52 protein-coding genes and 1 riboswitch are annotated in these 56,987 nt (G+C 63.6%); of the genes, 26 read left to right on the plus strand and 26 right to left on the minus strand.

Annotated elements, in window-relative coordinates:
* Positions 1–53: 53 nt before the first annotated feature.
* From ACW73L_RS15720 to ACW73L_RS15735, 4 genes are all read right to left on the minus strand, one after another.
* Positions 54–224, minus strand: coding sequence for a hypothetical protein (locus ACW73L_RS15720; RefSeq protein WP_498923353.1), 171 nt, complete (start codon positions 222–224; stop codon positions 54–56).
* Between the two features lie 312 nt (positions 225–536).
* A complete protein-coding gene (locus ACW73L_RS15725; protein WP_498923355.1) occupies positions 537–6,974 on the minus strand; it encodes an AAA family ATPase in 6,438 nt (2,145 codons plus the stop codon).
* Positions 6,975–7,379: 405 nt separating this feature from the next.
* Entirely contained in the window at positions 7,380–8,453 is a 1,074-nt protein-coding gene (locus tag ACW73L_RS15730; RefSeq protein WP_498923357.1) for an alkene reductase, read from the minus strand.
* 81 nt (positions 8,454–8,534) lie between these two features.
* Positions 8,535–9,206, minus strand: coding sequence for an SDR family NAD(P)-dependent oxidoreductase (locus ACW73L_RS15735; protein WP_498923358.1), 672 nt, complete (start codon positions 9,204–9,206; stop codon positions 8,535–8,537).
* 234 nt (positions 9,207–9,440) lie between these two features.
* On the opposite strand from ACW73L_RS15735, the gene ACW73L_RS15740 reads away from it, so the two are divergent.
* Entirely contained in the window at positions 9,441–10,046 is a 606-nt protein-coding gene (locus ACW73L_RS15740; RefSeq protein WP_162560010.1) for a TetR/AcrR family transcriptional regulator, read from the plus strand.
* A gap of 59 nt (positions 10,047–10,105) precedes the next feature.
* Here ACW73L_RS15740 and ACW73L_RS15745 read toward each other — a convergent pair whose 3' ends face one another.
* The 4 genes from ACW73L_RS15745 to ACW73L_RS15760 all read right to left on the minus strand — a co-directional run bounded on the left by ACW73L_RS15745 (position 10,106) and on the right by ACW73L_RS15760 (position 16,620).
* On the minus strand, positions 10,106–14,542 hold the full coding sequence (locus tag ACW73L_RS15745) for a PAS domain-containing hybrid sensor histidine kinase/response regulator (protein ID WP_498923359.1): 4,437 nt from the start codon (positions 14,540–14,542) through the stop codon (positions 10,106–10,108).
* Between the two features lie 356 nt (positions 14,543–14,898).
* Positions 14,899–15,288, minus strand: a complete 390-nt coding sequence (locus tag ACW73L_RS15750; RefSeq protein WP_498923361.1) for a rhodanese-like domain-containing protein — start codon at positions 15,286–15,288, stop codon at positions 14,899–14,901.
* 159 nt (positions 15,289–15,447) lie between these two features.
* Positions 15,448–16,104: a hypothetical protein gene (locus ACW73L_RS15755; protein WP_498923363.1), complete on the minus strand. Its 657-nt coding sequence runs from the start codon at positions 16,102–16,104 to the stop codon at positions 15,448–15,450.
* A 309-nt stretch (positions 16,105–16,413) separates the two neighbouring features.
* Positions 16,414–16,620: a (2Fe-2S)-binding protein gene (locus tag ACW73L_RS15760; protein WP_498923364.1), complete on the minus strand. Its 207-nt coding sequence runs from the start codon at positions 16,618–16,620 to the stop codon at positions 16,414–16,416.
* A 499-nt stretch (positions 16,621–17,119) separates the two neighbouring features.
* Between ACW73L_RS15760 and ACW73L_RS15765 the strand changes: the two genes are divergently transcribed.
* Entirely contained in the window at positions 17,120–17,767 is a 648-nt protein-coding gene (locus tag ACW73L_RS15765) for a DnaJ domain-containing protein (RefSeq protein WP_498923365.1), read from the plus strand.
* Between the two features lie 305 nt (positions 17,768–18,072).
* Here the strand turns inward: ACW73L_RS15765 and ACW73L_RS15770 are convergent, their stop codons facing one another.
* The gene (locus tag ACW73L_RS15770) at positions 18,073–18,873 is read right to left on the minus strand and encodes a bestrophin-like domain (protein WP_498923550.1); all 801 of its coding nucleotides are present in this window, start codon (positions 18,871–18,873) and stop codon (positions 18,073–18,075) included.
* A 966-nt stretch (positions 18,874–19,839) separates the two neighbouring features.
* On the opposite strand from ACW73L_RS15770, the gene rpoD reads away from it, so the two are divergent.
* Complete coding sequence (rpoD, locus tag ACW73L_RS15775; RefSeq protein WP_498923366.1) at positions 19,840–21,699, plus strand: RNA polymerase sigma factor RpoD; 1,860 nt, start codon at positions 19,840–19,842, stop codon at positions 21,697–21,699.
* 132 nt (positions 21,700–21,831) lie between these two features.
* Here the strand turns inward: rpoD and ACW73L_RS15780 are convergent, their stop codons facing one another.
* Positions 21,832–22,071 carry a hypothetical protein gene (locus tag ACW73L_RS15780; RefSeq protein ID WP_139556560.1) on the minus strand — a complete coding sequence of 80 codons (240 nt, stop codon included), beginning with the start codon at positions 22,069–22,071 and terminating at the stop codon, positions 21,832–21,834.
* Positions 22,072–22,647: 576 nt separating this feature from the next.
* Here ACW73L_RS15780 and trhA point away from each other — a divergent pair.
* The gene (gene trhA / locus ACW73L_RS15785; RefSeq protein ID WP_498923367.1) at positions 22,648–23,382 is read left to right on the plus strand and encodes a PAQR family membrane homeostasis protein TrhA; all 735 of its coding nucleotides are present in this window, start codon (positions 22,648–22,650) and stop codon (positions 23,380–23,382) included.
* Positions 23,383–23,724: 342 nt separating this feature from the next.
* On the opposite strand, the gene rbp is transcribed toward trhA, so the two are convergent.
* Both rbp and ACW73L_RS15795 read right to left on the minus strand, forming a co-directional pair.
* Positions 23,725–24,063, minus strand: coding sequence for an RNA-binding regulator (gene rbp / locus ACW73L_RS15790; protein WP_498923369.1), 339 nt, complete (start codon positions 24,061–24,063; stop codon positions 23,725–23,727).
* A 505-nt stretch (positions 24,064–24,568) separates the two neighbouring features.
* Entirely contained in the window at positions 24,569–25,402 is an 834-nt protein-coding gene (locus tag ACW73L_RS15795) for a transglutaminase-like domain-containing protein (RefSeq protein ID WP_498923371.1), read from the minus strand.
* A gap of 433 nt (positions 25,403–25,835) precedes the next feature.
* Here ACW73L_RS15795 and ACW73L_RS15800 point away from each other — a divergent pair, with 433 nt between their 5' ends.
* From ACW73L_RS15800 to ACW73L_RS15815, 4 genes are all read left to right on the plus strand, one after another.
* Positions 25,836–26,564 carry a proteasome-type protease gene (locus tag ACW73L_RS15800; RefSeq protein ID WP_498923372.1) on the plus strand — a complete coding sequence of 243 codons (729 nt, stop codon included), beginning with the start codon at positions 25,836–25,838 and terminating at the stop codon, positions 26,562–26,564.
* Positions 26,565–26,765: 201 nt separating this feature from the next.
* Positions 26,766–27,824, plus strand: a complete 1,059-nt coding sequence (locus ACW73L_RS15805; protein ID WP_498923373.1) for a fatty acid desaturase family protein — start codon at positions 26,766–26,768, stop codon at positions 27,822–27,824.
* Between the two features lie 204 nt (positions 27,825–28,028).
* Positions 28,029–30,617, plus strand: coding sequence for a chemotaxis protein CheB (locus ACW73L_RS15810; RefSeq protein ID WP_498923375.1), 2,589 nt, complete (start codon positions 28,029–28,031; stop codon positions 30,615–30,617).
* A 151-nt stretch (positions 30,618–30,768) separates the two neighbouring features.
* Positions 30,769–32,781: a PAS domain-containing hybrid sensor histidine kinase/response regulator gene (locus ACW73L_RS15815; protein ID WP_498923376.1), complete on the plus strand. Its 2,013-nt coding sequence runs from the start codon at positions 30,769–30,771 to the stop codon at positions 32,779–32,781.
* Positions 32,782–32,938: 157 nt separating this feature from the next.
* On the opposite strand, the gene ACW73L_RS15820 is transcribed toward ACW73L_RS15815, so the two are convergent.
* A complete protein-coding gene (locus tag ACW73L_RS15820) occupies positions 32,939–34,114 on the minus strand; it encodes a hypothetical protein (RefSeq protein ID WP_498923378.1) in 1,176 nt (391 codons plus the stop codon).
* 31 nt (positions 34,115–34,145) lie between these two features.
* Here ACW73L_RS15820 and ACW73L_RS15825 point away from each other — a divergent pair, with 31 nt between their 5' ends.
* Entirely contained in the window at positions 34,146–34,406 is a 261-nt protein-coding gene (locus ACW73L_RS15825; RefSeq protein WP_498923380.1) for a hypothetical protein, read from the plus strand.
* Between the two features lie 322 nt (positions 34,407–34,728).
* Positions 34,729–35,526 (plus strand): hypothetical protein, encoded by a 798-nt coding sequence (locus tag ACW73L_RS15830; protein WP_498923381.1) that lies wholly within the window; start codon positions 34,729–34,731, stop codon positions 35,524–35,526.
* Positions 35,527–35,540: 14 nt separating this feature from the next.
* Here ACW73L_RS15830 and cax read toward each other — a convergent pair whose 3' ends face one another.
* Positions 35,541–36,617 carry a calcium/proton exchanger gene (gene cax / locus ACW73L_RS15835; RefSeq protein WP_498923383.1) on the minus strand — a complete coding sequence of 359 codons (1,077 nt, stop codon included), beginning with the start codon at positions 36,615–36,617 and terminating at the stop codon, positions 35,541–35,543.
* 464 nt (positions 36,618–37,081) lie between these two features.
* Positions 37,082–37,161: riboswitch (cyclic di-GMP riboswitch) on the plus strand.
* Between the two features lie 87 nt (positions 37,162–37,248).
* On the opposite strand from cax, the gene ACW73L_RS15840 reads away from it, so the two are divergent.
* Positions 37,249–37,695 carry a hypothetical protein gene (locus tag ACW73L_RS15840; RefSeq protein ID WP_498923384.1) on the plus strand — a complete coding sequence of 149 codons (447 nt, stop codon included), beginning with the start codon at positions 37,249–37,251 and terminating at the stop codon, positions 37,693–37,695.
* A 174-nt stretch (positions 37,696–37,869) separates the two neighbouring features.
* Here the strand turns inward: ACW73L_RS15840 and ACW73L_RS15845 are convergent, their stop codons facing one another.
* Positions 37,870–38,655, minus strand: a complete 786-nt coding sequence (locus ACW73L_RS15845; protein WP_498923386.1) for an SOS response-associated peptidase — start codon at positions 38,653–38,655, stop codon at positions 37,870–37,872.
* A gap of 34 nt (positions 38,656–38,689) precedes the next feature.
* On the opposite strand from ACW73L_RS15845, the gene ACW73L_RS15850 reads away from it, so the two are divergent.
* Both ACW73L_RS15850 and ACW73L_RS15855 read left to right on the plus strand, forming a co-directional pair.
* Positions 38,690–39,247 (plus strand): peroxiredoxin family protein, encoded by a 558-nt coding sequence (locus tag ACW73L_RS15850; RefSeq protein ID WP_498923388.1) that lies wholly within the window; start codon positions 38,690–38,692, stop codon positions 39,245–39,247.
* Between the two features lie 168 nt (positions 39,248–39,415).
* Positions 39,416–40,144 (plus strand): cytochrome b/b6 domain-containing protein, encoded by a 729-nt coding sequence (locus ACW73L_RS15855; protein WP_498923390.1) that lies wholly within the window; start codon positions 39,416–39,418, stop codon positions 40,142–40,144.
* Positions 40,145–40,312: 168 nt separating this feature from the next.
* Here the strand turns inward: ACW73L_RS15855 and ACW73L_RS15860 are convergent, their stop codons facing one another.
* From ACW73L_RS15860 to ACW73L_RS15885, 6 genes are all read right to left on the minus strand, one after another.
* The gene (locus ACW73L_RS15860) at positions 40,313–40,885 is read right to left on the minus strand and encodes a Uma2 family endonuclease (protein WP_498923391.1); all 573 of its coding nucleotides are present in this window, start codon (positions 40,883–40,885) and stop codon (positions 40,313–40,315) included.
* A 145-nt stretch (positions 40,886–41,030) separates the two neighbouring features.
* A complete protein-coding gene (locus tag ACW73L_RS15865; protein ID WP_498923393.1) occupies positions 41,031–41,234 on the minus strand; it encodes a hypothetical protein in 204 nt (67 codons plus the stop codon).
* A 139-nt stretch (positions 41,235–41,373) separates the two neighbouring features.
* Entirely contained in the window at positions 41,374–41,637 is a 264-nt protein-coding gene (locus ACW73L_RS15870; protein ID WP_498923395.1) for a DUF6880 family protein, read from the minus strand.
* 69 nt (positions 41,638–41,706) lie between these two features.
* Positions 41,707–42,165, minus strand: coding sequence for a hypothetical protein (locus tag ACW73L_RS15875; protein ID WP_498923396.1), 459 nt, complete (start codon positions 42,163–42,165; stop codon positions 41,707–41,709).
* A complete protein-coding gene (locus tag ACW73L_RS15880; protein ID WP_498923398.1) occupies positions 42,114–43,142 on the minus strand; it encodes an SWIM zinc finger family protein in 1,029 nt (342 codons plus the stop codon). Before ACW73L_RS15880 ends, ACW73L_RS15875 begins: the two co-directional genes overlap by 52 nt.
* Positions 43,143–43,420: 278 nt before the next feature.
* The gene (locus ACW73L_RS15885) at positions 43,421–45,058 is read right to left on the minus strand and encodes a hypothetical protein (RefSeq protein ID WP_498923400.1); all 1,638 of its coding nucleotides are present in this window, start codon (positions 45,056–45,058) and stop codon (positions 43,421–43,423) included.
* Between the two features lie 221 nt (positions 45,059–45,279).
* Here ACW73L_RS15885 and ACW73L_RS15890 point away from each other — a divergent pair, with 221 nt between their 5' ends.
* The 8 genes from ACW73L_RS15890 (at position 45,280) to ACW73L_RS15925 (ending at position 49,235) form a co-directional block, all read left to right on the plus strand.
* Entirely contained in the window at positions 45,280–45,609 is a 330-nt protein-coding gene (locus tag ACW73L_RS15890; protein WP_498923402.1) for a lysozyme inhibitor LprI family protein, read from the plus strand.
* A gap of 39 nt (positions 45,610–45,648) precedes the next feature.
* The gene (locus ACW73L_RS15895; protein WP_498923404.1) at positions 45,649–45,945 is read left to right on the plus strand and encodes a sll1863 family stress response protein; all 297 of its coding nucleotides are present in this window, start codon (positions 45,649–45,651) and stop codon (positions 45,943–45,945) included.
* Positions 45,946–46,150: 205 nt separating this feature from the next.
* The gene (locus ACW73L_RS15900; protein ID WP_498923405.1) at positions 46,151–46,495 is read left to right on the plus strand and encodes a DUF3597 domain-containing protein; all 345 of its coding nucleotides are present in this window, start codon (positions 46,151–46,153) and stop codon (positions 46,493–46,495) included.
* Between the two features lie 108 nt (positions 46,496–46,603).
* Entirely contained in the window at positions 46,604–47,365 is a 762-nt protein-coding gene (locus ACW73L_RS15905) for a hypothetical protein (RefSeq protein WP_498923407.1), read from the plus strand.
* An 84-nt stretch (positions 47,366–47,449) separates the two neighbouring features.
* Complete coding sequence (locus ACW73L_RS15910) at positions 47,450–47,692, plus strand: hypothetical protein (RefSeq protein WP_498923408.1); 243 nt, start codon at positions 47,450–47,452, stop codon at positions 47,690–47,692.
* A 95-nt stretch (positions 47,693–47,787) separates the two neighbouring features.
* The gene (locus ACW73L_RS15915; protein WP_498923410.1) at positions 47,788–48,150 is read left to right on the plus strand and encodes an SH3 domain-containing protein; all 363 of its coding nucleotides are present in this window, start codon (positions 47,788–47,790) and stop codon (positions 48,148–48,150) included.
* A 58-nt stretch (positions 48,151–48,208) separates the two neighbouring features.
* Positions 48,209–48,460, plus strand: a complete 252-nt coding sequence (locus ACW73L_RS15920; RefSeq protein WP_498923411.1) for a GlsB/YeaQ/YmgE family stress response membrane protein — start codon at positions 48,209–48,211, stop codon at positions 48,458–48,460.
* Between the two features lie 217 nt (positions 48,461–48,677).
* The gene (locus ACW73L_RS15925) at positions 48,678–49,235 is read left to right on the plus strand and encodes a hypothetical protein (protein WP_498923412.1); all 558 of its coding nucleotides are present in this window, start codon (positions 48,678–48,680) and stop codon (positions 49,233–49,235) included.
* Between the two features lie 44 nt (positions 49,236–49,279).
* On the opposite strand, the gene ACW73L_RS15930 is transcribed toward ACW73L_RS15925, so the two are convergent.
* The 4 genes from ACW73L_RS15930 to ACW73L_RS15945 form a co-directional block, all read right to left on the minus strand.
* The gene (locus ACW73L_RS15930; protein ID WP_498923413.1) at positions 49,280–49,834 is read right to left on the minus strand and encodes a hypothetical protein; all 555 of its coding nucleotides are present in this window, start codon (positions 49,832–49,834) and stop codon (positions 49,280–49,282) included.
* Positions 49,835–50,091: 257 nt separating this feature from the next.
* Positions 50,092–50,544 (minus strand): hypothetical protein, encoded by a 453-nt coding sequence (locus tag ACW73L_RS15935; protein ID WP_498923414.1) that lies wholly within the window; start codon positions 50,542–50,544, stop codon positions 50,092–50,094.
* Positions 50,545–51,113: 569 nt separating this feature from the next.
* Positions 51,114–51,491: a cupin domain-containing protein gene (locus tag ACW73L_RS15940; protein ID WP_498923416.1), complete on the minus strand. Its 378-nt coding sequence runs from the start codon at positions 51,489–51,491 to the stop codon at positions 51,114–51,116.
* A 102-nt stretch (positions 51,492–51,593) separates the two neighbouring features.
* Positions 51,594–52,121: a PACE efflux transporter gene (locus tag ACW73L_RS15945; RefSeq protein WP_498923418.1), complete on the minus strand. Its 528-nt coding sequence runs from the start codon at positions 52,119–52,121 to the stop codon at positions 51,594–51,596.
* 157 nt (positions 52,122–52,278) lie between these two features.
* Here ACW73L_RS15945 and ACW73L_RS15950 point away from each other — a divergent pair, with 157 nt between their 5' ends.
* Positions 52,279–53,160, plus strand: coding sequence for a LysR family transcriptional regulator (locus ACW73L_RS15950; protein ID WP_498923420.1), 882 nt, complete (start codon positions 52,279–52,281; stop codon positions 53,158–53,160).
* Between the two features lie 338 nt (positions 53,161–53,498).
* Here ACW73L_RS15950 and ACW73L_RS15955 read toward each other — a convergent pair whose 3' ends face one another.
* A complete protein-coding gene (locus ACW73L_RS15955; RefSeq protein ID WP_498923421.1) occupies positions 53,499–53,990 on the minus strand; it encodes a hypothetical protein in 492 nt (163 codons plus the stop codon).
* A gap of 337 nt (positions 53,991–54,327) precedes the next feature.
* On the opposite strand from ACW73L_RS15955, the gene ACW73L_RS15960 reads away from it, so the two are divergent.
* From ACW73L_RS15960 to ACW73L_RS15975, 4 genes are all read left to right on the plus strand, one after another.
* Complete coding sequence (locus ACW73L_RS15960) at positions 54,328–55,563, plus strand: tyrosine-type recombinase/integrase (protein WP_498923423.1); 1,236 nt, start codon at positions 54,328–54,330, stop codon at positions 55,561–55,563.
* Positions 55,544–55,954: a DUF29 domain-containing protein gene (locus ACW73L_RS15965; protein ID WP_498923424.1), complete on the plus strand. Its 411-nt coding sequence runs from the start codon at positions 55,544–55,546 to the stop codon at positions 55,952–55,954. Before ACW73L_RS15960 ends, ACW73L_RS15965 begins: the two co-directional genes overlap by 20 nt.
* Positions 55,955–56,060: 106 nt before the next feature.
* Positions 56,061–56,558 carry a hypothetical protein gene (locus ACW73L_RS15970; RefSeq protein WP_498923426.1) on the plus strand — a complete coding sequence of 166 codons (498 nt, stop codon included), beginning with the start codon at positions 56,061–56,063 and terminating at the stop codon, positions 56,556–56,558.
* Between the two features lie 73 nt (positions 56,559–56,631).
* The gene (locus ACW73L_RS15975; protein ID WP_498923427.1) at positions 56,632–56,895 is read left to right on the plus strand and encodes a helix-turn-helix domain-containing protein; all 264 of its coding nucleotides are present in this window, start codon (positions 56,632–56,634) and stop codon (positions 56,893–56,895) included.
* Positions 56,896–56,987 lie beyond the last annotated feature (92 nt).

The raw sequence follows: 56,987 nt of genomic DNA on the forward strand, positions 1-56,987 counted from the left end.
AAACCGACCCCGCACCCAGCCGATTTGGTTCGGCGGGAAAGGTAAGGGGAATTTCAGAGCGGTTTTTCACCATCCTGATAAGCGTCCCCAATCTCCACCGCCGTGACGGTCGCGTTGCCGCGCCGGCAGGCCTCGGTGACTTCGGCGACTGAAGGCGTCTTCTGACAGGCCGCGAGCACGGCACCCGACAGGTAAACGGCCAGAAGGAGGGATTTTCTGCACATAGGCGTTGGCACCAGTAAAAAAGAAAGTCGATGGCAGGGCTCTCGTCGATAGTGTGAGGCAACCGGCCGCGCGTCCGTGTCCACGCACTGCGCATTGTCACGGGTAATCTACGCGGCATTAGGCTCTGTCGTTAGCCAAAATCCGGCCCTGAGAGTGGGAACAGAAGCCAACGCGTCAGGCGGGGCTGCCCCTGGACATTGCCTGTGTCCGGGAAAAACACGCTGCTCGGAGCGCCATTATCCGGCGAACCCGACATAGCATGCGCGGCTCGAGCGAAGGAGGGGTGATCGTCGTGCGACGGTGATCAACCCTCACACCGGTTGCGGCGAATGAGTTGGAGCAGAGCCGGTTCTCCCTTCGGCATCGCTTAACTCCTTCAGGCCTGCGCCGACCCGAGCCAGTTCGGACACGACGCTCGTCAGCAGATTCTCGATTGTGGCGTCCGTCTCACCTGCCTTCACCGCGGCCTCCAGTCGCGCCGCGAACTCGCCCGTCTCGCTGGCGCCGAGCATCCGGGCAGTTCCCTTGAGCGAGTGCGCCAGCCGCTGGGCGACCGGCATGTCGGGGACGGCCAGCGCGGCCCGGAAGTCGGCTTCGAAGGCCAGACAATACGCATCGTAAAACTTGTGCAACAGCCGCAGATACAGCTCCCGCTTTTGCCCGACGTGCTCAAGCCCCATCGCCACATCGATGCCCGGGAATGCGAGTGATCCGGGCTCTACCACCGCCTTCGGGGCCGCTGGAGCCTGAGGGACGCTGGCCGTCGGTTTGATCCATTGCGTGAGAGTCCTCATGAGCTCGGTCAAGTCGACGGGTTTGGACAGATAGGCGTTCATGCCGGCTGCGAAACATCGCTCACGGTCGCTGCTCAGCGCATTGGCCGTCAGCGCGATGATCGGCAGGTCGCGAAGCTGCGGATCGCTGCGCAGCGCTCGGGCCGCCTCGTAACCATCCATCACCGGCATCTGGCAGTCCATCAGCACCGCATCGGGGCGGACAGTCTTCACCTCGCGCACCGCATCCAGGCCGTTCTCGGCCACGCGGACCTTCAGACCGGCATTGCCAAGCAGTTCCATCATCATCTCGCGGTTGATCTCGATATCCTCGACCAGCAGGATCTCAGCACCCTGCAAGCCGGCAGCCAGTTCGGTCGCCGGGTCGAGGACGATCGGGGGCGCAGCCGGATGCGCAGGTGCTGGCGAGAGTTCCAGGCAATGCGCGATGCACCCATAGAGTCGGGCCAGCGTAATCGGCTTCGAGAGCCGCCCGGCTTCCGTCGGGGCACCGCTGCCGTGCCGATAGCTCATCACGAGGACCGGCAGCCGCAGTCGCTCCGGTGCTTCGCGCAGCGACCGCAACACCTGCGGCACCGGCAGTGTTTCGTCGATCAGCAGGCAAAGATAGGCCGCGGCACCGCCGTTCAATTTAGCCTCGGTCTCTGCCCAGGAGGCGCACAGGTCCGCCGTCAGGCCCAGGTGGGCCAGTTGCCCCTGCAGGCTTTGTCGCGAGGCGCTGTCACTGTCGGCGACCAGCACGTGTCTCGAGGTGCGGCGGGCGAACGCGTGATGCAGCGGAAAACCGGCTCCGATGACGCCGAACTTCGCCGTGAACTGGAAGGTGCTCCCCTTGCCGGGTTCGCTGTCGACCCACAGATGCCCGCCCATCCGCTCCACCAGTCTCCGGCTGATCGCCAGACCCAGCCCGGTACCACCGAATTGGCGGGTCGTTGACGAATCCGCCTGGGAGAACGGTGCAAACAGCCGAACCTGCTGTTCCGCTGTAATGCCGATGCCTTCATCGCTGACGGCCACCCGGAGGATCAGAGAATCGCTGTCGAAGGATTCCAGATGGAAGCTGACCGACACCGTGCCCCGCTCCGAGAACTTGATGGCATTCCCGACCAGATTCAACAGCACTTGACCCAACCGCAGCGGATCACCGACGAGCCGGCTGGGTACGTTACCCTCGCCGTCGAAGACCAGATTCAACCCTCGGTCCCCCACGCCTTCACCCACCATCAGGCTCAGATTCTCCAGTATTCGGTCCAGCCCGAACTCGGCGCTTTCGAGTTCGAGCTTCCCTGCCTCGATCTTGGAGAAATCCAGAATGTCGTTGACCAGATGGAACAGCTGGCTGGAGGCCGCCTTGGTTTTGGTCAGATAGGCGCGCAGCCGCTCGGGCGGCTCCGCCGCGAGGGCGAGGTCGGTGAAACCCAGGATCGCGCTGACGGGCGTCCTGATCTCGTGACTCATGTTGGCGAGAAACTGGCTTTTCGCCTGATTCGCCGTCTCGGCTTCCTTGGCGCGTTGCGCCAACTCGGCATTGAGGCCGGTGATTTCCTCGGCGCGCTCGTTCAAGGCCTCGTTGGCGCGGATGATTTGTTCGGTCCGCCGGATGTTCTCGATGGAAATCGCCAATTGCCCGCACAGCATGGATACGCTCTCGGTGCGGCCGCGGGTGAATGCAGCCCGGAACAGGCGATTCTCGAGCGCCAGTGCCGCGGTCAACCGCCCCTGCGTGAAGATCGGCAGACCGAACAGCGAGCACTGCGCCAGTCCGGCAAAATGCGGGTCGCCCGCAAAGCGACTGTCGGTCACGGCATCGTCCGACCAGACCGGTTTCAGGGACTTCAGCGCCAGTCGCAGCCCGTTGCCGCTGATGATCCCACGCCGCTCGGCTTCATCCAGGCTCATACGCTCGAGGATCGTATCGCCGCGGATCCCGCCTTCCAGATGCCAGTGCCCCTCGTCGTCCAGCATCATGAACCGGACGTCGGTTGCACCGGTCAATTGGGCCACCGACTCCACCAGCCGCCGAACCAGTCGCGGCAACGAGGTTTCCGAGGACAGGGCCTGGGAGGCACGGAGCAAGACCTCGTGGTCCGATGCGTCGCCGGACCCAGTGTCGATGAAGGGCCATTCGGCGCGCAGCGCGTGCGCCTTGGCCAGGGCACCCCATTGACGATAATGGCCGTGCGCCCGCACCAGCAACGGGCGGCCCGCCTGTTCCAGACCCTGCCGCAGATAGCAGCGCCCTGCCTGCTCGGTGATCGACGCCAGATGCCACGGGCGGTGCTGTCCCTGAACCAGTCCCATCGCCCGTTCGAAAGCCTGCAGCGCCAGCCAGGTCTCGCCGAGCGCAGCGAGCCGCTCGGCTTCGATCCAGTGATGGAAATGGCGGAAATTCATGGGTGCATCCGCGGCACGGGCCTCGAACCAAACCTGTCTGTCGGCCACCTTCTCCAGCAGCGCCGGGCGCTCGTCCGGCGGCACGGTCGGAATCCGGCGGATCAACGCCAGCGCGTCGAACAGGTTCACCAGCACGCTGGCGTAGTGCGCGGTAACGTGCGCCGCAACCGGACCGACGGCCTCGACATGCTGAATCAAGGACCCATCGTCGTTGAACACGACCGCCGTCAGCGCCCGGAAAAGATGAAAGTAGCAGAGCGCCATCGGATTGCCCTGGATGGCCTCCAGTTGCTCCGGCTCGTCCTGCCGGGCATCGTTGCTGTCGCTGCCGAGCGCCGCCGTTGTTCCTTCCAGCGTTTCAATCAGCTGCCGATAGAGCAGGAAGGACTGCTCGGCGTGCCGGTTACCGGTCTTGCGGGCAAACGCCAGCGCGGCGTGATTCTCCGCGGCGAGCTCAACGAGATGGCTGCCGGTCTCCAACAGCACGATCTGCGAGGTAAAGAACGTGTAGCAGGCGAACTCCAGTTCTCCCGCACGCAGCAAGCCGTCGCGAGCGGCACGCGCCGGCGAAAGGGACTCCTCCAGCGGCCGGAACCAGTGCCTGTTCGACAGTTCCATCACGTGCTGGGAGCGGGCCGTCTCACCACCCTTTTCCCAGTCCTGTCCGGCCAGCAAGGCCGCGGAAGCCGTCCGGAAACCGGTCGCGTAATCGCCGCGCCAGAGTATGCAGGGTCCGATCATGCAGGACAGCGGGTAGATCAGGAACGGCTGGTAGCCGTCCTCCACCCACAGGCGACCGCAACGCACCACGAGCCAGCAGGCGAACAACGGGCTTGCGAAGAACGTCGCCGAGATCATGCGGTTCATCAGCTTGGCGACCGCATGCGCCGCGGAGTTCACCGGCGCCGCACCGGTGGACAGGTCTTCCAGCGCACCTGCCGCCACATGGCGGTAGAAAAGCGCCAGTTCCGACTCCACGGCCGGCAGCAGATCGGCTACCGGCACGGCGACGCCGAGCCGGTCCAGCAGCTCGCTGCCGAGCTGGATCGCCTCGTCGTAGCGGGTTCGATTCGACAGACTCATCACCTGCACGCAGGCCGGCTCCACCAGGCGAAGGGCCTCCGCGGCACGAGCCGCGAGCCGGTCGTACAGCGCATCGGCCTCCGGGTAGCGAGCCTGGCAATACAGGATCAGGTGCAGTTCGGAGCACAGCGTAAAGGCCAGGTCCGAATCCGCTTCCCAGAGATCCGTCGGGGACACGCCAAGGCTGAGGCGCAGCAATCGCTCGGCGACATCGAGCGCCCCGGCGTGGCGGGCTCGCACGGCCGCTTCGAAGAAGAGCGTGCGCGCGGAGGACTGTTCCTCGACCGCGCTGATCAAGGAGGCCGCCAGCGCATAATGCTCTGCCGCAAGCGAGCGCAGCGAGGGATCGCCGGGCACCGAAGCGAAACGTCGCGCGATTGCGAGGTGCTGGCGATCGCGCCAGTCGGCATTCCGCAACTGGTACACCGCCTGCAGCATGCGGTCGTGGCAGAAGCGAAGCGGGGCCCCGGGTTCGGGCGGTAGCCGCGCCAGCCCGCTGTGCGGCAGCAGAATCCCTTGTGCCAGTGGGGGGACGAGCCGGTCGCGAAGACTTTCCGGATCGCTGTCCAAGGCGATGGCCAACCGCTCCAGGGTGCATTCGTTGCCCAGGCAGGCAATGGCGACCAGCACGTCGATCGTGTCCGAAGCCAGTGCGTGCAGTCGACCCGCGAGAAAGTCGGCAATGTTGGCGCTGGCGGGGTACCGGCTGATGGCGTCGAGGCTCCAATCCCACGCGGCCCGATCGGGATCCGGCGCGATCACTCCGTCCGCGTATAGCGCCTTGAGCAACTCGAGCGTGAAGAACGGATTGCCGCCGGTCTTGGCGTGGAGCGCTGCCGCCAGCGGTCGCACGGCTTCGCGCGGCGCTCGCAGCATGTCGGTCAGCAATGTGGCGAGGTCCTGGACCGGCAGATTTCCCAGGGTCAACACGGGGACCGGAACCCCGGCGGCCGTGGGTCGACGGAGCAATGCCACCAAGGGATGCGCGGCATCGATGTCAGCGTCCCGATAGGTACCGATCAGCAGCAGACCATCGAGTTCCGGCTCGTCCAGTAGCGCACCGACGACGTCCAGCGACGCCCGATCCGCCCACTGGAGATCGTCGAGCAGGATCACCAGCGGACGGGCCGGCGTGGCGATCTGCCGCAACAAACCCACCAACAGCCCGCGCAGCCGCGCCTGATCTTCGACCGGCCCCAATTCCGGCGCGGGTGCCTGGGGCCCGAGCAGCGCTTCGAGTTCCGGAATCAGGTCGAACAGCACGGCGGCATCCGGGCCGACGCCGGCCAGTATCCGCTGGCGCCACCGCGCGACCTCCGGCTCGGGCTCGGCCAACAGGAACTGACAGAGCTGCCGCAGGCATAGTCCCGGGCCGAGCAACGGCCGTCCGGGCTGGAACTGCTCGAACTTGCCGCTGACGAACCAGCCCTGGTTGAGGGTGACCAGCTGCTGGATTTCCAGGATCAATGACGTCTTCCCGACCCCGACATAGCCTGTTACGAAAAGCCCACGGTTGCCGCCGCCGACTCTGCGGGCCTCCGCGAACGCCGCTGCCAGAGCTGCCAACTCCTTGTTGCGGCCATAGAGGCGGCGCGGCGCCCGCAAGGCCAGCGGCATATCGCGCTGCCGGAGCGGCACCTGGTCCAGAGGGGTGTCCTCGTGCAGTGCTCGACGCAGCGCCGCCAGGTCGTGGGCCAGGCTCGCGGCGCTTTGGTACCGATCGTCCGGCTCCTTCGCCAGAAGGCTCAGAATGACCGCGGATACGGGCCCGGGGAGCCAGGGTGCATGTACCGCCGGCGGTACCGGCGATCGGGTCAGGTGGGCATGGATCAAACCGACCGCATCGGCCGCTTCGAAGGGCGGGCGGCCGGTTGCCAGGAGATAGAACACGGCCCCCAGGGAATAGAGGTCGGCGCGGTAGTCGACCGGGCGATTCATCCGTCCGCTCTGTTCGGGTGAACGGTAAGCGGGATCGCCGGCCAGGCGGCCGGGGTGGCCGAACCCGGGCCGCTCCTCTGCGAACGTCGTCGCCTGGGCGAAGTCGATGAACAGCGGCTGCGGTTCGTCGCGCCCGATCAGGATATGCTCCGGAGTGATGTCCTTGTGCAGGATGCTCCGTCCGTGCATGCCCGCCACGGCACGCGCCATGGCTTCGCACAGCGCCAGGAACTCCGCCGGGCCAACACGACCGGGAAGGCCCGACTGGCGCAGCGGTAAGCCGTTGAAATCCTCTATTTCCAGTTCGCCCCTGGCCGGATCGAATGCCACCAGCGTCGGGCAGCCGGGAACACCGCGCAGGCGCTCGAGTATCCGTTGCTCATGGCGCAGGGAATCCGCGGAAGGGCTCGCAACGCCATCACCCAGGGCCCGCTTGACGAGCAAGGGCCCGCGCTTGGGATCGCCCCTGCGGAACGCTTGCCAACCGGCACCGCGCAAAATGTCCGGCTCCGCTTCCGGATGCCGCGGGAGTTCAGCCAATGGATTTCCCTGCTCCGAGGTTCAGACGATCCGAGATGGCCGGACCATTCGGGCGGAACCGGGCCTCGTGCCGATCCCCTCGACCGCTCGCTCAAGCTCCGCAGAGCAGACCCGGCCCTATCGCTGTCGGGGTGTGATTCTAGAGCATCGGGGCACGCCGACGAAGAGAATGAGCGGGGAAGCTCGCGGAAACGCGGCATGACGCCCAGGTGCACGCAGCAGCCGTGTCACTCACGGCCTGAAGACGCCTCAGTCAGATACTGGCGTCAGGCAAAGGCATCGTCCGCGTGATCGCCGGATCGACTTCATGAGCGCTGTGACACGAGCTGGGGCAGTCTGAGGATAGTGCCCTTCCCGGCCCCGCAGCCAGGCCGCGGAGCCACTCTCCCCGCGCGACGGGACCGATCACGCCAGCGTCGGATAGTCGGTATAGCCTTTCGCGCCGGGCGTGTAGAAGGTTTGGGGATCCGCTGCGTTGAGCGGAGCCCCCGACCGGATGCGGGCCGGCAGGTCGGGGTTGGCCAGAAACCCGGTTCCGAAAGCCACGGCATCGAGACCAGCGCCGGCGATCACCGCCTCGGCCTCGGCTGGCGTGTAGCCCATGTTGGCGACCAGCGGGCCGCGAAACTGCGCGCGTGCCGGCGTCAGGACATCACCGTTCTGCTCCCCGAGGAAGTCGCCGCGCATCACATGCAGATAGGCCAGACCGAGCGGGGACAGGGCCTTGGCGAGATGGGCCGTCAGCCCGACCGGGTCGCTGTCGCGCATGCTGTTGTAGGAGTTCAGCGGCGAGAGGCGCACGGCCGTGCGTTCGGCACCCCAGACGCCGGTAATGGCTTCGAGCACTTCGAAGAGCAGCCGGGAACGGTTCTCCACCGAACCGCCATAGCGACCGGTGCGCCGATTGGACCCGTCGCGGAGAAACGAGTCGATCAAGTAACCATTGGCCGCATGAACCTCGACACCGTCGAAACCCGCTGCCTTCGCGTTCTCCGCCGCCCGGAGGAAGCCGTCGACGATGCCGGGAATCTCATCGTCGCGCAATTCCCGCGGAGTCGCGTAAGGCTTCTTCCCTTCCGGCGTGTGCACCTCATCGTTGGTGATCGGAATCGGGCTGGGGGCCACCGGCTGCGCGCCGCCGTTGAACAGCGGATGACAGGCGCGTCCGCCATGCCAGAGTTGCAGGAAAATGTGCCCGCCGGCGGCATGCACCGCATCGGTCACCCCGCGCCAGCCGAGAATCTGCTGTTCGTTGTAGATGCCGGGCTCGGCGTAGAAGGCCGAGTTGCCCTCCATGATCATCGTGGCCTCCGCGACGATCAGACCCGCCGAGGCGCGCTGGGCATAGTATTCGGCCATCAGCGGATTCGGAACATGGCCCTCCGAGGCACGACAGCGCGTCAGCGGAGCCATGAAGATCCGGTTTGGAAGGTCGTGACCTCCGAGTCGGAGCGGGGAGAAAAGCGTCGGTGTCGGCATGGGTTTCGAGTTGGGTGTTGAGTTGGACATTAGGGCGGGAGGGCGCGGGAACCCGCGAACATCAGCCGGCTCCACGGCGATTCAGAAGCGCTCCTCGCAACTGCGCAGTTCGATCTCCCAGGACCAGGCGCCAGGGGGCTGGTCCAGGACCGCCAGGTAGCTGGCGGCGATGTTTTCGGGACTGAAGCCCTGAGCTCCGGCGCTGCGCGTGACAACGCCATCGATGACGAAATGCGCCACATGGATCCCCAGGGGACCAAGCTCCTTGGCCAGGCTCTGGGCCAGACCGCGCACCGCGAACTTTCCCATCGCGAAGGCGCTGGACTGGGCAAAGCCTTTCACGCTGGCCGTCGCACCGGTGAAGAACATCGCCCCGGTCCCACGCGGCAGCATACGTCGCGACGCTTCCTGCGCGACCGCGAAGGCGCCCATCGCATTGGTCTGCAAGGAGTGACTGACCGCGTCGCTGTCGAGTTGTGTGATCGGCCCGGGCAGGCGCGCGCCGGCATTGAAGAGGACGACTTCCGGCGACCCCAGATCCCGCTCGACAGCGGAGAACAGCTCGGCGACACCCGCCGCAGAGCGCACATCGACGGCATACGCGCGGCAGTGCAGGGTCGCGGCGAACGGTTCGAGCTTGCCGAGATCACGCGCCGCCAGCGCCACGACGTAACCGCGTTCAACCAGGCGGCTGGCGAAGGCACCGCTGATGCCGGGCCCCGCGCCCACGATCAAGGCCACCGGGGCGTTCATGCGAGCACCTGCACGGGGAGCCATGCCGCGACGCCAGACACGATGTCCAGCCGCCTGCGGCGGGATTCCCTGAAAATGCCGTCGGCAGTGTCCGGCGCAAGAAACGTTCGAGACATGTTGGGACTCCGTAAAGGCCGGGACGAAACACCGGCCGTTCGCCATTTCTATACCGATTGGTTTATAACATACCGATCGTTAAAAATAACTGTCAACCACCCTCGATCGAACTCCGACATGGAACGCGGCCGCCCCAGAGCTTTCGACGTCGACCAGGCGCTCGACGCCGCCTTGCGCGTCTTTTGGCGCGATGGCTTCCAGGCGGCGACGATGACCGAGTTGACCGCAGCGATGGGTGTCAGCAAACCGAGCCTCTACGCGGCCTTCGGGGACAAGGCGTCGCTTTACATCAAGGCCTTCGAGCGCTACCTTGAGCGGGAACTGGCGGAACACCGGCGAGCGCTGGAGGCCGAGCCGGAGGTCCGGCGAGCCGTCGAAGTCTGCCTGCTGTCCGCGGTCCGGGCGATGACCGACCCAGCCAAGCCGCGCGGCTGCTTCATCGTCAACGGGGTTGCCGATTGCGGCTCGCCCGGCACACCGCCCGCGGTCGAAGAGGCGCTGTTGCGGAGCATCCAGGGGGCGGTCGAGATGTTTGGCGCACGACTTGCGCGCGGAGTGGAAGATCGCCAACTCCCCGCCTCAACCGACGTCGGCGGCCTGTCAGCGTACCTAGCCACCGTACTCGCGGGGCTCGCCGTGCAGGCCCAGGCGGGCGTTGGCTGCGAGGTTCTTCGATCCGTGGTCGGCTCAGCGCTGTTGGCTTGGCCGAGGAACGATGCCTGATCTGGCCGTTGACGGTTCTGCCCGAAAGCCGCGACCAGCGGGCCGCCGGATTCCTGGCGTCACCCGTCGTGGCTGTCCCGAGGCTCCAGCAGTCGCTGCAACTCGGCATAGTCGATCGGTTTGACGACGTGATGATCGAAGCCTGCCTCACGGCTCTGCCGGCGGTCCTCTTCCTGCCCCCAGCCACTCAGTGCGACCAGCCTCACGTGGGAGCCGACGGCGGATTGCCGAATCCGTTGCGCGACCTCAAAGCCGTCCATCAGCGGCATACCGAGGTCCAGCAGGATCACATCGGGTTTGAAACGAACCAGGATGTCCAGCGCCGCCTCGCCGTCATAAGCCACCTCCGTGGTGCCCCCCAGGGTCTGCACGAGCAGCGCGAGGGTATCCGCCGCGTCCCGGTTATCGTCGACGATCAGCACCCGCTGTGCGGACTGTGGCCCGGACCAGGGCGGCGCCGGCGACGCCGTGAGCGGAGTGCCCGGCGCCGCCAGCGGCAGGATCACGGTGAACTCGCTACCCTGTCCCGGTCCGGCGCTGTGCGCCGCCACACGGCCACCGTGGAGTTCGACCAGGCGCTGCACCAGATGCAGGCCGATGCCGAGACCGCCCTGGGAAAGCTTGGACGTGCCCTGGACCTGCCCGAACAGGTCGAAAACCTGCCCCAGGTGCTGCGCCGCGATGCCCATCCCCTCGTCACGGATGCGGACGACGGCCTCATCGCCCTGGCGCTCGGCAGCGACGTGGATGCTTCCGCCCGCCGCCATGTATTTGGCCGCATTGTTCAGCAGGTTGCAGAACACCTGCGTCAGCCGGACCGGATCGCCGTCGACCTGCAACACCTCGGATGGGAGCGTCACGTTCACCGAGTGGGAGGCAGACCGGATCAGGGGCTGGGCGGTTTCCAGCGCTTGTCCGACAAGCGTGGCGACCGTGCAGCGCTCCCTTCGGAGTTCGATCCGGCCGCGCGTGATGCGGGATACTTCGAGCAGGTCGTCGACCAGACGCACCAGCTGCCGGGTCTGTCGCTCCAGGATTTCGCGAAGCTGCGGAAAATTGGGCTCTTGAATCCCGGAGTCCCGCAGCGCGTCCAGCACGGCGCAGATCGGCGCCAGCGGATTGCGCAGCTCGTGCGCGAGCGTCGCCAGGAACTCGTCCTTGCGCCGGTCGGCGTCCCGCAGAGCGTCTTCCGCCTGTTTCAGGCGGCTGATATCGAGGTTGATACCCGCCCAGCAGAGCACCTTGCCGTCCTCATCCAGCACGCGCACGCCGCGCGCCAGAACCGGGTGATACTGACCGTCGACTCCGCGAAAGCGATGCTCGATGTCCCACTGAGCGCCGGTCCGGACACACTGCTGCCAGGCCGCTAGCGTGCGATCGGCATCCTCGGGATGCAGCACCTCGCCCCAGCCGAAATCGGAACACTGCGCACGGGTGAGCCCGACCAGCTTGAGAAAGGATTCGCTGGCGTAGGTGTTGCGGCCGTCGGGGGTACAGATCCACACGCCGTAATCGATGGATTCGCCGATGGCCCGAAAAATCCGTTCGCTCTCCCGCAGGGCTTCGGCCTGAGCGACACTTTCACTGATGTCCATGATCGCGATAGCACAGCCGGCGATCATCCCCGATCCCGTCAACACCGGCGCGGCGCTGTTGAGCACAATCACCTTCGAACCATCGAAGCGCTCGATCTGCAGCCTCTGCCCCACGACCGGGGCCCGCGTGCGTATCGCTTGCGCCGAAGCCCATTCTTCCGGCTGGACCGGCTGCCCTGTCTGCACCCACCAGGCCCGATAGGCGCCGTAGTCGGCGACCGACCGAACCGAAGGCCGGGGACCACCCCAGATCTGTTCGAAGGCCTGGTTGGAACGGACATAGCCCCCTTGGGAATCGAGGATCGCCACCCCCACGGGCAGTGCTTCCATGACCGCTTCGAGTCGCATCCGCTCGTCGGTAGCCTCGTTGAGAGCGCACTGCAGGCGCTCCTCCGCCCGTTTGCGTTGCGTTATGTCGTAGACCACGCCCATGGCTCGGACCGGCCTTCCATCGGCAGCGAAATGAACCTGGCCTTTGCCCGCCACCCAGAGGACCATGCCGTCATCGTCCCGGAGGATGCGAAATTCCTGCTCATAACGGCCTGCCCCCGCCAGCGCGGCCTGAAAGCCCGCGTCCACTGCGGCGCGGTCGTCCGGATGCACCCGGCCGAGGAAGTCGCCGTAACCGCAGGGTGCGTCCTCCGGTAACCCGAAAAGGCTACGATACGACTCGGACAGCGTGGCCCGGTGCGAGGCAAGATCGCTATCCCAGATGGCAATGCCACCAGCCTGCTGGGCGAGGCTGAGGCGTTCCTCACTGGCCCGCAATGCCGCTTCGCGCTGCCATTCTGCGGTGACTTCGAGGCCGATGCCGCCTACGAACCGGTTCCCGGACGCATCGTGAAATGGAAACTTGGCGACGCGCCAATGGCTGTCGCTCCCATCCGGATCGGGGACGGTTTCGGTGATTTGGATGGCCTGGTCCTTCGCAAAAACCTCCAGGTCGTGGTCGTGGAGCTGCCGGGCCGTTGCATCGGGCCATAGCTCCGCGTCGGTCTTGCCGAACCAGTCCTCCCGCGGGATGGCAAACCACCGCTCCAACGCCTGGCTGACATAGACGTACCGGCCGTGTGCGTCCTTCATCCAGGCGAGCGTGGGACTGTTGTCCATGAAGAGACGGAATCGCTCTTCACTGTCCCGCAACTGGCGCTCGGCGCATTTGCGTTCGGTGATTTCCTCGACCACCAGGCCAAAGCCGGTGATGGCCCCGCTCTCATCGAATACCGGATACCAGCTTTCGTTCCAGTGGCGCGTCACGCCGGGCCGTGCCAGCGTTTCTCCCGCGAACTCCCGATTGATGACAGCCCGACCCGTGCTCAGAATCTCGCGGCTGACCGCTTCGACATCCGCCAGCAGCGATGGCACGATGTCGCCCACTGCACGCCCAAGATGGTCCTCCGCTGCCGGGCCATTCATCTCCGCCAGCCAGCGATTGATGCGCCGATAGCGGAGATCCCGATCCAGAACACACAGGCCGATCGGCGCATGGTCATAGATCCACGTCAATTCGTCGCGCTGCTCCCGCACCTGTCTCTCGCTGCAGAGCAAGGCGTCCTCCGCCGCCTTCCGCTCCGAGATATCCGTCACTGCACCGAGCATGCGCAGCGGCTTCCCTGCCTGATCACGCAGCGCGCGGCCTCGTGACAACACCCAGCGGTAGCGACCGCTCCGGTCACGGAGACGAAACTCGGCCCGGTACTCTGCGTGGCCGTCCCAGTGCCGCTGCAGAGCGTCCCTCACCCTGTCGCGATCGTCCGGGTGCACCCCGTCGAACAGGGCAGCCGCCGCACCATGCGGTTCGTGGAACGACGAACACGCAAGCAGAGCTTTCCAGCGCGGCGACAGAAATATCGCATGCGTGCGCAAGTCCCAGTCCCAGATCCCGTCCTCGACGGCCTCCAACACCAGTTCATAACGCGCATCGGTTTCGCGCCGAGCGGTCTCGGCGGCGTAAAGCGCCTGGTAAAGTTTGTGTTGTCGCCGCTGCCACAGCACCACACCGGACGCACCGAGCAGCGCGAGCAGGCTGGCCACTGCGACGAGCGTCTTCAATGCTTGGCTGCGAGCTGTCGCCAGGGCCGTGTCCCGCTCGACCTCGGTGCTTACCAGCCAGGGCGAACCCGGCACCGGCTGATGCGCCTGAATCGTGCCATTGTCGTGGGGCATCTCAGGTGAGCGCGGGCGCGGCCCGTCCCCCTCGCCATCGGGCCGAGATGGAGAAATCCGAAAAACCGCACCGCCCTCGTGCATCTTGATCGACGTGGTCCCGATGATGCCGCGTAGCGGCCAAAGCGCCAGCAGGGGATAGAGGGTCTTGCGCGCATCCTGGATCAGGACGATTGCGCCCAAGGGATCACCCTCGGGCAATATCGGTGCGATCACATCGATCCTAGGCACCGCGGTCTCTCCTTCCCAGTGCAATGGCGTGAGCACGGGTTGGCGGGTTCGCAGCGCCGCAACGACTGCATCCCGGTCGTCTGCCGTCAAGGGCGCGGGACGGTCCCGGACGCTCAGGCTGGGGTGGCCGTCGCGATCCAGCAGTAGGATGTCGACGTAACCGTAAGCCAGTTGCAGGGTGCGGAAGCGGTCGCGCAGTTGCTCCGCCTGTTCCGGAGTCGGCGCGCGCATCCAGGCGGTAACTGCCTCGCTGAAGAATGGCCGGTCCATCAGGATCCTGGCATCCCCGAGCCGCTCGGACCTCCACTGCCCCGCCATGACCGCCTTCAGTTCGCCGATCGCGGCGAGTTCGGCCCCGACGAGTTGCTCGGCCCGCTGCAACTCCATTCGGTAGTAAGCGGCAGCGCCGGCTCCCAGGCCGATCAAGACCACTGCGGCCAGGCCCGCACGCAGGGTTCGGTGCCACGCACCAAAGACATTGGCGGGGAGCAATCGTGGGATCATTGTGAATACCCCAGGGGGCTACGGGTCGGCAGTGCGCCGGAGGCGGCAGCGTGCGAAACAGGAACCGCGGCGTCGCCCCGGGTGTGAAGGCGACCGCCGTCGGCGGATGACTCGGCACCGTTTCGGATACCGGGAGAACCATCCTTGGAACCCTGGCTGACTAGCAGAACACGTAAGCGTCTCTTTCGCTATAGGCGTTCTTTCCTATTGACGATCCCGGGCGGGCGGGATTGGCGGCGGGGCCGGCTCGCAAGCGAGCGGCTCGGGCAGTACGGAAGGCAGCCCTATTCAGAGCACGCAAGCGCCCTATGACCCAGTGACGAGGTGGCCTCGTCGCGCATCTGCAGGCCGCACCGCTACTGGAACGCGAAGCCGGCGGCCCGCCACGCGTTGGCGCCCCCGTCGAGATTGGCCAGGTTTCGGTAACCTAGGGCATGCAGCGACCGTGCGGCCGAATTACCCATGGGCCCGCTGCGACAATAGAGATAGATGGGCGTGTTCTTGTCCCGCGGGAAGCGGTCCTGGTACTGCTCGATCTGGTCGTACGGAACGAACAGATCGGTCCCCTTGATATGCGGCTGTTCGGGCGTGTGAACATCGACCAGGAAGATATCGTCGCGCTGCATCAGGCTCTGCAGCTCGGGCGCGGTGATCATCCGCACGTACTCGGGTTGCTGGAAATTGCAGCCCGTAAGCAGGCAGGCAAAGGCCAGAGTGGCGCACAACGCCGTGTAGGTCGTCTTCATTCGTCTTCCATCGTCAACAGATCGAAAAAGTGCCGGAACTCGCGCCGCGAGTCGCGTCCGGTCAGCCGGCGAAACCCGCGGGACCTCAGCCGAGGGGCGCAGGCGTCGAGTCGTGGCGAAACCCTCGGTATGCGCGGGAGATGGATTCCCGAGCATGGGCTAAATGAGTCTGCGCGCCTTGAGCAGCCGAAACACCGCCAGACAGAACGCGACGGCAGCCACCGTGATGCCCAGCTTCACCAGGATGGCTTTCGTCAAGGGCGCAGTCCCGACGCCAATCCCGACCGTCAGTGGGATGCGCAGCACATCCTTTTCCGCAACGCCGGCGTCTCCGCCACGAATCAGGTCGATCGCGTAATAGCCAGTACTCTCGAGCACGAACCGGGACTCGATGACGCCCTTGGGATAAGCGACGGCAGCAACTTCCGCCGTGATGTCCCGATCCGCGAAGCTCTCCGGAGAACCCGGATCACCACCGACGAACTCCCGTTCCACAAGCCGAATCCCGATGGGTAATTTCCTCAGCTCGTTACCCACGAGGTCGGCCGTAAAGAATACATTGCCCGGCTGCGGTATCTCATGGCAGTAGGACTGGAACACGTCTTTCGTCAGGCGCGCATCCTGGCTCAAATCCGCGGGCTGCAGGTGGATACTGAAATTGACAGCGAAGAAATCCGTGGCCGCCTCGCACCCGACCCGATTATCCGAAATCTGCTGAGAGGGATTATTGTTGTAACCCGGACTGCCACATGCCGTCATCAGTGCCGCACTGACCGACCATACCCACCGCGGGAATCGCAGACGAACGCTTGCCATCTTCTTCGTGTCGGCAACACTGTTTCGGGCCAAGGACCAAAGCGTAATGACAGCGGAAAGCCGGGGCGACTCGTTCCCGGCCCAGCGCCCGGGCAAGGCACTGCACCGGGTTGCGGCCGCAAGGACCGGCGACATCCTGAAGCCAGAGCCATACGCGACTGTCGACGGCACCGAAACCCCATGCGGCGCCAGACGATCCCGGCTGATGCCTTGCGACGAGCCGAACCGCAAGCGGGACCGCTCTCACCACGGTGAAGTCCGAATGGTGCGCTCCGGGTTCGCAGTCGTCAATCGGCTGCGGCGCCGCCCCTACCGCGGACGGGTGTACTCGGCCACCAGCGCCAGGATGTCATGGTCGCACGACCCGCAGCCGGAACACGCACCCGTCGCTCGGGACAGTCCGTCGAGATCGGTCACACCGCTGTCGACGAGCCGCTTGATTTGCGCCGCCGTGGTCCCGCTGCACCGACAAACGACGTCCTTTCCGGGACCCCGAACGGGCTCATTCCGTGTCATGCGTCGCCACCCGGCCTCCACGGGGCCGATGCAAGCTGGCAGCAACCGACCGGTGCTCCCCGGAAAGCGGTGCCGGCACTGCAATTCCAGCAGAAACACGCGGCTGAGCATGTCGCCGTGGTCGCAGGACTCGCGCTTGTCGTTCCAGATCGCATAGGGGAGTGGCAGATGACGAAACCAGCGATAGCGAGACCGCGTTCCAATAGTAACGTGCCTGAAGCGCTGTAGGCTTCCGAGCGAAGCGGAACCAGCCTGAGCCTTCCCGACGCAGGCCTACCCGAAGGTCGCGGCACCGCGGCGAAGCCATGTGGAGACTGACCGCCACTGCCGCCAGGACTCGATGCTCGACATCGAGCAACGGGATCGGGACAATGCGCGCATGCCTGGGGAGCCACAGAGGGGCCGTTTCCCCACCGGGCCATCGAGGCCTGCTTACCGAGCAATGCCGCAGGCAACGGCCAATTCCCGCTACCTTCCGTTCCGTGTTCAAGCTTCAACCATGCACGACGACTTCATCCGCAATCTCAAGTGGCAGTACTCCCTGTTCACCACACAGGATCTGATCAGCATCTGGGAAGAGCGGAACAGGCCGGAATCGAGTTACATCGAGGAAACCTTCGAAGCCGTTCGCCAGATACTGCATGAGCGCGACGCGCTCCCGTCAGAGGATCCTCGCGGCTCAGCGCGGCAGGACGAGGACACCCGTTCGGAGCAGGCAGCGAAGGACTCATTCGAATTCCCCTGCTCGGTCTGCGCGCACAAACTGCGCATTCATCTTCCGATCAATCCGGGCAGTCACGCCTGTCCGAACTGCGGCGCGCGCTATCAGCCGGTCCGAGTCCAGACCGAGCCTTATGTGCTGGTGATGGTGCCCGGCCCACAAGCCGAAGCGCCGCAAACGGGCAGCACCAGGGAAGCGCGCACGATGCCGGACGAGGTCAAGGCGGCGCTGAACGTGCTGGGCCTGACCGAGTTCGCGACCTTTGAAGAGGCCAAGCAAGCCTACAGGAACACGGTCAAGCAATACCACCCGGACAAGGTCGCCCATCTCGGCCCGGAACTTCGGGTCGTGGCTGAACGAAAAACGAAGGAAATCGTTGCCGCGTACGACGACATCAAGAAATTTTTCGAAGCGGCCGGTCGATAAGCTCAAGCGACGCCTTCCACGGGCGCGCCCTTCCAGCCGGCAACCGCAACGCCGGTCGCCACGCAGACACAACGGCTGAAGCGCAAGGCACGCGCCTTCCGGCCAGCACGCGGCGTCGTCACCGGGCCAACGGATCGGCGATCCCGACCCAGGCGGTTCGTGGGCACAGCGCACGCTACAGCGGAAGCATCTCGCGTGCGCCATGCGCACGAAATCACTCGCGCGTTCCGGTCAGCATCCGACATCAGGACCGGTCGAACGGATCTGCGGTGCCGATCGGGTCTGCGGCAGGCAACCGGAGTGGCTCACTGCCGTGCGGGATCGAGTTCAGCCAGGCCGTTCAGCACGTGGACGTACGATTCGGGCGTGACACTCAACTCGCCCCGGAACGGGTTGTCCAGCGCCACCACGAGAAAAATCATGAAGCCCAGAAACAGCGAGTAAATGCCGGTCAGCATCAGGTGTCCGCGCAGCGTGGGCAGGTGAAAGGTGTAGGTCAATACAATTGATAGGATGGCCCCGGCCAGAATGACGACCCAGAACACGCCCGGGAGTCCCGTCTCGACGGAATCCATACGCATTCGCCGCGCGTCCACCAGCTTGTTGAAGGCCGTCAGCGCCTCGGCCAGGATCGCCTGCTGATTGGTATTCGAAGGCTGGAAGCCCGTCAGAACGACCTGAAACCGGGACAGCAGCAGCGTGCCGCCATGCGGCACCTCCCCGTGCCGATGCGCTGGCCACGCCACGTCGATCACGTAGTTCAGGTACTGCTCCAGCTGGTTCTGCAACTGACCACGTTCGGGCTCCGGAAAGGCGGAGACATCCCGATACAAGGCGGCTATCGAAGACGCTTCCTTGCTGGCCGTGGAATTGGCGGAGTCGTAGTTCTGCCAGGTGGCGACGGCCACCAGGCCCAGCAGCAGACCATACAGCACGCCCGCGCCGGCAAAGTACCCGTTGACCGACTCGTTGGTTTCATCCGACAGCCGGAAGGTCCGGTAGATCCATTTCCGGCCGAGCATCAGACCCAGCACGGCGGGCAGCAGAAATCCCAGCGTCGTGACCAAACCCAGGACCCAGGTCGGTTCGTCATAAATCCAGTACATCACGCGAAATCTCTGCTCCGTTCCTCTGTTCCAGCCTGACCGGTACCGTCCCTTCGGCGCATTCCGATCGGCGCTCACCAAGCGCCTTCCGACGGCTGACCGATGGATGGACGGGCGAGGCAGCAACGCCAGGTCATCCGACCGCCGACCGCGAGCGACTGTAACAGGAATCCGGGGAGGATCGAACCTTGCGCTCGTCCGAGGCACGAGGCGGACGCTGCGCCGAAACTCGGGATCGCCGCTCGCCCAAGCCTGCTTTTACGGTGGAGAAGGACTGAGCCGGCCCAACGCACCGATTCCGGCACCGGACCGGCACCGGCGCCGGCGCCGGCACGAGTGGCCTCGTACGGTCTCACTCAGGGCAACGAGAAGCGGCGGTCGCGAGCGCGGACCTTGCTCGCGACAACGCTGAGTCAAGTGTCTACCGAAAGCGTATACTGAGCGGCGGTCGCGGGAGACGACCGGGAAGCGCGCGCCAAGCCCCCGTCCCGGCAACGCACAAAGGCGCTCGGAAACGATAAAGTCAGCCCGCACGCTGCACGCGCACAGGGCGGCGCAGCGGACAGAGCCGGAAGCACATGAGACGAGTCATCGGCAGCCCCGCCCTGGGACAGCGACTGCTGAGAAGAATCGCTTTGCACCCGCCCGAACAACCGCTTGCACACCAACCCCCGACCCCATCGCCTGACATGGTCTTAGAGCGGAGTACGTGCCTGACCGGTTCCGCCGGAAGGCTCGGGACGGTTGCCACGAGGTCCCTCATCGATGCCGCGCCGGACCTGCCGCCCGGTTAACCGGATCGATGGTTCGAGCCCCAGCACGATTGGACCGGTCGGTACGGGCAGACCACCGGCAGTCAGCGGAAGGCCACCGCAAGGTGATGATGAGTGGGAGCGGTTCCTCGACGGGACCCGGCGGGTGGCCGTACCAACGTAACGAACGGATCTGTTACGGGGCGGTCGCCCTTTGCAGCAGCCAACACATTCGCGTGATCCTTCCCCTATGCATCTCGAAGACCGACAGGCTCAGCTCAGAGAACTTTTTGCCAAAGGCAAAACGCAGGGTTTTCTGACGTTCGAGGAAGTGAATGATCAGCTCTCCGGCAGCCTGATCGATTATTCCGAGCAAATGGACGAAATGATCGGGCTGATCAATGCCATGGGCATCGAGGTCCGGGAAGAGGTGTCCGAACTCGAAGTGCTGCCCGAAGCCGTGCCCGCGGACGCGCGGGACGTCACGGATGAAGCGGAGGAGGCGGCCGAGGCGGCCGCACTGTTGCTGAAGGACGCCGACAAGATCACCAGCACCGATCCGATGCGGATTTATCTGCGGGAGATCGGCGCCGTCGAACTGCTGACACGCGCCGAGGAACTGGCGATTGCCAAACGTATCGAGGCGGGCCTCCATCAGGCGGCCTCGGTCCTGGTGCGTTTTGCGCCGTCGATGAAGCACCTGGACCAGGTGATCGATGGGGTCGAAGCGGGGGATGTCGTTCTCTCCGAGTTCGTCACGGGCCTGGTTGATGCCTGCCCTGCACCTGCGCTGGTCAGTGCGGCGGAGACACCGGCAGGAGAAGACTCGGCACCCGACGACGCCGTTGACGACGACGACGAGCCGGATCCAAACGCGATCATGGCGAAGCTGGTCGACTTCAAACGCCAATACCGGAACACGCTGGACGCCCAGCAACAGTTCGGACGTCACGACGAACGCGCCCGGGTGGCCTTCGACGAACTGGCGGACCTTTTCCTCGAGTTCAAAACCACGCCCCGGTTCCTCAAGGAGCTGTCCGAACACCTGACGGATTCGATGAAGCGCATCCAGGCCCAGGAGCGTTTGATCATGGATCTCGCGGTCGAACGGTCGAGAATGCCGCGGCGCGAATTCCTGCAGAGCTTTCCCGGCCACGAAGCCGATCCCGCGTGGCTGGTCTCCCAACTGCACCACGATAAGGACTATGCCGAGGCACTCGCTGTCCATGCCGCCGAGATCGAGCGCGCTCAGGACTGTCTGGCCCGGATCGAACGGGAGAACGGCCTCAGCGTTGGCGAGACCAAAGAGCTCCACCGCGCGCGGCTGGCGGGAAATCATGCGGCCGGCCTGGCGAAGCAGGAGATGATCGCGGCCAATCTGCGACTGGTCATCTCCATCGCGAAAAAGCATACCCACCGTGGGATGCCCTTTTTGGACCTGATTCAGGAAGGGAATCTGGGCTTGATGCGGGCGGTGGACAAGTTTGAATACCGACGCGGCTACAAATTCTCGACTTATGCCACGTGGTGGATCCGGCAGGCGATTTCCCGCGCCGTAGCCGACCAGTCACGCACGATCCGTGTGCCCGTCCATATGGTCGAACTCATGGGCAAGGTCAACCGGACGGCCCACCGCATCTCGCAGGAGACCGGCTGTGCGGCCACGGCGGCGGAGATCGCCAAGCGACTGGAGATGCCGGAGCAGCAGGTACGAAAGGTATTGAAACTCGGGGAGCAACCGATTTCGACGGCCACGCCGGTGGGCGAGCAGCGCGACAAGGAATTCGGCGACACGCTCGAAGACACTAGCGGACTTTGTCCCCTCGAGTCCGCAACCGTCGCCGGGCTACGCGAAGCCACCGAGCAGGCCCTGGCCTGTCTTACCGAGCGCGAAGCCCGGATCCTGCGCCTACGTTTCGGCATCGACACGCATACGGACCAAACGCTGGATGAGGTCGGCAAACAGTTCGATGTGACGCGGGAGCGAATCCGGCAGATCGAGGCCAAAGCCATGCGAAAGCTGCGCGAGTCCACTCAGTCCGGGCCGCTCAAGACCTTTCTGGATTCCGAATAGGGCAGCCGGTCACTGTGGCCGGAGCGCCACGAGGCGCCGGCCCATACGCATCGACGCGACGGAGCCGCCCTTCCGGCAGCGAGGCCGTCGCTCAGCGCCGCCGCCCGTTATCGGGTGCCCCGGCTATCCCGTTCAGGTCAGGCCGTCGGTACGTTGCGAGATCAGCGTCACCTCCGGAGTACTGGCCGTCTTGATGCGGCAGCCGCGCTGACACTCGGGGCAAGCGTAGCGCTGTTCCTCGGTGACCTTGTACGAAAATGAACGTTGCCAGGTCACTTCGACCCGAAAGACACAGCCGCAGGCGCCACAGGTCTGTTGGAAGGCGACCTTTCCAGCCGGCGTTGCGGACGGCTTCGAGTCAGTGGGTAACATGGCGCTCTCCAATGGTTAGGCGGCGCGAACGGTGCCATACGGGGCAGCGGCGGTTGGCGCGGGGGGTCGATCCTCTGAGGCCATTGCCGGGGCCTGCACAGGAATCGATCGGTACTCGTCGAGCAGACGTCGGGCGCGAGCCCGAATGCGGGGGGAGTCTGTGGACCGCCAGCGGTCCGCGGGTCGGACGCAACGGGCCCGGCTCACGAACGCGCTGCACCCGCCAAAGCAGAGTAACACAGCACCTTGCAGCGATGGGGTAATTTCCCGAGGCAGTCGATGCGGCGCGCAGACCATCCGGCGACTACGGGCCGTGCGGGGCGCGAACAGGGACGGGCATCGCTCGCGACTGGCGAAGGTTCTCTTGCGCTCGGTGCGCCCCTGTCCGGCCACCGTAGCAGGGCGAACGGGAGTGATACCATCGACACTCCAAGATCCGCACCGCGCGGCAGCCCCACCCCGGCCACCCTATCGGAATGGGCCCGACCCCGACGCCCTGACTCGGTCGCGCATGCGCGGGCTCGCGGTCTGAACCTCATGGGAACATGCGTTCCCAATGACTGCAACGGAGGCACGATGCCCGACACCACCATCGCCATTCCCGGGTTTTCGGAGCCCGTCAGTTCACTGAGCCACCTGCTCGCTGCGGGCGTCTACTTCGTCGCCGGCATCTACCTGTTGCGCCGAGGAAGGGGCGATGCCGCACGGCTGTTCGTATTGGCCGTTTTCGTCTTCTCCTCGGTGTTTCTGCTGAGCATGAGCGGCGTCTATCACCTGCTCGATCCGCAGGGCACGGGTCACACGGTGCTCCAGCGTCTGGACCACGCCGGCATCTTCGTGCTGATTGCCGGCAGCTTCACACCGATCCACTGGCTGCTGTTTTCCGGAGCGGGCCGCTGGGGCGTGTTGCTCCTGATATGGAGCCTGGCCATCACCGGCATCACGCTGAAGGCGATTTTTTTCGACGACATACCTGAGTGGCTGGGACTTTCCCTGTTCATGGGGCTAGGCTGGATCGGGCTCGCCTCCGGCATCGTGCTGTGGCGCCGCTATGGCGGCCGGCTGGTCAGACCGCTGGTTTACAGCGGCGTGGCCTACACGGTCGGTGGCCTGCTGGAATTCCTGCGCATGCCCGTCATTGTGCCCGGCGTCCTGGGTCCGCACGAGTTGCTGCACCTCGGCGTCATCCTCGGCGTCGGCTTCCATTTCCGCTTCCTGTTCGGCGTCCTGGAGACGATCCTGCCGAAAACCGGGCACTCCCCGGGTGTGACGCACACGGCGCGGTCTCGCACCCGTCGGGAGGCACCGTGACGCGGAGCCGTTCACACTCATCCTGTTCCGGCGGGGGCCGGGGAAACGACACACGCCATGAATATGTCCGCACAGGCTCGGCTTGCGGGGTGTATCCCGCAGACGGTCCCGTCTCCCCGGCCCCGCTCTCGTTACCGCTCGAAAGGGGAGTGAGCGAACCCCCTCACCCGCGGTCGGCGCCGCCTGGCGCACGAAAAAGGCCGATGCTCGAAATGAATCGAGCATCGGCCTTCGTTCGCTTCAGGCCGACGGAGGGCGCGCTGGCGCCCCCGGTCGCGTAGCTTAGGGTAACAGCAGGATCATCCCTGCATCGCGGGAAGCGCTGAATGAATCAGCGCGTCCTTAGAAGCGACGGCCGCCACCGAACCCACCGCGGGGACCACCCGGACCACGATTGCCGCCACCGCCAAAGGCACCACCGGTACCACCCTCGCCGCGCGGACGGGCTTCGTTGACGGTCAGGTTGCGGCCGTCCATGTCCTTGCCGTTCAGCGCGGTGATCGCGGCATTGGCGTCCGAGGCGCTGGCCATTTCGACGAAACCGAAACCTTTCGATTGCCCGGTATCCCGCTCGGTGATGACATTGGCGGATTGCACTGCGCCAAAAGGACTGAACATCCCTTCCAGATCATGATTGGTAACCGCAAAATTCAGGTTGCCAACGTAGAGTTTCTTGCTCATATAAGTACCGACTAGTTTGAATAAAGACACCGTTACCTGATGGTAACTGTTTGAAGCGCAAACCCTTTAGGCTTTCGTCTGCGTTTGACCCAAGGTAGGGAAAAACACGAGGGAGCAGGAGGAGGCGGGACTAGCAGGTGCCGAATGGCAGAGACTGAAAGGTATATTCCGGATCCTCGACGCGAGACAAAAATCGCGCCGCGACAAACTGGAGTCAAGGTAACCCGCCGAGCCTGCAATGTCCACTTAAATTTTCTATCGGCTTTCCATCCGTATCGAAAACCCCTTTTCAGCTCACCAGTGAAAAGGGGTAATTGATCGCTGGAACACTCCGACGATCCACGCTGACCCGCCGCACCGGGGTTTCAATCCCGCCACTCACACGCGCTTTGAACCCGTCTTTCGCACGCAAGCAGGCATCGCGGCCGCGGCTACAACGCTTCAGCCCCGCGCCAGCGGCACCGCTGCGCTCGGTCGGAGCGCTCCATGGTGGGTGGCTTGCCGGTCAGGTCCCGAGCTCGCGGAGGGGGTCGACATCCGAGACCTGATAGGTCCGGACCGTGAACTCCTCCAGACGGTGGCTACCGAAGGTGGTGGTCAGGGCGACATCCGCGGCATCGCGCCCGCGGGCCATCAGAATTCGCCCGACACGCGGCTGGTTGTTACGCGCATCGAAGGTGCGCCACTGCCCGCCCAGGAACACCTCGAACCAGGCGCTGAAGTCCATCGGCGGCTCCACCGGAACCTGGATGTCACCGAGGTAACCGGTAGCATAGCGCGCCGGAATGCCCATGCAGCGGCACAAAGTGATGGCCAGGTGCGTGTAGTCGCGGCAGACACCGCGTTGATCGATGAAGGTGTCATAAGCCGTCCGGTCGCAGCGGGCCGCTTCGTGTGAGAACACGACGTGTTGGTGCACCCAGTCGCAGATGGCCTGCACCCGGTCCCAGCCGGTCGGCCCCTGGCCGAACTGCTGCCAGGCGAACTCGGTCAGTTTCTCGATCTCGCAGTAGCGGCTCCCCAGCAGGTACAGCAGCGTGTCGGCCGGCAGTTCGCGCACGCGGTGCTGCTGCGCGTCGCGGACGACCGGATCCGGGAACCCGTCATCCGCAACGATCGCATCGGACCTCAAGCGCAGGCGGCCCGACGAGCAGAATGTCCGCGCGCAGCGATTGCCGTAGACGTCGAAGAAGTCCTCGATGATCACCGCCGGCGTGGTGACGAGCCGCTCAGGACTCAGCAATGAGGGCGCTCGACTCGGATGCGTGTACAGCATCAGGATCATTTCTGTCGGCTGCGGAAATGAATAGGAAATTTCGAAACCAATTCTGATAAACATGCCGTTGCTCCTCGGAATGCAGACGGATTGAAAGGGGATCACGGCGGGAGGCGCAGGGGCTCGAAGTCCCCGGCTTCCCGTTTGAGCACGGGTACCGGCAGCGGCGCACGGCGTGGGCTAATCCGGGCGGTGCGCAAGAATGACGTCGGGGCCGAGGTGATGTCGCGCGCCCTGCTATAGTACGCGAAGCCGGCCGGCATTCACCCGCCTTTGCTTGGCAGCGGGAGCGGGCCGGGAGGGAGAGATCGTCTACGGGACCGAGCCCGCAGGCTGGGTTCCAGGGACGGATTGACGGTGCGTTCCGGCCTCCCGGCACGCTCCAGCGTGTGGGGGCGTGAACAGTGATGTGAAGCCGCCGGGGCTCGCGTCACCATTCACCGGGCACCGCGTGCAGCACCCGCCGCCGGCGCAACTGACAGTCCAGGAGAGAGCAATGACCTACTGTGTTGGCATCCTGCTCAAGGAAGGGATGGTGTTCGCGTCGGACTCACGGACCAACGCCGGCGTCGACAACTTCGCGACCTTTTGCAAGATGACCGTTTTCGAACGTCACGACGACCGGGTGTTGGTGCTGTTGAGTTCCGGCAACCTGGCCGGGACCCAGGCCGTCATCAGCTTGCTGCGACAGCGCGGCGGAACCGACGGTCCCAGCGTCTGGACCGCCCGCACCCTGTTCGATGTCGCGACGCTGGTGTCGGACGCCATGCGCGATGTCGACCGGCGGGACGGTCCCTATCTGTCCGACAGCGGCGGCTTCAATGCGTCCTTCATCGTCGGCGGACAGATCGCCGGTGAGCCGATGCGGCTGTTCCGGATCTATGCCGAGGGCAACTTCATCGAAGCCGCCATCGATTCGACGCCGTACTTCCAGACCGGCGAAGCCAAATACGGCAAGCCGATCATCGACCGGGTCATCACGCCGTCGACACCGCTCATCGATGCGGCCAAGTGCGTGCTGGTGTCCTTCGATTCCACGATGCGCAGCAACCTGTCCGTCGGCATGCCGATCGACCTGATCTGCTACGAGCGCGACAGTCTGCGGGTCCGGATGCGCCGCCGCTTCGACGTGGGAGATCCCTATTTCATGGCACTGAGCGGTGAATGGAGCGCCGGCGTCCGCGATGTCTTCAGCCGGCTGCCCGAACCCGATCTGTCGACCTGAAGCCCCATTCTCCGGCGCAGCACAATGGCCCCCTAAAACGGGGGCTGGGACACGAGAGCCCCCTGCCCAGGCAGGCGCGTAAAGCTTTGACAAAGCCCGTCACGGCGGATTATTTTTTCGCCGGGGCAAGCTGAACGCGCGCGTCCGTTTTCCAGCGCCGAGTTCGTCGTTGCGAAGCGGGGACGCCGAGGGGTCATCCTGATGAGCAATAGGCAATACGACGACGAGCGACCCGGCGAGTCGTACGCGGCGGGCGAGCTGCCCGAGCACAGTGCCGATATTCGGCTGGGGCGGGAACTCCTGAAGGCCACCCTGCCTTTCGCCGCGGAATCAGTGCCGGAGAGTTGGTGGCAAGTGCTGTCGACCTTCACCTTACTGGGGTTCGTACTGACCGGGGCGGGACTCGCGCCCGCGTGGCCGCTCCGAGCGGCGCTATCCCTGCTGGGCGCGCTGCTGATGGTGCGCTCCTTCATCACCTATCACGACTTCATGCATGGGGCGATCCTGCGCGATTCGCGCATCGCGCGCGTGCTGTTCCAGATTTACGCGGCATTTGCCCTGACACCGTCCGCGTCCTGGCGCAAGAGCCATAACTACCACCATGGCCATGTCGGCCAGATCGAAGGCTCGGGCATCGGGTCGTTCCCGGTCATGACGACCCGCATGTGGCGCGCGGCGACACCGGCGGAGCGTGCCCGCTACCGTGTGGAGCGACATCCGCTGACGGTTCTGTTCGGCTATGTAACGATCTTCCTGCTGAATATCTGCGTGCTGCCGCTGCTAGCCGATCCGTCCCGTCACTGGGACTCGGCCCTGTCCCTGGCTGCCCATTTCGGCTTGATCGCGGTTCTGTGGGTGTTCGGCGGTTTCGACACCGCGTTCTTCGTCGTGCTGCTGCCGATGACGATCGCGTCCGCGCTCGGCGGCTACCTCTTTTTCGCCCAGCACAGTTTCAAGCGGATGATCGTGCTGTCGCCCGAGGCCTGGTCGTTCTACCGGGCCGCGCTCGAATCGTCGAGCTACATGCAGCTCAACCGGGTGATGCAGTGGTTTACCGGCAACATCGGCTACCACCACATTCACCACCTCAATGTCAGGATTCCATTCTATCGACTGCCGGAGGCGATGGACGCGATCCCGGAACTCCAGTCGCCGGCCACCACGTCATTGGCCCTGCGGGAGATCGTAGGCTGTTTTCAGTCCAACCTGTGGGACGAAGAGCGGCAGCGGATGGTTTCGTATCGCGAGGCCAACGGCTAAGTCGCCGACTTTCGCTCCAGTGTTCATTCCTCTCCGCTTGCAAGCGGCATCGCGGAAGATGAGGCGGGCCATGATCGCCGCGGCCACGGCTCCTCCTGATTTCGATTGACTTGCACGCCGGCGAGGTGCAAGGTTCGGGCAAGTGCTGAAGCCGGACCGCTTCGGCCGCTCAATCCTCATGGACGAATTCGCCCCCATAGCATCATGACCACAAAAAAACGGCGCACCGCGGCAGAATCCACCGCGACGCTGCGGAAGGAAACCGTCGACTCCGAACAGACTCGCTTTCCAATCATCGGCATTGGTGCCTCGGCCGGCGGCCTGGAGGCGCTGGAAGCCTTCTTGCAGCATGTACCGACCGACAGCGGCTGCGCCTTCATCGTCGTCCAGCACCTGGATCCGACGCACAGCAACATGCTGCCGGAGCTGTTGCAACGTGGCTCCGCCTTGCCGGTGGCCCTGGCCAGCGAAGGATGGAAGGTCGCCCCAAATCATGTGTATGTCATCCCACCAAACCGGGATCTATCGATCCTGCACGGCGTGCTGCACTTGTTCGAACCGACCGAGTCCCGGGGCCTGCGTCTCCCGATCGATTTCTTCTTCCGGGCGCTGGCGGAGGACTGCGGGCACTCTGCCGTTGGCGTGATCCTGTCCGGTATGGGTTCGGATGGCACGCAAGGGCTTAGAGCCATCAAGGGCAAGGCCGGGCTTACCGGAGTCCAGACCCCGGCCTCGGCCAAGTTCGACGGCATGCCGCGCAGCGCCATCGACGCCGGGGTGGCCGACATCATCGCCCCGGCGGACGAACTCCCTGTGAAGTTGTTGGCGACGCTGCGTCACGGCGACCAGGCAGGGGAAGAGCACGAAGAACCCAGTTCCAGCGCTCTGACCAAGATCCTGATCCTGCTGCGTTCGCACACTGGCGCCGACTTCTCCCAGTACAAGAAGACGACCCTCTACCGCCGTATCGAACGGCGCATGGGCGTCCATGCGCTCGCCCGCATCTCCGACTACGTTCGATTTTTGCGAGAGAACCCTCAGGAACTCGAGTTGCTGTTCCGGGAGTTGCTGATCGGCGTGACCGGTTTCTTCCGTGATCCGGAGGTATGGGAAGCGCTCAAGACACTGGCACTGCCACGGGTGCTGGAAGCCCTGCCTCCCGGCACCAACCTGCGTGCCTGGGTGCCCGCCTGCTCGACCGGCGAAGAGGCTTACTCGCTCGCGATCGTACTGAAGGAAGCGCTGGAGGCGCAGCACCCGGAGCAGCCCGTGTCCATGCAGATCTATGCCACCGATCTGGATGCCGAGGCTATTGAAGCGGCAAGACGCGGGGTCTATCCCAAGAAGGTCGCCGCGGACATCTCGCCTGCACGGCTGGCCCGCTTTTTCGTTACCGACCCGCGCGGCTATCGTATATCGCAAGAGATACGGGAACTCGTGATCTTCGCACCGCAGAACCTGCTGTCCGACCCACCGTTCACCAAACTGGACATCCTGGTCTGCCGCAATCTGCTGATCTATTTCACTGCCGAGGTCCAGAAAAAGGTGGTACCGCTGTTCCACTACAGCCTGAACCCTGGCGGAATTCTGCTTCTCGGCAGTGCGGAAACCATCGGCGCATTCAGCGACCTGTTCACACCCATCGAGGGCAAGGCACGCCTGTTTCAGCGGAACGTTGGAACACCCCGCATCGGGACGATCGAATTCCCCACCAGTCCGATGGCCACGCCGCAAGCGGTGCTGCCCCAAGTAACGCCGCTCGCGCACACCGCCAATCTTCAGACACTGGCCGATCAGGTACTGTTGCGGCGCCACGCCCCGGCCGCTGTCCTCACCACGCATCAAGGTGACATTCTGTACATCAACGGCCGGACCGGAAACTACCTTGAGCCGGCGTCGGGCAGGGCCAACTGGAACATCTACGCGATGGCGCGCGAGCCGTTGCGCTTCGACCTGACGCAGGCATTCCAGCACGCGCTGCGACAAAAAACGACCCTCACCGTGCCGGATCTCAAGCTGGATGCGCCTCAGGGAACGCGTTACGTGACGTTGACGATAGAGCCCCTGGAGCAGCCGGAGCCACTGCGCGGCATGGTCATGATCGTGTTCCACGAACGCGCCGAACCGACGCTGGAGACCGTGATGGCACCACGCCGGTCGTCACGGCGCAGTGCGCGGGAGGCCGCCTTGGAGCAGGAGGTCGAGCAACTCCGCGTGACCATCCAGACCACACGCGAAGAGATGCAGAGTTCCCAGGAAGAACTCAAGTCGGCCAACGAGGAACTGCAATCGACAAATGAGGAACTGCAATCGACCAATGAGGAACTGACTACATCAAAGGAAGAGATGCAGTCCTTGAACGAGGAACTCCAGACGGTCAATGCCGAGTTGCAATCGAAGATCGACGATCTTTCGCGAGCCAGCAACGACATGACCAACCTGCTGAACAGCACCGAAATTGCGACGGTATTCCTGGACAGCGCACTGCGCATCCGGCGTTTCACCGTTCCGGCCAACCGGATCATCAAGCTGATTCCCAGCGATGCCGGACGACCATTGAGCGATATCGTCAGCGACCTGAACTACCCCGAGTTGTACGCCGATGCCGAGGAAGTACTCCGTACGCTGGTGTTCTCCGCCAAGGATGTCCCAACCAGCGACGGACGCTGGTTCACGGTTCGGATCATGCCTTACCGCACAGCCGAGAACGTGATCGATGGCGTCGTGATCACGTTCGCCGACATCACCGTCGCCAAGACCCTCGAGGCCCAGCTACGCGAAGCCGCGAGTTGAAAGCCCTTTCAGAAAGCAGAAACGCGGAACCGACGCGCGCCCAACAGGTGGCCGATGGGCACACAACCTGTCGGTTTGACCAGACGGGGTCTCCGTTCCCACAACGAGGATATGCTTGAGGCTCGGGGACAACTTCTTAATGGATACCACAGTGACATCAAACTCAAACTCGGAACTTGCCGTGGGCTCGAGCGATGCGGACATTCGGAAGCTGCTGCATGACCTCCAGGTCCACCAAATCGAGTTGGAAATGCAGAATGCTGCGTTGCAGGAGACCGGCGTGCGGATCGAGGCCGACCGCGAGCACTACACCGATTTGTACGAACTGGCGCCTGCAGGCTATCTCACCCTGGACTGTTCGGGCGCAATCCGCCAGTGCAATCTGGCCGCATCCCGCCTCTTGGGCGCAGCGCGGGAGGAGCTCAAGGAAACGCGGCTGAGCGCCTTCATGACGGGATCGTCTTTGTCGCCGTTCAATGGCTTCATGACCCGCGTCTTCGAAAGCCGTGGCGAGCACTCGATCACGGTTGCGGTGCAGCCCCTCCCCGCCGTGCCACCGATCCACCTGCACTTGACCGCGCTGCTCGACACCGTCGGCGAGACCTGTCGCGTGGCGATGATCGACGTCAGCACACTGAAGCGCAACGAGGACAATTACCGCCTCATGCACGAAAGCCTCCGCGACGGCTTCGTCCGGACCGATCTCGAGACGCGGATACTCGAGTTCAACCAACCCTTCGCCGAGCTGTTGGGATTTACCGCCGAGGAACTCGCGAGACTGACGCTGGTTGAGTTGACACCGGACGCATGGCGAGCTGCCGACGACCGCATCCTGCGCGAACAGATTTTTCCGCAGGGCTATTCCGAGGTCTACGAAACGGCCTATCGGGCCAAGGACGGCCGGGTCGTACCGGTGGAGTTGAGAACCTATTTATCGCGCGACGTGGCGGGCCGTGCCAGCGGCTTGTGGTCGTCGGTCCGAGACATTTCAGAACGCAAGCGCATCGAACAGGAACTGACGCGTCAGGCCGAGGAACTGCGCGAGTCCGCTTGGCGCAAGGATGAATTCCTGGCCATGTTGGGCCATGCATTGCGCAATCCGCTGGCCCCGATCGTGTCGGCCGCCGACGTCCTCGAAGGCAGGGGCGTCGGAGACCCTGCCCTGGTGCGCTGGGCCACGGCGATCATCAAGAAACAGAGCGCGCATCTCGTCTGTCTGGTGAATGAACTGCTGGACGTGGCGCGCGTGTCGCGCGGCAAGATTACGCTGTCCAGGCAGGTTCTCGATCTGGGAGAACTGCTGAGCGGCGTCGTGGAGGACCATCGATCGGGGGCGGAGGCGAAAGGACAGTCCCTGACTCTGGCAATGCCCCCTCAAGTCGTCCGGGCCGAAGGCGATGCCGTGCGACTGGTGCAGCTCTTCGACAATCTGGTCCACAACGCCCTGAAGTACACGCCGGAGGGGGGACGGATCGAATTGGATCTGCGGTGTGAGGGTGAGAACGTGGTGGTCGAAGTTCGTGATTCCGGCATTGGCATCGCAGACACCATGATCCCTTACGTGTTCGAAATGTTCAGCCAGGCCAAGCCAGTGCACCATCGGTCAGACGGCGGTCTGGGCGTCGGACTGGCGCTGGCCAAGCAACTGATCGAACTGCACGGCGGCAGCATCGAGGTGTTCAGCGACGGCCTGGGGCGGGGTAGCCGGTTCGTAGTCAGCCTGCCACGGGCCGACTTGGCGTCAGAACCTCCCGCGATGGCGGAGACCGAAACCCGCGGGTTGCCGGCGCGCCGGCGCATCCTGATCGTCGACGACGAAAGGGAAATCGCCGACACGCTGTCCTTTCTCCTTGCCGCGCGGGGCCACTCTGTCCAGACGGCTTACGACGGCGAGGAGGCACTCGCGATCGTCGCGGAGGCTTCCTTCGATGTGGTCATTCTCGACATCAGAATGCCGCGCCTTGGCGGCCTAGAGGTCGCCCGGCGGCTGCGGAGCCAGCCCCGTCTGGAGCATCTGACGCTGATCGCGATGACCGGCTTCGGGACGGCAACCGATGCGGCCGCGTCCACCGCGGCGGGCTTCGATTGGCATCTGGTCAAGCCGGTGCGCCTGTCCCAGCTGGAAACCATCCTGGACCAAGGAGTTCCGCCGCGACCGGCGTAGCGCTTGGGGCCCCTCGACGAACACCGCACTGGCTTGCTCCGGAGCCGACCGGGCACAACGCGGTTGCGCCCCACCTCACCGGTGCGAACCTTTGTGACCTCGGATCGGAGCGATGCCTCCCGGCATTTGGGGAAGCCCTGAGCGACTCGGAACCCGGTCAGAAGCTCGCCTGAACACCGAGGGCGACGTTGGTGTTCGGTACCGAACCCGCCCGAACGTTCTCCGAGCGGTTCGAATGTTGCACGCCGCCATAAAACTTCGCTTCCTCGCTAAGACGGTAGGTCAACAGGAGTTCCCCCTGCCAGACCGTCTCGAACGCCCCGTTGCGCTCGTCACCGACCAGGCTGCTGGTCCAGTCATTGCGCTCGAAATGTAGTCCGGACATCAGCGTGAAGCGCTCGGCGAACTCGATCTCCAGTTCCGTGGAGGCATAGTTGTTGACGTAGGACACATCGTCCGCAAGCAACGGCTGGTTCGCCCCGTTGGCCGTGCCCTTCTCGTAATGGTATCCGACGGTCAGCGTGACGGCCTCGGCGAGCGTCCACACGACATGCGGTCCGAGCGTCCAGAAGTTCAGATCCCGCTGCCGGAACGTGTCGTTGTAGCGGCGCGTGCCGCACCGGCCCAGCAGGCGCAGCCCGATGCCCGTGGTCAGCTCCTGATCGACCCGCAGCATGCCGATCTGGCTGGTGACGCGTTCGGCGGCGAGCGGAACCGGCCCGGACTCTTCGCCACCCGGCGGCTCGGCACGGATTTCCTCGGGATCGCGCGGTACCCGCACAACGTTCTGGCCGAGGTACAGATCCGGGGCGTAGTAGTACCGGAACAGCAACGCGGTTTTGTCCGAGAACGCCTGCTTGGCCTGCAGCCGCAGCGTGCCGTGGCTGTAGACCGACTGGTCGAAATAGACGAACCCTTGTCCACGCAGGTCGAGTGTCGTCGTACCGTAGGCGTTCGTGAAGGACCGCGTGACATCGAGCATCGGCTCGAACACGGCGTCGCTGCCCTGCCCGGTCAGGCGGTTATCGAGCGCCGGCTGGGTCGGATCGTTGTCGAGCGACAGCCGCCGCGTGGCGGAGAACACACCCACGTCGTCGGTGTAGAACAGGGTCCCGTGGGTCTTGGCGGTCCAGGCACCCTGCGCCCCCAGCACTTCGGCACTGGCTGACAGACTCAGGGCGGCGGCGGCCGCGTGCGCCGGACGCAGCGTCGCCCATCGGCATAAAACCCAACCACCAAACCTTGCGCACCACGCGAGCAGAGTGGGCCGGCTCCCCTGCCGCGAGCGGCCGACCTGCGAGTGGACTCGCGCGGGCTTTGTTCCTTCACTCATTCCCTGGCTGTCACGTTAGCGTTAGTTGCAGATGCCCCGCCGTCGGCACACCAGACAGCGTCCGACCGGGTTTGCCGAACTGGCGGTTGCGGCGCGCGGCCGCATCATCCCGCCCTGCGGCGGGGACCGCAAGTGCATGCGCATCCGTGTGATTGCGTGGACGATGGTGCCGGACGGCGTCACCGGCGTCCAGCGAGAGACTGGCAACGGACCGTTCTCGAACAAGGAAGCGCCGAACGCCTTCTCCATCGTTGCCGGCTCCGCTGCACTGTGCCCCGGTAGAGCAGGGTGAAGGGGATCGCGACAACAGGGCTAGGCGCGATCCGGAGTCCGCGGTGGATCGAGCGCCGGCATCACCCCATTGCAAAGTTGAGTCAGGCGCCGCAAGCTGCATGCTTGAGGCCTCTGTTTTGGCTAGCGGCCCGATGCCGCGATGCGGGCAGGCGCTGAGTTTGCCGAGGGGCGACGCGGACGGCATCGACCGTGATCCGCCCGGCAAGGAGGGAACCCGTTGTGTCGCACGTCCAACGCTTGCAGTCGCCCCGCCGGCCCGCGCGAAATGAAAGCATTGCGATGAACCCGATCCGTTTCCGCCTTGAGAGCCGGAGCCCTGAATGACGTGGTCGCTACCGAAACGCGCGAAAGCCGCAATGTTATGTATCGCCGAGTTTTCCGCCGGTTACGCTTCGAACGGCGAGGCCGAAACACCCCGGCCAGCGCTGGATAAAGAAGAACAGGGCTTGCTCCAGCGCGCGCTGGGCCCGGGCGTGGTCGGATCGTCCTTGGCAGCGCAGCGTCTGGATAACCCGGCGGCACTGCTGGCACCGGCAAATCGCACCATGACCTATCGCCTGCTGGATGCCGAGCATTCCAAGCAGACCGAGATCCACCAGATCGCGGCATCGCCTGCCCCCCAGGGCAACCGTCTATGGCAGCACCGGCTCGGCAAACGCGAAGTCAGGCGGCTCGTCGAGCTCGCCGATGGAAGTCTGGCGGTTTCCGGTGTCGACGATTTCGGGGACGGTGTGGCCGCCCGATACAGTCCGCCCCGGCCATTCCTGGTCAAGGGCATGATTCCGGGCGAGCAGCGCGAGGCGTCGCTGAGCGTCCAGGCGTTCGATCTGGAACAGTCCGATCGCCTACTCTATTCGGGCTCATTGAAGGTTGCCGTGGCGTATCTCGGTGCCTATCAGGTAACCGTGCCGGCGGGCCGTTACGATGCCGCTCTCGTCCGCTATGCGGCCCGTGGCACGATCGGACCGGCCGACGTCGACACGACCCAGTACCTGTTCCTCAGTCCCGGGACCGGCATCGTCGCTTCGGTGGAAAGCAGGGAGGTTTCCGCCTTCACCGTATACCATCGTTCGGAAAACCTGGCGGCCGTCCTGACGTCCGTATCGGACCCGCAGTAGCGTAGGCCGGCCGGTCAGGTCGGCGGCGCATAGAAAAAGCCGACGCCGAGCATCGCATAGACGCCGACCAGCATCACGCCCTCCAGCCAGGTCGAGGTGTTGTCCCCGATCAGGCTGCGGGCAATGATCACCGACAACACGATCCCGACCAACTCGAACTGCGAGAACAACAGGTTCATCGGCAATCCCATCAGGGAGCCGCTGATCACCAGCAGCGGTGCCACCATCAGGGCCAGCTGCGTCGTGGACCCGAGATTCACCGACAAGGCCAGCGTCATGCGGTTCTTCGCGGCGAACGACACCGAATTCATGTATTGAGGGACGTTGCCGACCATCGCCAACAGAAAGACGCCGGCAAAGACCGGGGTGAAACCCATGGCATCGGCGGCCGGCTGGAGGGCACCCGTCAACAAGTCACTGACGAACGCCAGCGCGACCGCCACGGCCGCGAGAACCCCCAGCGCCAGATTACGGCTCCAGTCCGGAACGGGATCCGCAACCTCGGGCTGTTCTTCACCCTTTTCCTTGAGTGCGGCGGAGATGCCGCTCTTCCCGAGCGGCGAACGGCTGGTCATCAGGGTATAGGCCATGCTGGCGAAGTAGATCACGAGCAGTACGATCGAGATTTCGAGGCTGATCTCCTGATCGACTTTGGCACTGAAAGTGAACACCGCCGGAATCACCAGCCCGAAGGTCGCCAGCATCAGCAAGGCACTGTTGATGGCCACCATGTCCCGGTCAAAGGTCTGAACCGGTTTGCGCAGCCCACCCGCAATGATGGTGATACCGAGGCCAAAGAGCAGGGTTCCGACCACCGAACCGGCGATCGAACCTTTCAGAACGTCGATCAAGCCATTCCGCAACGCGGAAATGCCGATGATCAGTTCCGGCGCATTCCCCATCGTCGCGCTCAACAGTCCTCCGTAAGTCGGACCGAGATAGTGCGCCAGCGCCTCCGTCGCTTCTTCCATCAGACTGGCAAGCGGAATGATCGCCGCAGCGGATGCGGCGAAAACGATGATCGGGTTGACGCCGAAATGATCGAGGCCGAAAGCAATCGGTATGAAGACCAGCAACCAGTGCATTTTCATGATGACGTTTCGTCTTGTCCCTATCGGCGGGCAACTGACTTGCGAGTCGGCCCGATCAACTGCCTAACGGGCTTTGCGGCGGGATAAGGGATTCCGGCTCCGTGCAAGCCGTGGCTCACCCCTCGCGCTGCGCTTCCGCCCTTCCGGGATTCGGCTCCAGAACACAGCAGCCCGCAGCACCTGGGGCAATCCCGCGCGACGCGTACGCGACCTTCGACCACGTTTTCGGAACCGCGAGAAAGGTATCCCCTGGCCAACTTGCCCAGCATCACACAACGGTGCTCCCGTCATCTATCGGGAATGCGCACGCCGTGCCGGTCTCATGCTAGGGGCCCCGCAGCCCCGACTTTTTCCAATGACAACTTACCGGAAACGAAGACGTCTTGGCGACCCGGTCAATAGGCAGAGATGCCTAGGAAACCGTACGCATAGAAACATACGGTTGCGCCGCAGTACGCTTTTCCGTGGAGAACAGCCAAACCTATCGAAAGGTAGGGGCGGAAAGCCACGGGTCCTGGCGACCCAGGACAGCCGAGCTGCCGACGGCGACCATCGTGAAGGTCGCAACAGGGAGTTCGGCTTTTTCTTTTCGCTGCCGCACTGCGGCAGACATCAGACAGGGAGACGAGTCATGAACACTTCAACAAAAATTCGGCACGCCCAATCGGTCAGCAGTGCCTTGGTCAGACATCCCACCCAGGGCTACGCTGCAGCGGCTTCCGTCAAACTGCTGACGATATTGGCGATCGTGATGATGCTGTGCGTACCGACGGCCGCTCGGGCCGCAGATGTGAGAACTGGCCCCAGGGTATATCAGTCGACGCTCACGGGCGAAATCATGAGTGCGGCGGTTGAGGTTCCGGCTGGCGGTTCGGCCGCCTTCTTTACCACGCCCAGTACCGGGTACTTTGTTCTCATGGAAACCTGGGGACCGGTCGTTGGCAGTTCGTTCGCGCTGAGCAGTGGAGGGCTATTCTCGCCCGGACTGGCTCTTCCCCAGAACGAAGTCCTTACCTGCACCGCGGTCGATTGGGATTGGTCTGTCAACTGCATGATCACGGGGGTTTATCAGAAGTAACCAACACGGCCAGGGCGACCGCACGCAGGCTTCGAGTTAGTGACGCCCGCACTCCCTCCGATTTCCGCGAAAGCGGGAATCCAGCGGCCTGACGCGCGACGCCCGCAGGGGTTCTGGCCACCTGTTGCTCCCCTGGGAGGAGCAGCGTTGCGTATTGACTCGCGCCGGTCTGCTTCAGGCGATCGGTGCGATCAGGTCGCGATAGTCGTTTCGGGCCTGGTTTACCGCCGGCGTGACCTGCCAGCCGCGCAGTTGGTCGGCGTCGAAGGGCTGCAGCAAGGCACGGATCGCATCGAGCGGCGCGGCGGGATCGAGCCAGATCCGATAGGCGCTGTCCGGCAGGATCAGCGGCATGCGGTCATGTACCGTTGACACCCGTTCGTTCGCCGGCCCGACCAGGATGGTGCAGGAACGCAGCGTATAGCCATCCGGCGCATGCCAGGTGTCCCACAACCCGGCCAGTGCGAGGCCTTCGTCGCCAACACCGGTGAAGTAGTGCGGGATCTTCTTGCCCGCTTCCGTTTTCCATTCGTACCAGCCCGAGGCCGGGATCAGGCAACGACGGGTCTTGAATGGGCCCCGGAACACCGGCTTGGTCTCGACGGTCTCGATCCGCGCGTTGAACGTGCTGTAGGGCAACTTGGAGTCCTTGGCCCAGAATGGCACCAGCCCCCAGCGAAAATCCTCCATCACGTAGCCGCCGTGACCAGCCTGGCGGATGGCCGTGATCGTCTGCGTCGGCGCAATGTTGTAACGCGGCGCACGTTCGGGGAATTCCGTCCCGAGGATCTGTTCGATCCGCTCGAAGCGGGTTTGCGCCACCGCAAAGCGTCCACACATGACTCGCCGCTCCAGAAAGATCTGTATGCACTTTGCCGGCGTGGAAGGCAATCGGCAAGCACTAAACAAGGGTACGGCGCGGCTCAGCGGCTTGTCGTATCGGATCGAGCTGAATAGCATGCCGGACCATCACGCTCGATCAGAGAGACCAACGATGCCTACCGACTATCCCTCGGCGCCGCCGCTGGACGTCAGCCACTGGTTCAACACCTCCGAGCCGCTATCGCTCGCCGCGCTCCACGGGCGGGTGGTCGTGCTGCATGCCTTCCAGATGCTGTGCCCAGGCTGCGTCAGCCATGGACTGCCCCAGGCGCAAGCCGTCCACGACCACTTCCATCCACACGGGGTTACGGTGATCGGCCTGCACACCGTGTTCGAGCATCACGAAGCCATGACGCCGGTCGCGCTGAAGGCGTTCATTCACGAATACCGACTGCGCTTTCCGATCGGTGTGGATCGCCCGGCAACGACCGGTGTGATCCCACACACGATGCGTGCTTACCACCTCGAGGGCACGCCGTCACTGGTGGTTATCGATCGTACGGGACGGATTCGGGAAACCGCCTTCGGACATGTCGAGGATCTGCGGCTCGGTGCGTTGCTCGGCTCTTTACTGTCGGAAACGCCGGCCACTCTGGTTGCCGGACCGGAAGGCGCGGCACGGCGGGATGAGCCCGGAAGCTGTGATGAGGGCACCTGCCGGTCGCCTTAGCCTGTCCGCCTCCGGCGCTGCCGCGGGCGAGGTCCGTCCTGGGATCACCTGTGCCAGGCCGCTGATGCGGCTTTGGCGCAATACCATGGCGATCAGGGCCCGCGCGCTAACGGCGCCGGATCGCCGGGGCCCAATGCGCAGCTAAATTGCTATTGCGGAGAACGCACGTTGAAACCACGCATCCTCGTCTGGGACCTACCGACCCGGCTGTTCCATTGGTGCCTCGCCTTGAGTTTCGCCGGGGCCTATCTCACCGCAGATAGCGAACGCTGGCGCGACGTGCACGTCACATTCGGTTACGTCGTCCTGGGTCTGCTGGTGTTCCGCTTGTTCTGGGGTTTCAGGGGCAGCCGCTATGCCCGTTTTGCCCAATTCGTCCGGGGACCGTCCGCGATCCGGGCATACCTCTCCGGTTTGATCGCCGGACGCCCAACCCACTATACCGGCCACAACCCGCTCGGCGCGGTCGCGATTCTGCTGTTGATCGGATTGGGCCTCACCAGCAGCGTCTCAGGCTGGCTGCTTTACGCCGAAGTCGGGGGCGAGTCGCTCGAGGACGCGCTGGAGGAACTGCATGAGGTACTCTCCAACGGCATGCTGGCTGTCGTGATCCTGCACATCGCCGGCGTCATCCACGGCAGTTTCGTGCATCGGGAAAACCTCGCCTGGGCCATGCTGACCGGGCGCAAGCAGGGTGCGGCGGAACAGGCGATCCCGAGCACGCGGCCCTGGGCCGCTCTTGCACTCCTCGCGGGCCTGCTCGCCATCGTTGCCTGGGACCGCTTCTACAGTGCGGCATCCGAGGGGACGGAAGCGCCGTATCTCGAAAGCGAGCCGGAACTGGAGGATGATGACGAGGCTGTAGAGATCGAGGAGGAACCGGAAGACAACGACTGACCGGAACGCGCGCGGTCGCAGCGCGCCGAGCTGTCGCTCATGAGGCCCGCCGCGCCCGGCGCCGATCGCCTGCCTCAACGGGGTTGTGATCCACGATACTGGCGTGGATGGTGCCCTGGTGCAACCCTGCAATTTCTGGGAGGTGCCCCCGGGAGACAAAGCGGGTGATCAAGCCTCGGTCCAAAGGTCGTTCAAAGCCAGCGTGATCTGATCGAACGGTGCCGCGCTGACTGCATCGTCGTCCTTGTACAGGCCGGCAACGGTCCAGCGCCCGCCTTCCAGCAGGTAGGTTTCGAGTATCCGGGCCAGCGGATCGACCAGCCACAGGTGGGGCACGCCGTGTTGGGCATAGACTGCCATCTTGATGACGCGGTCCTTCTTTTGCGTCGTGGGCGACAGCACCTCACAGACCCAGTCGGGCACGACCTCGAAGCGCTGGTCCTGCGGGATCTTCGGCATCCGCTCGCGCCGCCAGCCGGCGATGTCCGGTACCAGCACTTCGGTGTCACGCACGAAATGGATCTCGGGTTCATCGATGATCCACCAGCCCCCGGGTCCACCCCTGCCGCGGTGAAAGGCGGAGCCGATGTCCATTCCCAATACCGAACTCGCGGAGGCATGCGGTCCGGCGGGGCGCGGCTGCGTGTACAACTCCCCGCCGATGATCTCGCCGACGAGGGCTTCGGGCAGCGCAATCAGTTGGTCGTAGAGGCTGCGCGGGAGCGGTCGGGTCGCGGACATGATCGGAATACCTCACGCAAACAGGCCAAGGGTCGAAGGGGAAGGCACAGGCCGGCGCCGTCACAGATGATCATTATCCACCGCACCAGCCACGAGTCGAGCGGCGGCAGCGTCCCGCGCCCGGTGCCCAGTGCGGAACCGGCGTTCAGCGGCGGTAACGCAGCAGCGCGATCAGGGTTTCACGCGGCGCCTCCCAATCCGCGATTTCGGCGTTCAGCCAGATCATGCCTGCGTGGGTCTCCTCGCCCTCGGCGACGCGGAACACGGCGAAAAGCGCCTGCCGCAGCAGCGTCGCGCCAAAGCTTTCGGCGCCGGCCTGGATCTCGCTCCGCGGGGCGTGCTGAAACAAACGGTGCCGATATCGTCCTTGTGGGACTGGGATCGGTCGCTATCCCCTACTCGCCCTTGTTCATGACCAGGGCTGCCGCCGAGCCCCTTACTACCTACCAGCGAGCTTCAAGCCTTCTGCGGGGAGGAGAAAAGCGGGTTCATGGCCGAGCACGCTCTTGAATCAGCCCATCCAGCAGCTTGATGAAATTCCGCTTCGCTTTGTACCGTACCCGCAGCGTCGCCAGATAACCACGAAAGTCGTCAATATTCCCCGCGGCCTGCATCAATCGACCGACCTTACGGAGATGACGTATCGCTTCCTGGTAAGCCCGATTCTCGGTTTCCTCGATGACGCTGGGAATAATCCGGCGATAGAGGGTCACGGCATCGTCGGGCCGAGGCCCTTCGAGTTTTCCAGCCACCGACAGCAGCAGATCCCGTCGGCAGTCGCCACGTTGAATGACCTGCCAGGCGGTATCGAGATCGTTCTCCTACACGGCGATCTCCACCGGTAGCGACCAGTCAGGCGAAGCCGGTTTCGGCCTGAATCCGCTGAGCGCTTCGGCTGATCGCTGGGCGAGCGCCTCGACTGCGGCGAGTGCACGCTGTCGCTGCTCCGGCCATCGACCGAGCCGGTCGGCCACATCATGTAGCTTGCGGTAATGTTCCACCGTTGCCCGTATTTCGAACTGGATCCAGGTGAGTTGCAGTGCGTCATCATCGCGACCGCGTTTGAGATATTCCGTAACAAGAAAGTCTCGCAGCCGATCATCTGGCCGGTTCGGGAAAGACTTGATACCGCGCTCCGCCCAGTCCAGGGCCAACTCGTCGTGACCGGCCTTGTGGCAGATCTCGGCGATCGTCAGGTAGTGGTATGGGGAGGACAGGTCGCGCGATTTCACCGCCACCAGCGCGTCGGTGTCGCCGGACATCTGCGCCAGCGTTTCCATGATGTGGGTGATCCGGAACCGGTCCGAGAAATCGCTGCGATGCTTCTGATCGCTCGGGCCCAACGGCTGGATCTGTTCCCACTGCTGCTCCGCCAGTGAGCGAAAGCGGGCGATCCCTTCCTTTCCTGCACGTCCTGATAAATCCGCACGCTGTCGGAGTAGGAGTCGAACGACACGGTCGTCTCGTAGCGGAATAGGCGTTCGGCCAGCGCAACCGGCTCGGGCCTGGCCAGCTGACAGGCGCGCAGGTGCAAATCGCCAAGCCGGGCGAGGACATCACCCACCTCTCCGCCGGAATCGTCGACATCCTCCGCCAGCAACTTGTCCACCTTTTCGATGGCATATTCGGCCAGTTCGACCAACGCAGCAGCCGAACCGGGTGTCAGCAGTTCCTCCAGGGAATCGACCAATACATCAAGATCGGAGGCGAGATCACCCGCCTCATCCCAAGCGACAAATCCGCGGACGCGCGTCGCGTCGTCGATGGCCTTTCGAAAGGACCGCAGAATGTCCATCGAACCGCTGGCGCGTTCCGCCTTCAATAGCAGACTTAGATGCAGCGCATCATCGCGCTGAGCTTGCTCCATGATCAACGCGGTGAGGACTTCGGGCGACTGGACGAGCAGATAGTCCCGGATCAGGGATTCGGGATCACGCCCATGGTCAGGGTCGCCAACCTCCGGGTCGGGAATCGTTTCGTCTAGCATGGCTAGGCCCACGGCGACGCAGTGCTTGCAGAAATAGCCATCCGCCGCGCGCGGACAACTACAGCCGTAGCCGAGTTCGTCACCGTCGGCCCACAACTCGACGTGGTAGTAGGGCTCCGAGCCCATGACTTGCGCGCTGACCAGCTCATCACTGCGACGCAAGCGCTCGACAGCGCCGTCCACAAAGTAGTCTTCGCCTCGCGTAAAAGCACTGGCTCCGGCCAGCGCATTGAGAGCTGCCGGGGTGATCAGTCGCTCAAGTTTCGGCATACGCTGGTTTGGTTACTCATCGCTAAATCGGAGGCCCCAGTTTCTGCCACACAACGTCCTGCATATTCATGATGGACTTGGGGCCGTCGACGGAATGATCACAGCCGTTGACCAGCTACACGGTAACCCGCGTCGGTGGGCGACGCCCACGCGACACGCGCAGCTCTCGACCCCCGGCTCATTGAAATGCGGTTGAAGGACCTCTTGCACGCCGGTGGATTCCGGCCGAGCGAGACAGAGTGAGCTGCCGCGAGCTAAACCCCGCCAGCATTTGGCGGTCAACACCAAACAGGGTCTGCCCGCGCCCGACCGGATCCGTCGCAACGCCGGAGAGGGCCGGCTGAGCCCTCGGGCAGCTGGAATCCGCCCTTCGTCAGACCCTCGGCGAAAACCTCCGCCAGGTCCTCGAACGGGAACCAGAAATCGAGTATGTCCCGCATTTCGTGACGGGCCTCCGGCCATAACGCGAAGATTCGCTCCAGATGCCTGCCGGACTCCGCCAGATTGCCGAGGTGACCGTGGATTACCGCGAGATTGATCTGGAACGGAACGAAATCCAGGCCAGCGAACCGGCCAAGTGCCGCTAATGCCTCCCCATACCGCCGGAAATGCAGGTGGCTAAGCGACAGGCTCAGATGATGCCAGGGCGGATGAAATGGGTTCAGGCGCATCGCCTCGGTAACCATCGCCAGACCGGCTTCCCATTGGCCGGCCAGGAGTCGGTGCATGCCGATGACCGCAAGATTATCCGGACGGTGCGGTGCCAACCGCTCGGCATTCTCGGCCTCGGCGAGAAACTGTGCTCTGTCCTTGCAGTAGAACGCGCTCATGGCCAGGACGTAATTCGCCATCACGTTGCGCACCTCCCGCGCCACCGCTTGTCGGGCCATCTCGCGGCACCGTGCGGCCAGTTCCGGTGGTGAGCCGGTTCGGTTGAAGCCGAACAGCGCCTCGCCCAGATAAACAACGGCGAGGGCAGCCCAGGCATCGGCATAGCCGGGGTCTTGCCGTACCGCCTGCTCAAGGGACTCTCGCGCTCGTAAGTGGGCTTCCGGCGAAAAACACTCTTGGTATTCGTGGTAGCGGAAAACCGCGAGATGACTAGCCGGCAACGGCGCCCTCTTCCGCTTCACCGACTGGTACAGCACACCGTGCGGGTCCAGCACGGTGGCGGCCACCTCACGGGAAACCTCTTCGAGGCAGTCGAACAAATTGGGCGAGGACAGCGGATACCTGAATTTTCTGCTCCACGCCACCTCACCATCGGCCGCCCCCACCAGCCGTAGGGCGATGCGGAGATCCTCGCCCTCCGCGCAGAGGCTGCCGTTGAGATGGTAGGCTAGGCCGTGTCGGCCCAACTCGCGGCTGGAAGGCATCGCCAGACTGTGCGTCGGCGCCCTGACCACGGTGAGTCCATCGCCGTAGCCGCTGAGGGTGGCCACGAGTTCGTCGCTCAATCCCGCCGCCAGATAGGCCTCCGTATCGGAACTTCCTCGCCACTCCAGGCGCTCCACCGCCAAAAGAATGTGTCCACGTTCCGGGGTGTCCTCAACCGCCGGCTTGATGAACGCCGTTCGATAAGCGCCCTTTGGCAATGCGATGCGGAGCGTATCGGCTCGCCCGATTCCCGCGTAATACGCCGCCAGCATGGTGCGTAGCCGCGCGGCGTTGACGCGCACGATCGAATCGGTGTCCGGATCGAATCCGGCCGGCCGATCGAATACCTCGAGGCCGATGGTGTAGCCCTTCAATGAGCCGGCCCGGCCGGCCAGCTCCGCCTCGACCAGGAAGCGCAGTAGCCGGGTGATCTTCGGGCTCGCCTGAAAATCCGGGTGGGTGCACACGCGCTCCAGAGCGGCCCGAACCTCGTCCGGCGGGAAGGCGGCAAGCCGCTCGCATTGCGTGCTGATCGTCACTCGATTGCCTCAAGTTCCATGGAAACGCGCTGTCGCACGCGCCGGTCGCAACAGTTTACCGGAGCCAAGTTTAACGGCGCGTCACTGTTACATGCGTGCATTGCGACCCGGGCCCTTTGTAATCTAGGGCGATTAACAAATGACAAGTTAGATCGGGCACGCTGTGCGCTTTTAATCCGCATGCCGTGCATTCAACCGCAACACTCTCGGAGCAGACTCCCATGCGCCTTTTCACGATCGCAGCCCTCGCGGGCTGCGTTTTGTTCAGCACGCACGCTTTTGCAGCCAAACCCAGTTTCAAATGCGGCAAGTCCGCTCATGAGATCGAAGAACTGGTCTGTAATAACGACGACCTGGCGGCACTGGATGTGTCGTTGAATAATCTTTACAAGACCGTGCTCAAGAACACCCCGTCCAGGGCACAGGCGCGCCTGAAAGCGGAACAGTCCGGCTGGGTCAAAGGTCGCAACGACTGCTGGAAAGCCGACGACAAGATCGCCTGCACTCGCGCCGAATACGAGTCCCGCATCAACGAACTGAAAGATCGATAACACAGTTGAAACCCACGGTCCGACCAGGAGAGCAAGACAATGACGAAGCAAGAATGCCTAGCCAAGATGAACGCGCAGATCGAGGACTGGAAATGCGAGATGAAGGCACTGGAAGACAAAGCTGCCGACGCCAGCGAAGACGTCAAGGCGAAATGTCACGAGGCCATGGACGCGCTGCGCTGCCAATGCCAAGAAGGCGAAGCCAAGCTGGAGGAATGGAAGGCCAAGGCCGAGGACGCCTGGGAGGACTTCCAGGATGAGGCAGAGGACGCGCTGACCTCGTTGAAGACCTCGATGAGCGATTCCATCCGACGCATCAAGTCGTTCTTTGCGTAGGATTCAGATGGCAGCGGAGGCGCGACACCGGTCGTGCCAAGCGCCAACGGAACAACGCTTTGCAATCCATCAGGAGAATGTCCGCCATGCGCAACACCGCGCTGCTGTCCACACTGGCTGCCGCGACGCTAAAAAAATCCGCTGCCCCGCACTGATGGCACGTTCCCCAGAACCACCCGCATCGCACACTGACAGGAGAGTTCACATGAGTCTATTCAGCTCTATTCTGGCGAAACTGGGCATCGGCAGCGCCGAAGCAGCACCGGCAACACAGGCAGCGCCGATCAGCACGGTGGATGTGGTCGCCAAGCTGGAAGGCATGGCGGCGACGCATGCCGAAAAGCTGAACTGGAAGACGTCGATCGTCGATCTGTTGAAGGTTTTGGCCCTGGACAACAGCCTGGCGGCTCGGAAAGAGCTGGCCACCGAGTTGGGCTGCCCGGCCGACAAGATGGGCGACTCGGCACACATGAATGTGTGGCTGCACCAGACGGTCCTGAAAAAGCTGGCCGAGAACGGCGGCAATATTCCGAAAGAGCTGCTCGATTGAGATTTCGCTGGCGCTGCTTGAAGTTGGCGGATGCGCATCGACATCCGCCATTCGGGCAATGTGAGCCCGCGGGGCGCGACCGCGTCCTGGCAGACCGAGGATGCCGACATGTCTGAAAGGTTATGGCTTTGGATGGTTGCCTTCGCGGCGTTGGCGCTGCAGCCGGCAAACGCGATGGCGGCGGAACCCCGCCATGAGCGGGTCAGCTTCAAGACCGGCGCCTCATCGGCGACACTGAAAGGCGCGATCAAGGGTGACCAGACCGTCGACTATGTACTCGCCGCCAGGGCCGGGCAAATGATGAGTGTCACCCTGAACACGAGCAACGGTGCCAATTATTTCAACGTCCTGCCACCCGGTTCGGACGCAGCGATCGCGAACGGTTCCACCCTCGGCAACGCCTGGACCGGCACGCTACCCGTCGACGGCGACTACCGAGTGCGCGTCTACCTGATGCGCAGTGCGGCTCGCCGGAACGAGCAAGCCCGTTATACGCTCACCCTAGAAATTGCCGGTAGCAAGGCGGCGGCCGCGGCGCCAACGGGTGACGCCAAGGTGGCCGGAACGCCGTACCACGCGACTGGAAAAGTGCCGTGCTCGGTCGGTCCCGATCCGAAAGGCTCGGCCCAATGCTCGTTCGGGGTCATCCGCGGCGCGCCCGGGACTGCCGAGGTCCATCTCGCCGACCCCGGCTTCGACGTCAGTCTGCACAAGGACCAGCTGCGCGTTCTCCGATTTGCCGGCGCACGGGTCACAAGCCCCGATCCCAAGGTAAGGGTGACCGCCGAGAAGAAGGGCGACGAGTGGTCGATCGCTATCGACGGCTTCCAGTTTTTCACCATCCCGGAGGCGGTAATCGTTGGCGGTTGAGGTCGTCTCCGGCACCGCGATACGTCACGGGACAGCGAATCGGGGGAAGCCCTGAGCCGTTTCCTGGTCGAGCAGCCGCGGCACGTGCTCGCGGTGGCGCTGGTGCAGCTGGCCCTTTGGGCGACGGTCCGCGGTGGGCGAATTCCAGCCGTTCGACACCCTCACGTGCTGTTCGTGCCGGCGCTGGTCTGGCAGGTCTATGCCGCGTGGGAATGGCTGGTGCTGGTAAAGTCGCCGGAGGCGAACATCCGCGTCGACCTGTTGATCATTTGGCCGCTGCTGGCCCTGCTGACCCTCTGGGCAGCGGTACGCGCCTTTCGCTCTTGAGTCAGCGGAGGCCGTCGCGCGAAGTGCGCCGTAACCACTGCGTCAGCGGGGCGGAGCCCGCAGTAGACAATTGCAACACAGGCGAACACCGCCAGATGCACTACACGAAACCGACTTCTTTGGCACTGATCATCCTGTCGCTCGGTGCCGGCCCCGTCGCCGCCGACGCCGACGGACCCGATTTCTACCGGGTCACCGGGGTCAGCCCGCACGATGTGCTCAACATCCGCGCGGTCCCCAAGCCCAATGGGACCAAGTTGGGCACGATCCCGCCCGGCGAGGCCTGCATCCGCAATCTCGGCTGCCAGGGCGGCCTGAGCTTTCAGGAATTCTCGACCTTGAGCAAGGCCGAACAGGCGGTCCGCCTGAAACGGAACCCGCGATGGTGCCGCGTCGAATACCGAGGCGTCACTGGCTGGGTGGCCGGGCGCTATCTGGCCGAGGGCAGCTGCCCGTAGCCCGGTCAATGCGCCTCCATCTCTGTTCCACCAACTCTTCAACGACGGGAGAATCCGTATGAACCTCACCAGTCTGCTCATTTTCCTCGCCATCGGCGCCGTCGCCGGCTGGCTCGCCGGCCAACTCCTGAAGGGCGGCGGCTACGGCCTGCTCGGCAACATGGTCATCGGCATCGTCGGCTCGGTGGTCGGCGGCTTCGTCTTCGGTCTGTTTGGCATCGCCGCGGGCGGCCTGATCGGCTCGATCGTCACCGCGACCGTCGGCGCTATCGTGCTGCTGTACCTCGTCGGCCTGATCAAGCGCGCGTGAAGCACGCAATGATCCAGGTGGGCACGCAGTGGCGAAACCCTGAATCCGGTTTTCGACCGGCGATCCAGGGTTCGCCGCCACCATCTCTGCTGACCGCCGATGGTCGCTGAATTCATGCCGCACAACCCCTCACGCGTCTGCTCGTCTGACCCATCGCGTCGGATGGATCAGGCGTCAGCGAACCCTATCCCCCCTTCACTCGGAGCCTTGCCAACCCATGTTCGCACGCGCCTTCGCCTTCGCTCTCATGGCCTGCTTCGGGTCGGGCTGCATCGCCACTCCCGGACCTGGTCGGTCTTCGCCAGAACATGCCGACCGGACCGCGGAGCTCCAGGCGGTCTTTGGCCAGCCCAGTCAGGCTGGCTTCGGTAGCGCCGTCTTTGCCGAACGGGTCGAACGGCCTCAAGACCTCGAGGCTGCGGCCAAGCGCTGTTACCGTCATTTCCTGGGGAAACAATGGGCAGAGGCCGGCGAATCAGTCTGGATGGCGCCGTGGCAGCGCGTCTACGCCCGCCCGCCGGGCCTGCGCGCCGATATCGTCGCGGAGCTGCGCGGCATCCGGAATCCCGCTGCCCGCTCAGCGCTCTCGGTGCTGCTCGAGGGTCACGATACGCCCGACGCCGCCCGGCACGCGCTGTCGGCCGTCTACGATGACGCGGGGATGGAAATTGTCCAGGTCTACACGCTCGGTGATGGCGCGGCGCTATCCGGCGTACTCATCGCGGGTCGCACCCGCAACGGTGCAGCGACTTTGCTCATTTTCCTGATGGATTGACTACGAGCAGTTCCAGCACCATACCTATCGGGCGGGAAAGGACGTCAAGGACCCGGCGGCGCCCCTAGATCGATCGCGCTCGATGACGCCACCTGAATGACGATTCCGGTGAGGGAGCGATAGTTCGTGGGCGCTGCATAAGTCCTCAGCCGGCCGCGGAGGAAGACCCGCGTAGGCCGACCAGACTCGGCATCCGCCCGAAACGTTGCCAGCAGGGCATCCCGCCCCGCATCATTCCGCACGTGCGCCGGGAAGGACTGGCCGACCGGATCATCCTCCGCCGCTTTCAGACCGAAGCGCCAGGTGTCGGGATTCGGCCCCGCGCCACTCCAGGAGTCACCCAAGATCCTGTGGGCATCCGCGTCGCCATAAAGGTTGCCGTGATCGACGAAACCCCAGACCTGTATCTCCCTGCCCTGCAGATGCAGGATGTCGTCCGCATTCCGCGCAAAACCATGCTCGCTGATCGCCGCTGCGGGGATATAACGGTTGGCGGGAACCCCGCAGCCGGCCACGACGAAGCTGCAGGCCAGCGTCACAACGCGTAGCGCCGAATATAGCGCGCGCGTCCGTCTCTGCTCACGAAACCTGCCGCTCACACCGCACGCGCGCCGTTTCGAACGACGACGGCGGCAGGCTTCGGCTACTTCCGGCCATCGGTTCAGATGCATCCAAAGGGCGGGGGGACAACCACGGACCACGAACAGCCCTGCGGCCGATCCATTATGACCAACGACGCCCGGTTCCAGCGGGTTACAGACCGGTTGCGCGAGGTCTGCCTGAGGCGATGCAGGAACGTAAGACCAGCTTCCCCCGACAGTCGACGGAAATCGGTTTCAGGTCGTCAGAGCGGCTGTCATTTGCACTTCGGATGCGTGCCGATGTCGTCCGCGCTGACAACATGGTTCTTTGCATTCGTAAGTTGGACGCATTGATGCGTCTTGGCGTTGTAGTAGATGCCGTAAAGTGTGTCGCCCTGGGTGATGGTGTCGACGTTCTTGAAGCCCTTCGCGGTCATCATGTCGAAGGACTTGATCGAGTTCACGCCCTTCAGATCCGAAATCTTCGCCTTTGACGCATGATCTTTGGTGGCCGCGCTCTGCGTTGCCGTCGGAGAGGTAGGCTTTTCGTGATCTTCGGCGGCGCGGCAGCCCTTTTTGTAGGACTCCCCGTGCTGGTTCTGGTCATAGCGACCCTTGAGGCAGTCGTTATAGCCGCGCTGGTATTCACGCTCCGAGGGCGTTGTGGCCAACGCGGCCGGGGCGGCCCCGATGACGAGAACGGCGGCGGCAACGATGGAAATTTTCATGATCGGCGGGCTCCTGGGGATAAGAAATTCAAGGGGCGCTGGGGGTTATTGGGAACAGAAAAAGGGACCCATGGTCGCGCATTGCGAAGGAGTGGGAAGGATAGAGGAGTGAGGCTGATTAGTCATCGTCAGCATCTGGCGGGGATACCAACTCGTTGCAAGGCTTTATGACTTGCTCGACCGTGCCGGTGTTCTTCCAGGTTTTGAGCCGAGGTTGTAACCCCCTACCAAACTCCCCCGCAAACCCGACCCGTTGAAACCCCCATGTTTCCTGGATCGCAGCTGTTGACGCTCAACAGACCCACAGAGAGAAGAGAGGCAGATTGGCTAAATTTCAGCCGAAAATCGGGCAGCCAGCCGAACGGCCGTCAACAGGCACTTGCGGGAAACCGCGCCAGGCGGCCTGCGACGGGCGTATCCGAAAAAGCCGAGAAGGATTCCGTGTTACGCAGGGCCCGTACGCGTCGACCAGGTGCCACGCATGCCGACCAATCGTACAAATGAAAAAAGCGACGGCGAAGCCTCGATGGGTTCGGCGGCCAACTCACGCAGCCGCTGGCCGCAGCCCGTCAGGTCGCCCAAGGCAACTCGATGAGCCGGCCATCCGGCGCGAACACTTCAACGGGCGACACGGCGAAAATTCCGATCAATTCCATCTGACAATCACCGCAGTTGAGAATCTGATGGGGGAGGTTCCGCGGAACGATCAGCGTGGAGTCCGGCCCGAATCGATGTTCCTGGCCATTGAGCCACAAGACACCGTGACCGCTCTGTATGAGCACCACCTCTTCGCAATCGTGCCGATGGGGCGGCGTCGCTGCTCCCGGCGCCATGAGTGATCGCCACACGGAGAGATTCTTCAGGCCGTTCAACGAACCCGCCAGGGTCACATTTTCGATGCCGGGCAGAGCAGCCCGCGGTAATTCCGAGTTCCGAGTCACGTTCATTGAGGATTCCTTCGCTAATTGATGGGTTTGGCGCGGGTACCGGTGCAATCGACGAACCGATGGATCGCGGTTTGGCAACGGATCGCGAAAGCGCGCCCCGGACTACGTGACGCAACACTCAGGAGGCAACAGACCTCCTTCGTCAGTGTGGATCGAGGATGCGCTCGGCGGAAATAGCTTGTCGTAGACCTGGTTGAACACGAACGCATAACCCGCATAGGCCACGCTCAAACCGAGGTCGGCGCTCAGCGCCTGCCATGCCGATAGGTCGGTCCACCACAGCAGCGCCGGCAAGGAAACTACCATGACGCCCGCTTCGAGCAGCGCGGCATGGAGTACCCGCAGCCCCATCGGACGCCGATCGGCGCTCCTTCCGGCCAGGCGGGCTTCCAGCCCATCCAATGCGGCGCCGAGCAGGCCGTTCCAAACCAAGGCGATCATGGCCAGCAGCAACAGCAGCGTGGCGGTCGAAGGGATGGCTTCGTGGCTGAGGTAAGCGAAGGCTGGCGTCATGATCAAACATCCCACGAGTTCGTATGCGATGCCTTGGCGAATACGCTCCCGAAGCGTTCTCAGGGGAATGGCGCGAATGCCGGTGGGCAGGTTCACGGGCGCGGACATCATGTTCATGGCGGTTCCTCCGGACAAAGGGGATTCTGTGGTTCGGTCTGCCAGTGCGATGGCCTGACCGACGGCGCACAGTATGTCCGTGGCGGATTAGCGCGTGAACAGCATTAAAAGTCATAATATTGATGACCGAAAGTCGTTAATCCAGCGGACGCTTACCATGGCCAGCCTTGAACTCATCGCCTCGTTCGCATCGGCGGCACGTCATTCGAGTTTCGCCAGCGCGGCGCGGGAACTCGGCTTATCGCCCTCGGCGGTCGCCAAGAACATCGTGCGGCTGGAGGAGCAGATGGGGGTGCGCCTGTTTCACCGCACCACCCGTCAGGTCAGCTTGTCTCCCGATGGCGAGGAACTTTTCGAGCGTTGCCGGCGCATCCTGGAGGAGGTGGAGGCGTTCGAATCGGCAGCGGCGGGTGCCCGATCGGGACTGCGAGGCACCTTGCGAGTCGACATGCCCACCGTCTACGGCCGATCGGTCGTGCTTCCGGCGTTGGCGAGGCTCAAGCGGTTGCATCCGGAACTCAGGATTGATGCGCGCTTCTCCGACCTCAGGGTCGACATCATTCAGGAAGGCTTGGATGCCGCGGTGCGCATCGGCCCCTTGACTGATTCCCGACTGGTGGGGCGCAAGTTCGATGAGCAGGTGCTTTGGATTTGCGGAAGCAAAGACTATCTCGACGAACACGGCGTGCCTGAATCTCCCGAGGACCTCCAGGCGCATGTCTGCCTGTTGTACCGCCTGCCCTCCAACGGCCGGGATCGTCCCTGGCAGTTCCGGTTCGGCCAGCGCGATGAGGCACTGATGATGGAGAGCGGTATGCGCCTCGGCGACGGTGAGGCCCTGGTACTGGCGGCAATAGCGGGATTAGGATTAATCCAGGTGCCGAGCTATCTGGCCGAGTTGGCGGTGAGGGAGGGCAAGCTGGTGGAGATCTTGCGGGACTACCGACCCTCCCCGATGCCGATTTCGTTGGTTTATCCGAGTCATCGCCACATTCCGCCCAGGGTACGGGCGCTGGCTGACGCGCTCGCGGAACGGTAGGGTTGGGGGAAGAAGGAGCCGACTGTACGGGTGAACATCCGGCGCCGAGGAGGGGTGTGAGCGGGGTTCACTCCTCTACCGGCCCTGCTGGAAATCATTGGAGAGGCGGACGGTACCGGCTGAGCTTTACGAGGATGGGAATTTCAACCGGCTCGACCGTCCATGGAGACGGGAGATGGTTCTGCCTGCAGAGGCCTGAGATCGTCGCTGCTCCTCACGAACGCCTGTTCGCTGATCGTCGTTGCAGCGATGTAAGGAGCGGAAGGCTCCCGGCGCAGCCGACTGCGGAGCGCCCTCCGGCGAGTATCACGAGCGAGAGCAAATTGGGGTTTTTGAGATCAGGTCGCGTGCGCATCCGAAAGAATTCGGAAACCGGGCTGCGTTCGCGTCTCCGGGATCGCTGGCCGATCTGTGATCACCAGGGACGCACCCGGCTCCAGTAGGTCATAGACCCGCTGGGAGATATCGCTCGGCAGTCGAACCCTCTCGACTAGATCGAGGCGCATAGGCAAGGTCCCGGCTTGCACGGGCAGACCGACCGCCATCCAGCGGCGTTTCGGTCGATCCGGCGCAAACGGACTGGGCTCCTGCATGAAGCCTTCCAGGGTGACGAAAATACCCGCTCCGAGTGGCTGGTCCGGGTCGGTGACTTCAATCGGAGCCTCCCCAATCAGCACACCGTTCCGATAGAGGTACAGTCGCTGGTCGGCGCCGCTAATGACTACGCTGACCGGCCCCTTTGGCGCCTTGTTCGGCTCCCAGACGCTGCCCCGATGGGCGGACGATCTTCCAGGTGGAGTCGGGACCTGGGTTCGAACTCGCTTTCTCAACCAGCGCTCGGGCCTGTTTCGCGACCGGGACCGTAGGGCCTAGTTACCGAAATTCTCGCCCTGGAACCTTCACCGCAGTTGACCCAGACCGTAACCCCGGCGTAACCCCCAAAAAAAAGGCCTGCATCGCTGCAAGCCTTTGTTTCCTTGGTGGGCCCTCAAGGACTTGAACCTTGGACCAAGGGATTATGAGTTCTATCCTACGGGGTTTACAGAAATTTACCGTCGCACATAACCACTAGCAGTACAGTGACTTATGGCGTACCATTCTCTACCGGGATTTATAGAAATTCACGCAAAGTGTGACCCCGGCGTGACCCCGAGCGGAGGAGTCCTAATGTCGAACGATCTGAACTTCACGAAGAGCAACATCGACGCGCTGCCCCTGCCTGCTGCTGGCCAGCGTGCCAGCTACCAAGACACCAAGGTGCAAGGGCTCGAACTGCGCGTGACCAGCACCGGCACCAAGACGTTCTGTGTGCGGCGGCGAGTCGCCGGCAAGGTAGAGCGGATCACTCTTGGCCGTTACCCTGCCATGACCCCGGAGCAGGCGCGCAAGCGGGCTGCCGAGGTCAACGGCACCATCGCGGCGGGCAAGTCACCCGTCACCGAAAAGAAGCGCGAGAAACTGGCCGCCAAGACCCTAGGCCAGACCATCGAGGAATACATCGAGCGGCGCACCCTGAAACCGCAAACCATATTCGACATCCGGCGCTGCGCGAAGGAGGTCTATCGCGAGTGGAACGACAAGGCGCTGACCGCGATCACGCCGGACATGATCACCCGGCGACACAAGGAATACGGCAAGGCGCATAGTGAGGCGCGAGCGAACCTAGCCATGCGCTACTTGCGGGCGATCCTGAATCACGCCATCGACAACCATCTGGACGAGCACGGCAAACCGATCATTGCCGACAACGCGGCGGCGCGGGCCATGAAAAAGGCTTGGTTCCGCGTGGATCGGCGGCAGACCATGATCAAGCCGCACGAACTGGAAGCCTGGACCGAGGCCGTCATGGCACTGCCGTCCGAAGATCACCGCGACTACTTCATGTTCCTGCTGTTGACCGGATTGCGCCGACAAGAGGCCCTAGACCTGACGTGGCAGACGGTAGACCTGGCAGGCCGCACGTTCACCGTGCTGGACCCCAAGAACCACCAAGACCATACCCTACCGCTGAGCGACTATCTGGTGGACATGCTGACCCGACGCAACGAAGCGTCAACGTCGACCTATGTGTTCGCCGACACGGCGGGCCGTCGAATCTCGAACTTTCGGAATTCGCAGGCGGCGATCGAGAAGAATGCGGGCGTGCGGTTCACCCCGCATGATCTGCGGCGGACCTTCGCGACCATTGCCGAGTCGCTGGACATTCCCGCCTATGCGCTGAAGCGGCTGCTGAACCACGCGAACGGTGCCGACGTGACTGCGGGCTACATCGTGGCGAACGTCGAGCGGCTGCGCGAGCCGATGCAACGAATCACCGACTACGTGCTGAAGGCGGGCGGGCTGAAACCGTCCGCTGACATCCTGACCCTGACCCGAGGACATCATGAGCGCATCACTGCATGACCGGGACTTTTCCGCTTGGGCGACCGAACAGGCCGAACTGCTGCGACAAGGCCGGTTCGCCGAACTGGACGCCGTGGGCGCACGCGAACGGCGGGAACTCGAAACCCGGCTGTCGATTCTGCTGCAACACCTGCTGAACTGGCGCTATCAGCGGGAACGGCGCGGGTCCAGTTGGTTGCGGACCATCAAGATTCAGCGGATCGACGCCAAGCGCGTGCTGGAAGATAACCCGGGTCTGAAAGCCAAGCTGCCGGAACTGATCGACGGCGCCTATGAGCGGGCGCGCATCCTGGCGACGGATGAAACCGGAATGGATGAAGCGGATTTCCCGGAAACGCTGCCATTCCGTATCGAGAACGTGCTGAGCGCGGACTATCTGCCCGAGGACTAATCACCCGAACTACCGCGCCTAGCCTTTGGCCGGGCGACAAGCCGGGATTCCTTGCCCCGGTTGGCGCGGTTCCTATCCGCAAGGCTTCGTCCGCAAGGGGGGCGATATGGTCATTCCGTCAAGGCGGGCGGGGCTTGTCAGGCTAACCGACGGCGACTTTGACGGCGCTTTGGATCGCTTGCTCAATGACAAGCGAACGCGAAGATTACGCAGTCAATTTCTCTTAGACGCGCCTGAAACACTTAACGAGCACGCGACTCTTTGTCGAGAGGCACTTCTCATCGCCTTTCTAATCCAGTTGCGCGATGCGGTATTTCTTGTAAAGGAAATTGACCTAAAACCACCCGCCGAGCGGCGAAGGCTGCGTCCGAAAGGTATTGTTGTGAATTTTGATACTCGGGTATACCGTGTCGCAAGCTATCAAGTTCTTCACGCCGATGGACATACGCGCCGTCGAGCGCTGGCGGTAAAGGATCTATTGCGCGGCACCATTCATGACGCGATATTTCAGGGTTACGGCACGATTGCCGCGATCATTTCGGTGGCGCTTGGGCGCGGAGTGACAAAGAACACCATCCGCAAATCGCTTCAGCGAAAAATTTAGGGCACCCTTTCCGACACGCTTCTCAGCTTTCACATAACTTGTCCCCCGTCAACATAAAACGACGAGGACTAATGTGAAAAATCCGCAGCAAACCCTCTTGGCCGAAAGGCTCGCACTCGCAAGCCAACTGCACGGACTGCACGACGATGTAATCGTCGGCGAGGAATACGCCGCCGCATTCCTCGATGTAGAGCCCGGAACTCTCAATGTTTGGCGATCGACAGGCCGCTACAACATCCCTTACACAAAGGTCGGGCGGTCCGTCAGGTATCGCTTGAGGGACCTGCGCGACTGGCTGCAGTCCCGCACTCACGGCCGGCCCGAGGTTCCGCGATGAGTCCCGCCGATCAACTGCTACCGCGCCTTGCCCGCGTGCAATCCCGAGGTCCGAGCCAATGGTGGGCAAGCTGCCCGACGTCGGCACACAAG

The organism is Methylolobus aquaticus (genome assembly GCF_054172105.1).

Excerpts from the sequence above, each read along its gene's own strand:
- ACW73L_RS15820 (WP_498923378.1), bottom strand. The coding sequence starts at position 34,114 with ATGAGTGAAGGAACAAAGCCCGCGCGAGTCCACTCGCAGGTCGGCCGC.
- ACW73L_RS15770 (WP_498923550.1), bottom strand. The coding sequence starts at position 18,873 with ATGTACTGGATTTATGACGAACCGACCTGGGTCCTGGGTTTGGTCACG.
- ACW73L_RS15735 (WP_498923358.1), bottom strand. The coding sequence starts at position 9,206 with ATGAACGCCCCGGTGGCCTTGATCGTGGGCGCGGGGCCCGGCATCAGC.
- ACW73L_RS15925 (WP_498923412.1), top strand. The coding sequence starts at position 48,678 with ATGTTCGCACGCGCCTTCGCCTTCGCTCTCATGGCCTGCTTCGGGTCG.
- ACW73L_RS15875 (WP_498923396.1), bottom strand. The coding sequence starts at position 42,165 with ATGGAAACGCTGGCGCAGATGTCCGGCGACACCGACGCGCTGGTGGCG.
- ACW73L_RS15755 (WP_498923363.1), bottom strand. The coding sequence starts at position 16,104 with ATGGCAAGCGTTCGTCTGCGATTCCCGCGGTGGGTATGGTCGGTCAGT.
- ACW73L_RS15920 (WP_498923411.1), top strand. The coding sequence starts at position 48,209 with ATGAACCTCACCAGTCTGCTCATTTTCCTCGCCATCGGCGCCGTCGCC.
- ACW73L_RS15880 (WP_498923398.1), bottom strand. The coding sequence starts at position 43,142 with ATGCCGAAACTTGAGCGACTGATCACCCCGGCAGCTCTCAATGCGCTG.
- ACW73L_RS15760 (WP_498923364.1), bottom strand. The coding sequence starts at position 16,620 with ATGACACGGAATGAGCCCGTTCGGGGTCCCGGAAAGGACGTCGTTTGT.
- ACW73L_RS15900 (WP_498923405.1), top strand. The coding sequence starts at position 46,151 with ATGAGTCTATTCAGCTCTATTCTGGCGAAACTGGGCATCGGCAGCGCC.
- ACW73L_RS15965 (WP_498923424.1), top strand. The coding sequence starts at position 55,544 with ATGAGCGCATCACTGCATGACCGGGACTTTTCCGCTTGGGCGACCGAA.
- ACW73L_RS15950 (WP_498923420.1), top strand. The coding sequence starts at position 52,279 with ATGGCCAGCCTTGAACTCATCGCCTCGTTCGCATCGGCGGCACGTCAT.
- ACW73L_RS15765 (WP_498923365.1), top strand. The coding sequence starts at position 17,120 with ATGCACGACGACTTCATCCGCAATCTCAAGTGGCAGTACTCCCTGTTC.
- ACW73L_RS15750 (WP_498923361.1), bottom strand. The coding sequence starts at position 15,288 with ATGAAGACGACCTACACGGCGTTGTGCGCCACTCTGGCCTTTGCCTGC.
- rbp (WP_498923369.1), bottom strand. The coding sequence starts at position 24,063 with ATGAGCAAGAAACTCTACGTTGGCAACCTGAATTTTGCGGTTACCAAT.
- ACW73L_RS15730 (WP_498923357.1), bottom strand. The coding sequence starts at position 8,453 with ATGCCGACACCGACGCTTTTCTCCCCGCTCCGACTCGGAGGTCACGAC.
- ACW73L_RS15850 (WP_498923388.1), top strand. The coding sequence starts at position 38,690 with ATGCCTACCGACTATCCCTCGGCGCCGCCGCTGGACGTCAGCCACTGG.
- ACW73L_RS15720 (WP_498923353.1), bottom strand. The coding sequence starts at position 224 with ATGTGCAGAAAATCCCTCCTTCTGGCCGTTTACCTGTCGGGTGCCGTG.
- ACW73L_RS15825 (WP_498923380.1), top strand. The coding sequence starts at position 34,146 with ATGCCCCGCCGTCGGCACACCAGACAGCGTCCGACCGGGTTTGCCGAA.
- ACW73L_RS15800 (WP_498923372.1), top strand. The coding sequence starts at position 25,836 with ATGACCTACTGTGTTGGCATCCTGCTCAAGGAAGGGATGGTGTTCGCG.
- ACW73L_RS15860 (WP_498923391.1), bottom strand. The coding sequence starts at position 40,885 with ATGTCCGCGACCCGACCGCTCCCGCGCAGCCTCTACGACCAACTGATT.
- ACW73L_RS15895 (WP_498923404.1), top strand. The coding sequence starts at position 45,649 with ATGACGAAGCAAGAATGCCTAGCCAAGATGAACGCGCAGATCGAGGAC.
- ACW73L_RS15935 (WP_498923414.1), bottom strand. The coding sequence starts at position 50,544 with ATGAAAATTTCCATCGTTGCCGCCGCCGTTCTCGTCATCGGGGCCGCC.
- ACW73L_RS15840 (WP_498923384.1), top strand. The coding sequence starts at position 37,249 with ATGAACACTTCAACAAAAATTCGGCACGCCCAATCGGTCAGCAGTGCC.
- ACW73L_RS15915 (WP_498923410.1), top strand. The coding sequence starts at position 47,788 with ATGCACTACACGAAACCGACTTCTTTGGCACTGATCATCCTGTCGCTC.
- ACW73L_RS15945 (WP_498923418.1), bottom strand. The coding sequence starts at position 52,121 with ATGAACATGATGTCCGCGCCCGTGAACCTGCCCACCGGCATTCGCGCC.
- ACW73L_RS15795 (WP_498923371.1), bottom strand. The coding sequence starts at position 25,402 with ATGTTTATCAGAATTGGTTTCGAAATTTCCTATTCATTTCCGCAGCCG.
- ACW73L_RS15805 (WP_498923373.1), top strand. The coding sequence starts at position 26,766 with ATGAGCAATAGGCAATACGACGACGAGCGACCCGGCGAGTCGTACGCG.
- ACW73L_RS15890 (WP_498923402.1), top strand. The coding sequence starts at position 45,280 with ATGCGCCTTTTCACGATCGCAGCCCTCGCGGGCTGCGTTTTGTTCAGC.
- ACW73L_RS15970 (WP_498923426.1), top strand. The coding sequence starts at position 56,061 with ATGGTCATTCCGTCAAGGCGGGCGGGGCTTGTCAGGCTAACCGACGGC.
- ACW73L_RS15940 (WP_498923416.1), bottom strand. The coding sequence starts at position 51,491 with ATGAACGTGACTCGGAACTCGGAATTACCGCGGGCTGCTCTGCCCGGC.
- ACW73L_RS15830 (WP_498923381.1), top strand. The coding sequence starts at position 34,729 with ATGACGTGGTCGCTACCGAAACGCGCGAAAGCCGCAATGTTATGTATC.
- ACW73L_RS15845 (WP_498923386.1), bottom strand. The coding sequence starts at position 38,655 with ATGCTATTCAGCTCGATCCGATACGACAAGCCGCTGAGCCGCGCCGTA.
- cax (WP_498923383.1), bottom strand. The coding sequence starts at position 36,617 with ATGAAAATGCACTGGTTGCTGGTCTTCATACCGATTGCTTTCGGCCTC.
- ACW73L_RS15745 (WP_498923359.1), bottom strand. The coding sequence starts at position 14,542 with ATGATCCCACGATTGCTCCCCGCCAATGTCTTTGGTGCGTGGCACCGA.
- ACW73L_RS15780 (WP_139556560.1), bottom strand. The coding sequence starts at position 22,071 with ATGTTACCCACTGACTCGAAGCCGTCCGCAACGCCGGCTGGAAAGGTC.
- ACW73L_RS15740 (WP_162560010.1), top strand. The coding sequence starts at position 9,441 with ATGGAACGCGGCCGCCCCAGAGCTTTCGACGTCGACCAGGCGCTCGAC.
- ACW73L_RS15960 (WP_498923423.1), top strand. The coding sequence starts at position 54,328 with ATGTCGAACGATCTGAACTTCACGAAGAGCAACATCGACGCGCTGCCC.
- ACW73L_RS15905 (WP_498923407.1), top strand. The coding sequence starts at position 46,604 with ATGTCTGAAAGGTTATGGCTTTGGATGGTTGCCTTCGCGGCGTTGGCG.
- ACW73L_RS15810 (WP_498923375.1), top strand. The coding sequence starts at position 28,029 with ATGACCACAAAAAAACGGCGCACCGCGGCAGAATCCACCGCGACGCTG.
- trhA (WP_498923367.1), top strand. The coding sequence starts at position 22,648 with ATGCCCGACACCACCATCGCCATTCCCGGGTTTTCGGAGCCCGTCAGT.